Source organism: Acidobacteriota bacterium (assembly GCA_035471785.1).
GTDB lineage: Bacteria > Acidobacteriota > UBA6911 > RPQK01 > DATIPO01 > JANQFM01.
Window position 1 is genome coordinate 1 of sequence record DATIPQ010000101.1, and the last position, 56,863, is coordinate 56,863.

51 protein-coding genes and 1 pseudogene are annotated in these 56,863 nt (G+C 63.8%); 25 read left to right on the forward strand and 27 right to left on the reverse strand.

Going from position 1 to position 56,863, the window contains the following annotated elements; genetic code table 11:
* Positions 1-240: 240 nt before the first annotated feature.
* The 4 genes from VLU25_14670 (at position 241) to murQ (ending at position 5,344) form a co-directional block, all read left to right on the forward strand.
* Complete coding sequence (locus VLU25_14670) at positions 241-1,545, forward strand: hypothetical protein (protein ID HSR69177.1); 1,305 nt, start codon at positions 241-243, stop codon at positions 1,543-1,545.
* Between the two features lie 42 nt (positions 1,546-1,587).
* Positions 1,588-2,829 (forward strand): FAD-binding oxidoreductase, encoded by a 1,242-nt coding sequence (locus VLU25_14675; protein HSR69178.1) that lies wholly within the window; start codon positions 1,588-1,590, stop codon positions 2,827-2,829.
* Positions 2,830-2,863: 34 nt separating this feature from the next.
* Positions 2,864-4,123, forward strand: a complete 1,260-nt coding sequence (locus VLU25_14680) for a (Fe-S)-binding protein (protein ID HSR69179.1) — start codon at positions 2,864-2,866, stop codon at positions 4,121-4,123.
* Positions 4,124-4,354: 231 nt separating this feature from the next.
* Entirely contained in the window at positions 4,355-5,344 is a 990-nt protein-coding gene (gene murQ / locus VLU25_14685) for an N-acetylmuramic acid 6-phosphate etherase (GenBank protein HSR69180.1), read from the forward strand.
* A 378-nt stretch (positions 5,345-5,722) separates the two neighbouring features.
* On the opposite strand, the gene VLU25_14690 is transcribed toward murQ, so the two are convergent.
* From VLU25_14690 to VLU25_14715, 6 genes are all read right to left on the reverse strand, one after another.
* Positions 5,723-6,046: a YbjQ family protein gene (locus VLU25_14690; GenBank protein ID HSR69181.1), complete on the reverse strand. Its 324-nt coding sequence runs from the start codon at positions 6,044-6,046 to the stop codon at positions 5,723-5,725.
* Complete coding sequence (locus VLU25_14695) at positions 6,043-6,489, reverse strand: hypothetical protein (GenBank protein ID HSR69182.1); 447 nt, start codon at positions 6,487-6,489, stop codon at positions 6,043-6,045. Before VLU25_14695 ends, VLU25_14690 begins: the two co-directional genes overlap by 4 nt.
* Positions 6,482-7,021 carry an RNA polymerase sigma factor gene (locus tag VLU25_14700; GenBank protein ID HSR69183.1) on the reverse strand — a complete coding sequence of 180 codons (540 nt, stop codon included), beginning with the start codon at positions 7,019-7,021 and terminating at the stop codon, positions 6,482-6,484. Before VLU25_14700 ends, VLU25_14695 begins: the two co-directional genes overlap by 8 nt.
* 235 nt (positions 7,022-7,256) lie before the next feature.
* Entirely contained in the window at positions 7,257-8,663 is a 1,407-nt protein-coding gene (locus tag VLU25_14705; protein ID HSR69184.1) for an amino acid permease, read from the reverse strand.
* Positions 8,664-8,833: 170 nt separating this feature from the next.
* Positions 8,834-9,112, reverse strand: coding sequence for a hypothetical protein (locus VLU25_14710; protein HSR69185.1), 279 nt, complete (start codon positions 9,110-9,112; stop codon positions 8,834-8,836).
* Positions 9,113-9,379: 267 nt separating this feature from the next.
* Positions 9,380-10,972 (reverse strand): M1 family metallopeptidase, encoded by a 1,593-nt coding sequence (locus VLU25_14715; protein ID HSR69186.1) that lies wholly within the window; start codon positions 10,970-10,972, stop codon positions 9,380-9,382.
* A 238-nt stretch (positions 10,973-11,210) separates the two neighbouring features.
* Between VLU25_14715 and VLU25_14720 the strand changes: the two genes are divergently transcribed.
* The gene (locus VLU25_14720; protein HSR69187.1) at positions 11,211-11,549 is read left to right on the forward strand and encodes a hypothetical protein; all 339 of its coding nucleotides are present in this window, start codon (positions 11,211-11,213) and stop codon (positions 11,547-11,549) included.
* Here VLU25_14720 and mdh read toward each other — a convergent pair.
* Both mdh and icd read right to left on the reverse strand, forming a co-directional pair.
* Positions 11,546-12,487, reverse strand: coding sequence for a malate dehydrogenase (mdh, locus tag VLU25_14725; GenBank protein HSR69188.1), 942 nt, complete (start codon positions 12,485-12,487; stop codon positions 11,546-11,548). The genes VLU25_14720 and mdh overlap by 4 nt on opposite strands.
* Positions 12,488-12,746: 259 nt before the next feature.
* Positions 12,747-13,994 (reverse strand): isocitrate dehydrogenase (NADP(+)), encoded by a 1,248-nt coding sequence (gene icd / locus VLU25_14730; GenBank protein ID HSR69189.1) that lies wholly within the window; start codon positions 13,992-13,994, stop codon positions 12,747-12,749.
* A 231-nt stretch (positions 13,995-14,225) separates the two neighbouring features.
* On the opposite strand from icd, the gene VLU25_14735 reads away from it, so the two are divergent.
* On the forward strand, positions 14,226-14,597 hold the full coding sequence (locus tag VLU25_14735) for a helix-turn-helix transcriptional regulator (GenBank protein HSR69190.1): 372 nt from the start codon (positions 14,226-14,228) through the stop codon (positions 14,595-14,597).
* A gap of 5 nt (positions 14,598-14,602) precedes the next feature.
* The gene (locus VLU25_14740; protein ID HSR69191.1) at positions 14,603-17,335 is read left to right on the forward strand and encodes an ABC transporter permease; all 2,733 of its coding nucleotides are present in this window, start codon (positions 14,603-14,605) and stop codon (positions 17,333-17,335) included.
* A 10-nt stretch (positions 17,336-17,345) separates the two neighbouring features.
* Here VLU25_14740 and VLU25_14745 read toward each other — a convergent pair.
* Together VLU25_14745 and VLU25_14750 are read right to left on the reverse strand one after the other, a co-directional pair.
* A pseudogene (locus VLU25_14745) lies at positions 17,346-17,577 on the reverse strand (DUF433 domain-containing protein).
* A 582-nt stretch (positions 17,578-18,159) separates the two neighbouring features.
* Positions 18,160-20,340: a winged helix-turn-helix domain-containing protein gene (locus VLU25_14750; protein ID HSR69192.1), complete on the reverse strand. Its 2,181-nt coding sequence runs from the start codon at positions 20,338-20,340 to the stop codon at positions 18,160-18,162.
* A 105-nt stretch (positions 20,341-20,445) separates the two neighbouring features.
* Here VLU25_14750 and VLU25_14755 point away from each other — a divergent pair, with 105 nt between their 5' ends.
* The 4 genes from VLU25_14755 to VLU25_14770 all read left to right on the forward strand — a co-directional run bounded on the left by VLU25_14755 (position 20,446) and on the right by VLU25_14770 (position 24,903).
* Complete coding sequence (locus VLU25_14755) at positions 20,446-22,566, forward strand: MBL fold metallo-hydrolase (protein HSR69193.1); 2,121 nt, start codon at positions 20,446-20,448, stop codon at positions 22,564-22,566.
* 52 nt (positions 22,567-22,618) lie between these two features.
* Positions 22,619-22,771 (forward strand): hypothetical protein, encoded by a 153-nt coding sequence (locus VLU25_14760; protein ID HSR69194.1) that lies wholly within the window; start codon positions 22,619-22,621, stop codon positions 22,769-22,771.
* 39 nt (positions 22,772-22,810) lie between these two features.
* Complete coding sequence (locus VLU25_14765) at positions 22,811-23,503, forward strand: TlpA disulfide reductase family protein (GenBank protein ID HSR69195.1); 693 nt, start codon at positions 22,811-22,813, stop codon at positions 23,501-23,503.
* Positions 23,504-23,625: 122 nt separating this feature from the next.
* A complete protein-coding gene (locus tag VLU25_14770; protein ID HSR69196.1) occupies positions 23,626-24,903 on the forward strand; it encodes a cystathionine gamma-synthase family protein in 1,278 nt (425 codons plus the stop codon).
* Here VLU25_14770 and VLU25_14775 read toward each other — a convergent pair.
* Both VLU25_14775 and VLU25_14780 read right to left on the reverse strand, forming a co-directional pair.
* Positions 24,889-25,203 carry an EscU/YscU/HrcU family type III secretion system export apparatus switch protein gene (locus tag VLU25_14775; GenBank protein ID HSR69197.1) on the reverse strand — a complete coding sequence of 105 codons (315 nt, stop codon included), beginning with the start codon at positions 25,201-25,203 and terminating at the stop codon, positions 24,889-24,891. The two genes, VLU25_14770 and VLU25_14775, sit on opposite strands and share 15 nt — an antisense overlap.
* A gap of 1 nt (position 25,204) precedes the next feature.
* Entirely contained in the window at positions 25,205-27,151 is a 1,947-nt protein-coding gene (locus VLU25_14780; GenBank protein ID HSR69198.1) for a hypothetical protein, read from the reverse strand.
* 85 nt (positions 27,152-27,236) lie between these two features.
* Between VLU25_14780 and VLU25_14785 the strand changes: the two genes are divergently transcribed.
* The 6 genes from VLU25_14785 (at position 27,237) to VLU25_14810 (ending at position 35,167) form a co-directional block, all read left to right on the forward strand.
* The gene (locus VLU25_14785) at positions 27,237-28,217 is read left to right on the forward strand and encodes an NAD regulator (GenBank protein ID HSR69199.1); all 981 of its coding nucleotides are present in this window, start codon (positions 27,237-27,239) and stop codon (positions 28,215-28,217) included.
* A gap of 225 nt (positions 28,218-28,442) precedes the next feature.
* A complete protein-coding gene (gene nadA / locus VLU25_14790; GenBank protein HSR69200.1) occupies positions 28,443-29,489 on the forward strand; it encodes a quinolinate synthase NadA in 1,047 nt (348 codons plus the stop codon).
* Positions 29,486-31,141 carry an L-aspartate oxidase gene (locus tag VLU25_14795; GenBank protein HSR69201.1) on the forward strand — a complete coding sequence of 552 codons (1,656 nt, stop codon included), beginning with the start codon at positions 29,486-29,488 and terminating at the stop codon, positions 31,139-31,141. Before nadA ends, VLU25_14795 begins: the two co-directional genes overlap by 4 nt.
* Positions 31,142-31,165: 24 nt before the next feature.
* Positions 31,166-32,026 (forward strand): carboxylating nicotinate-nucleotide diphosphorylase, encoded by an 861-nt coding sequence (gene nadC, locus VLU25_14800; protein HSR69202.1) that lies wholly within the window; start codon positions 31,166-31,168, stop codon positions 32,024-32,026.
* 88 nt (positions 32,027-32,114) lie between these two features.
* Entirely contained in the window at positions 32,115-32,495 is a 381-nt protein-coding gene (locus VLU25_14805) for a PadR family transcriptional regulator (GenBank protein ID HSR69203.1), read from the forward strand.
* Complete coding sequence (locus VLU25_14810; GenBank protein HSR69204.1) at positions 32,492-35,167, forward strand: ABC transporter permease; 2,676 nt, start codon at positions 32,492-32,494, stop codon at positions 35,165-35,167. The genes VLU25_14805 and VLU25_14810 overlap by 4 nt, the downstream gene beginning before the upstream one ends.
* Before the next feature lie 27 nt (positions 35,168-35,194).
* Here the strand turns inward: VLU25_14810 and VLU25_14815 are convergent, their stop codons facing one another.
* From VLU25_14815 to VLU25_14835, 5 genes are all read right to left on the reverse strand, one after another.
* Positions 35,195-35,836 (reverse strand): DUF998 domain-containing protein, encoded by a 642-nt coding sequence (locus tag VLU25_14815; GenBank protein ID HSR69205.1) that lies wholly within the window; start codon positions 35,834-35,836, stop codon positions 35,195-35,197.
* Positions 35,837-35,896: 60 nt separating this feature from the next.
* Entirely contained in the window at positions 35,897-36,604 is a 708-nt protein-coding gene (locus VLU25_14820; protein HSR69206.1) for an ATP-binding protein, read from the reverse strand.
* Between the two features lie 69 nt (positions 36,605-36,673).
* A complete protein-coding gene (locus VLU25_14825; GenBank protein ID HSR69207.1) occupies positions 36,674-38,137 on the reverse strand; it encodes a hypothetical protein in 1,464 nt (487 codons plus the stop codon).
* Positions 38,138-38,171: 34 nt separating this feature from the next.
* Positions 38,172-38,525 carry a hypothetical protein gene (locus VLU25_14830; protein ID HSR69208.1) on the reverse strand — a complete coding sequence of 118 codons (354 nt, stop codon included), beginning with the start codon at positions 38,523-38,525 and terminating at the stop codon, positions 38,172-38,174.
* A gap of 216 nt (positions 38,526-38,741) precedes the next feature.
* The gene (locus VLU25_14835; protein ID HSR69209.1) at positions 38,742-39,956 is read right to left on the reverse strand and encodes a DUF819 family protein; all 1,215 of its coding nucleotides are present in this window, start codon (positions 39,954-39,956) and stop codon (positions 38,742-38,744) included.
* Positions 39,957-40,124: 168 nt separating this feature from the next.
* On the opposite strand from VLU25_14835, the gene VLU25_14840 reads away from it, so the two are divergent.
* Complete coding sequence (locus tag VLU25_14840; GenBank protein HSR69210.1) at positions 40,125-41,303, forward strand: alpha-hydroxy-acid oxidizing protein; 1,179 nt, start codon at positions 40,125-40,127, stop codon at positions 41,301-41,303.
* Positions 41,304-41,313: 10 nt separating this feature from the next.
* Here VLU25_14840 and VLU25_14845 read toward each other — a convergent pair whose 3' ends face one another.
* From VLU25_14845 to VLU25_14860, 4 genes are all read right to left on the reverse strand, one after another.
* Complete coding sequence (locus tag VLU25_14845; GenBank protein ID HSR69211.1) at positions 41,314-41,985, reverse strand: helix-turn-helix transcriptional regulator; 672 nt, start codon at positions 41,983-41,985, stop codon at positions 41,314-41,316.
* Positions 41,986-42,088: 103 nt separating this feature from the next.
* Positions 42,089-42,499 carry a hypothetical protein gene (locus VLU25_14850; GenBank protein ID HSR69212.1) on the reverse strand — a complete coding sequence of 137 codons (411 nt, stop codon included), beginning with the start codon at positions 42,497-42,499 and terminating at the stop codon, positions 42,089-42,091.
* Positions 42,496-43,212, reverse strand: a complete 717-nt coding sequence (locus tag VLU25_14855; GenBank protein ID HSR69213.1) for a hypothetical protein — start codon at positions 43,210-43,212, stop codon at positions 42,496-42,498. The genes VLU25_14850 and VLU25_14855 overlap by 4 nt, the downstream gene beginning before the upstream one ends.
* 107 nt (positions 43,213-43,319) lie before the next feature.
* Complete coding sequence (locus VLU25_14860; GenBank protein ID HSR69214.1) at positions 43,320-43,544, reverse strand: hypothetical protein; 225 nt, start codon at positions 43,542-43,544, stop codon at positions 43,320-43,322.
* Between the two features lie 287 nt (positions 43,545-43,831).
* On the opposite strand from VLU25_14860, the gene VLU25_14865 reads away from it, so the two are divergent.
* On the forward strand, positions 43,832-44,518 hold the full coding sequence (locus tag VLU25_14865) for a helix-turn-helix transcriptional regulator (GenBank protein HSR69215.1): 687 nt from the start codon (positions 43,832-43,834) through the stop codon (positions 44,516-44,518).
* A 94-nt stretch (positions 44,519-44,612) separates the two neighbouring features.
* The gene (locus VLU25_14870) at positions 44,613-45,644 is read left to right on the forward strand and encodes a tetratricopeptide repeat protein (GenBank protein HSR69216.1); all 1,032 of its coding nucleotides are present in this window, start codon (positions 44,613-44,615) and stop codon (positions 45,642-45,644) included.
* A 1-nt stretch (position 45,645) separates the two neighbouring features.
* On the opposite strand, the gene VLU25_14875 is transcribed toward VLU25_14870, so the two are convergent.
* The gene (locus tag VLU25_14875; GenBank protein HSR69217.1) at positions 45,646-46,173 is read right to left on the reverse strand and encodes a DinB family protein; all 528 of its coding nucleotides are present in this window, start codon (positions 46,171-46,173) and stop codon (positions 45,646-45,648) included.
* A 457-nt stretch (positions 46,174-46,630) separates the two neighbouring features.
* Here VLU25_14875 and VLU25_14880 point away from each other — a divergent pair, with 457 nt between their 5' ends.
* The 3 genes from VLU25_14880 (at position 46,631) to VLU25_14890 (ending at position 49,352) form a co-directional block, all read left to right on the forward strand.
* A complete protein-coding gene (locus VLU25_14880) occupies positions 46,631-47,191 on the forward strand; it encodes a rhomboid family intramembrane serine protease (GenBank protein ID HSR69218.1) in 561 nt (186 codons plus the stop codon).
* A gap of 77 nt (positions 47,192-47,268) precedes the next feature.
* On the forward strand, positions 47,269-48,588 hold the full coding sequence (locus VLU25_14885; GenBank protein HSR69219.1) for an amino acid permease: 1,320 nt from the start codon (positions 47,269-47,271) through the stop codon (positions 48,586-48,588).
* Positions 48,585-49,352 carry an arginine deiminase family protein gene (locus VLU25_14890; GenBank protein ID HSR69220.1) on the forward strand — a complete coding sequence of 256 codons (768 nt, stop codon included), beginning with the start codon at positions 48,585-48,587 and terminating at the stop codon, positions 49,350-49,352. The genes VLU25_14885 and VLU25_14890 overlap by 4 nt, the downstream gene beginning before the upstream one ends.
* A 202-nt stretch (positions 49,353-49,554) precedes the next feature.
* On the opposite strand, the gene VLU25_14895 is transcribed toward VLU25_14890, so the two are convergent.
* From VLU25_14895 to VLU25_14910, 4 genes are read right to left on the reverse strand one after another with little or no spacing between them, the layout of a single operon-like run.
* The gene (locus VLU25_14895) at positions 49,555-50,967 is read right to left on the reverse strand and encodes an amidase family protein (GenBank protein ID HSR69221.1); all 1,413 of its coding nucleotides are present in this window, start codon (positions 50,965-50,967) and stop codon (positions 49,555-49,557) included.
* Positions 50,968-51,014: 47 nt separating this feature from the next.
* The gene (locus VLU25_14900) at positions 51,015-51,806 is read right to left on the reverse strand and encodes a cyclase family protein (protein ID HSR69222.1); all 792 of its coding nucleotides are present in this window, start codon (positions 51,804-51,806) and stop codon (positions 51,015-51,017) included.
* Positions 51,803-53,320 carry an acyl-CoA synthetase gene (locus VLU25_14905; protein ID HSR69223.1) on the reverse strand — a complete coding sequence of 506 codons (1,518 nt, stop codon included), beginning with the start codon at positions 53,318-53,320 and terminating at the stop codon, positions 51,803-51,805. Before VLU25_14905 ends, VLU25_14900 begins: the two co-directional genes overlap by 4 nt.
* Positions 53,317-54,762 (reverse strand): NCS1 family nucleobase:cation symporter-1, encoded by a 1,446-nt coding sequence (locus tag VLU25_14910; GenBank protein HSR69224.1) that lies wholly within the window; start codon positions 54,760-54,762, stop codon positions 53,317-53,319. Before VLU25_14910 ends, VLU25_14905 begins: the two co-directional genes overlap by 4 nt.
* Before the next feature lie 436 nt (positions 54,763-55,198).
* Between VLU25_14910 and VLU25_14915 the strand changes: the two genes are divergently transcribed.
* A complete protein-coding gene (locus tag VLU25_14915; GenBank protein ID HSR69225.1) occupies positions 55,199-55,399 on the forward strand; it encodes a hypothetical protein in 201 nt (66 codons plus the stop codon).
* Positions 55,396-55,668 carry a type II toxin-antitoxin system RelE/ParE family toxin gene (locus VLU25_14920; protein HSR69226.1) on the forward strand — a complete coding sequence of 91 codons (273 nt, stop codon included), beginning with the start codon at positions 55,396-55,398 and terminating at the stop codon, positions 55,666-55,668. The genes VLU25_14915 and VLU25_14920 overlap by 4 nt, the downstream gene beginning before the upstream one ends.
* Positions 55,669-55,939: 271 nt before the next feature.
* On the opposite strand, the gene VLU25_14925 is transcribed toward VLU25_14920, so the two are convergent.
* Complete coding sequence (locus VLU25_14925) at positions 55,940-56,788, reverse strand: YwqG family protein (protein ID HSR69227.1); 849 nt, start codon at positions 56,786-56,788, stop codon at positions 55,940-55,942.
* Positions 56,789-56,863 lie beyond the last annotated feature (75 nt).

Here is a 56,863-nt window from a genome sequence, read left to right on the forward strand (position 1 = left end):
CCCACCGAGAGGGGCATCAGCAAGTAGGGAAAGAGGACATTATTCTTCACCGGCAACAAGGGCAGCCGGCCTTCGCGCGAATGTTCGTTCATCGGACTGCCCCACAGTCTGAAGGTATTGACCTCTCTTTACAAGGGGAGCAAGGGGGGGCTGCGCGGGCAAGTGAGAGGCGGCCGATTAAGACCCTGGGCCCTGCTGTCGATAAGAAAGTGAAGGGGCGGCAAAGCCGGGACGTAGTTTATGGCGGACTATTTTCATCTCAGCGATTTCAAGAAGTTCGACATGTGGCTGGACGCCTTGGTCGTTTTCCACGGTAAACCTGGGCTGCCCTTCGGCTTCAATGGCGAAGAGCTGCAACGCAACTTCCTGGTCGACGTGCGCACCTCGATGCAGATCGTGCAAGACCTGCTCACGCTGGCCGACGCCCTGCTGCGCCGGGAACTGGAACACTACAAGATGGCCGATCCCACCATCGCCATCCATTCCGATCAAGACCCCCGCCTGGAGGCCCGCCGCATCCGCAAGCTGCAGGCCGAGATGGCCGGCTTTCTCGACTTCTGGGACTTTCTCGAACAATTCCGGATCGTGGGCACCAGCACGCTGCGACTGGAACACTTCTCGCGGCTGGAGTTCAAGTCGCTGGGATCGATCCTCACCAACCGCATCGAGCAGTTTCGTCAAGGCGAGGCTTTCAAGAATCTGGGCGTGGGAGCCAGCAACTCCGAATTCCGCTACCTGGTGCAGCGCGACATCGTCCTTTCTCTGGAGATGCCCGGCGTGCAGGAGCAGGTGGAACGGATCTTCCTCGACTTCTTCCACATCCTTCAGTTGATCCGTTACATCCAGGAAGAGATGCGCCGCCAATTTCGCGTGCGCAAGCTGCTGGTGCTTTTCGGATATTGCTTTCACGCCTACCAGCGCTTTCTCGACCTGCTCAGCGAGTCGCGCGACTACCTCGACCGCTACCAGCCTGAAATCGTGGAGGCCATCTTCAGCACCACCTTCGCCCTCAAGATGGAGACCAAGAAGGTCTTCGAGGAAAGGCTCGAAAACGTGGCCGACGAGGAGCGGGTCCGCAAAGCCTACGCCGAGATGGAGGACGCGTTGGGGCTGGTGCAGAACGCCTTCCGGGAGTGCTTCATCAACCTGGTCCACCTGCTCAATCCCGATTTCGACGAGCGGCGGCTGTTCGAGGACATGCGCCATCTCTACAAGCAGACCCTCAAGCTGATCGAAGAACTCACTCAACTGCACGACATGGCCAAGTCGGCTCGGGACGACGGCAAGGACGAGAGCTTCTCGCAGGTGCTGGCCACCCTCGTCCACTTCGAAAAGACCTCCAAACGGCTGCTCTTTTTCAAGGACTGGCAGGACATCGAAGACTTCGTGCAGGAATTGGACGAATGCGATCCTGCCGAGCGGCCTTTCGCGCTCCACCGCTTCGAGATTTTTCTCACCACCCTGCTCAGCGAAGTCGGCAAGCGCACCATCCTCAGCAAGTTCCGCGAGTCGGACGGGGCCGCCCGTAAGCAGGCTGCGCGTTGAGCGTATTGAGCCGCGGCATGCGATTGCCTACAATCTCATGCCGTGGAGGAGCTCAAACAAGCCTACCGATGGATCTCGCAGCAGCCCATGCCCCCCGTCTTCGCGCCTCACGACGTGGAAGAAGCCCGCGCCTGGCTCAAAGAAAAAAATCATCCGGGAAGCGGCGTGCTGGTGGCCGGAAGCGGCAGCCACTGGTTCATAGGAGGCCTCCCCGACAAGGTCAGCGACATTCTTTGGCTGCGCCGCTGGGGCCGCATCCTCGACTATTCTCCCGGCGACATGATGGTCGAGGTTGAAGCGGGCTGCCCGCTGGGCGTCCTCAGCCGGCGCCTGGAGGAGGAGGGCCAGTTCCTTCCCTTCCTGCCTTTCCACGCCCCCGACTCCACAGTCGGAGGCACAGTGGCGGCGGCCTTGGAGTCGCCTTTCTCGGGCGAGCTGGGCGGGCCTCGCGAGTCCCTGATCGGGGTCGAGGTGCTGCACCCCGAGGGAATCCTCAGCCATGCCGGCGGCAAAGTGGTGAAGAATGTGGCCGGCTACGACCTGTGCAAGCTCTATTGCGGCTCGCTGGGTACGCTGGGAGTACTGACCCGCCTGGTCTTCAAGGTGCGTCCGCTGCGGGGAGGTCGCAGCAGCGGGTTGATGGCTTTCGGCACCTTGTCCGATCTGCTGAGCAGCGCGCGACGCCTGCGCGACGAGGCCGCTCCGGCGGCTCTGCAGGTCCTTTCCGGGCGACTGCGGGCCGCTGCTCCGGCCCAGTTGTCGGAGGCCGGGTGGATACTGGCCGTCCGCCTCCTCGACGCTCCCGCGACGGCAGCCTACAAGCGCCGCCGCATCGAGGCCGAAGGCAATCTTGCGGCGTGGCTGGAAGGCGATGAGGAGGAGCTCTTCTGGAAAGACTGGAGCCGGCAGCAGCGGGAACTGCTGGCGCCCGGCAACGGCTGGGCGGCGCTGCTCATCAACACCCGTCAGGCCAACCTGGCCCAGGCGGCCGCCGATCTGGAAAGCCATCTGGACGCCTCCGCCCGCCAGCTTTCCCTAACCGGCAGCTTTCAGCGCGCCAGCCTGCTCGCCTTCGTGAGGGAAGACGAGGATCTGTCAGGTCAGGTGCAGGCGCTGCGCCAGCGTTGGAATCTCAACCAGGATTCCCTTATCCTTTGGAAGGGGTCTGCCGAAGTGAAATCGCGGATCGACGTGTGGGGGACTCCCTCGCCCCTCAAGGTCCTGCAGAAGAGACTGCAACAGACCTTCGATCAGCATGGAGTGCTCAACCCCGGACGAATGTGATCTGCCTCAAGGCGCAGGCTCTGGAGATTTCCCCATGGCTGCCAGCCAAAGCCGGAAAGTGCTCGACGACGACCCTTTTGCCGTCAACCTGGACTGCATCCACTGCGGACTGTGCCTGCCCAAGTGCCCCACCTACCAGGAGCTGGGAAGCGAACCCGATTCCCCCCGCGGACGCATCCACATCATGCGGGCGGCCGAGCAGGGACGTATCGAACTGGACCAGGCGGCGCTGGCGCATCTGGACGGATGCCTGGCCTGCCGGGCCTGCGAAAGCGCCTGTCCTTCGGGCGTCCGCTACGAATTGATGCTGACCGCCACCCGTGACCGCTGGCGCCGGGAGAATCCGCCGGGATGGCTGGCCCGCCTGGCTTTCGACGGTCTTCTGCCCCACCCCGGACGGCTGCGGGCGTCGGCACGTCTGCTGCGCCTCTACCAGCGCAGCGGGCTGCAGCGGCTGGTCCGCTCCAGCCGGGTGCTGGGCCTTGTTCCCTCCCTGCGCCAGGCCGAAGCCAAGCTGCCCGAAGTGCCGCCTCAAGAGCGCCTGAAGGACTTCTACCCGGCCCGCGGAACGGCCCGTAAGCGGGTGGGATTCCTGAGCGGATGCGTCATGCCCGTGCTCTTTCCCGAGGTTCACCGGGCCAGCATCGAAGTGCTCCGCAAGGCCGGATGCGAGGTGGTGGTGCCCCGCGGGCAGACTTGCTGCGGAGCCCTCCACAGTCATGACGGACTTCACTCCCGGGCCCGCCGTCTGGCCCAGCGCAACCTGTCCGCCTTCGGCGATGATCTGGACGCCATCGTGGTCAATTCGGCGGGCTGCGGGGCCGCCCTCAAGGACTATCCTCACTGGAAACCCGACAACCAGCAAGCCCGCCGCTTCGCCCTGCGCGTCAAGGACATCAGCCAATGGCTGGCCGAGCTGCAACCCCGCTGGACTCTGCGTCCGCTGCCCTTGACGGCGGCCTACGACGACGCCTGCCACCTTCTCCACGGACAGCGCGTCAGCAGCCAGCCGCGCCAGCTTCTCAAGAGCATTCCCGAGCTGCGCCTGCCCCCCGTTCCCAATGCCGACCGCTGCTGCGGGGCGGCGGGACTCTACACCCTGCATCAGCCTGAAATGTCGGAACGGCTCTTGCAGCGCAAGATGAAAGAACTCCTCTCAGTGCAACCCGACCGAATTGTCAGCGCCAACCCTGGCTGCTTGCTGCAGTTTCGCTATGGAATAAAGACACTGGGGCTGAGTATCCGGGCTCAACACCCTGTGGAACTGCTCGGCGAAGCACTGGACGAAGCATGAAGCACTTTGCCAAGTCCTCTCGCCAATAGGCGAAAAAGCACTTATTGATGGGGGTTTGAGTTGATCATTTAACCCAAGAGTCTTGGAGTATGGGCAAAACATTAGACGTGCTTACAAGATATTTACAGAAATCCCCGTTAAACGACTATTTGCAATTCCCTCTGACTCCATCGCTATGGTAGAGTGAGTTCGCTCCCACTCAACCGACGATCTAGAGGCGAGGGAACTCTCATGAGCGAGGAACGAACATCTGCCCCGCCTGGGCAGAATTCCGCCGAGGAGTCCGGTGCCCACTTCGAGGGGCCGTCAACGGAACGCTCACTGGCCGATTCCTCCGATTTCGACCGGATGCCCACCTTGCAGGCTCTTCGCTTGATGAACCGGGAGGACCGGCGCGCCATCGAGGCCGTGGAGAGGGCTCTGCCCAAGGTGGCCGAAGCGGCCGACGCCATTGCCCGGCGGCTCGGCGAGGGAGCGCGCCTCATCTATGTCGGCTCGGGTACCAGCGGACGGCTGGGAGTGCTGGACGCCGTTGAATGCCCGCCCACCTTCGGCAGCGATCCTGAAAAGGTGCAGGCGGTGCTGGCGGGCGGATATGAGGCCTGTTACGAGTCCAGCGAGGGGGCCGAGGACGATCCTCAGCGGGGCGCGGCCGATCTGCGCCGCCGCACCTTCAACAAGCGCGATGCCGTGGTGGGCGTCAGCGCCAGCGGAAACACTCTTTACACCCTGGGCGCGATGCGCTTCGCCAAGCGCAGAAAGGCGCTCACCGTAGCCGTCACCTGCAATCCTTCCGGCGAAATGGTCAAGGTGGTCGACATCGCCATCGTGGCCGACACGGGTCCCGAGGTCATCGCCGGCTCCACCCGCCTCAAGGCGGCCACCGCCCAGAAGACCGTCCTCAACATGCTCAGCACCCTGGCCATGACCCGTCTGGGATATGTCTACGGAAAATGGATGATCAACATCGCCCCCAGCAACCGCAAGCTCTCGCGGCGGCGCCTCGAAATCGTGCGCGAGGCGGCGGGGGTGAGCGAGGAACGGGCTTCCGAGTTGCTGGAGAGGGGCGGGACGGTGGCCGTGGCCCTGGTCATGGCGCGACATCATTGCCGGGCCGAAGAGGCCCGCCGCCTCCTGGAAAGCGCTTCCTCGCTGCGAGCCGCTCTGCAAAAAGACGCCGGTTCGCTTGCGCAGCTCCCGACTTCCGGCGATCGATCCTGACCAGCTAGTGCAGTGCGTCAGACGTTTTCAGCCACCCTGTGGCGTTATCCCACGCTTTCAGCGTTCAGACCTTTGCCGTCTTAAAACCCAGGGTGGCGCCGCCGTCTCGCTTGCGCTCGCCGCGGCTGACCCTGGGCTGGCGAATCGCTCGCCTTCAGCGAGCCCGGACTTGACTTCTAACACAGTTGCTGGACTGGCGGATCGCTCGCCTTCAGCGAGCCCGGACTTGACTTCTAACACACTCCCTGGCGAATCTGTCCCTGTCAGGGACAAGAACGGAGGGGGGCCCCGGCTCAGAACTTATGACCGGCAGCACTAGGCGGGCCGTGAGGCTTGTGAGTTGGATCTTGGGCGGTGGGAGTTGGCGCTTGGCGGGAGTCAATCGCGTTCCTTGACGATGACGGCGGTGCCGTAGGCCACCATTTCGGCGGCGGCCCCCATCACCGAGGAGGTGGAAAAGCGCACGGCCAGGATGGCGTTGGCTCCCAGGCGCTCGGCTTCTTCCACCATGCGGTCGAGAGCTTGTTCGCGGGCTTCGGCGGTCAGCTTGACGTATTCGTGCACCTCTCCGCCCACCAGGTTGCGCATCCAGGCCACGATGTCTTTGCCCAGATGGCGGGCGCGCACCGAGTTGCCGCGAACCAGACCGACGGTCCTGACGATTTCGCTGTCCTTGAGGGTATCGGTGGTGGCGAGAATCATCGGTGAACTCCCTTGTAGCGGTCGGTACGGCTTTCTTTGATGCGCTCGGAGAGCACCGAGAAGAAGAGCAGTCCGATGCCGCTGATCAAACCGAAGACGACGACTTTTTCCAGCAGCGAGTCCTGGGTTTCAAAGGCGTACCAGTAGAGGCCGTAGAGGGTCACCATAATCATCCACACCGACAGGATCAGGCCTCCCAGGCGGCGGCTGGCGCGCCCGGCCAGGGAGTTTTGGATGTCGGCCCAGTCTTCGCCGGTGGGCGTTTCAATGCTCATGGCAGCGGCTCTGCGCACTTCGCCCTTGATCTTTTGGAGCTTGCCGTAGAGCTCCTGCATGTCGGGGTCGGATTCCAGCATGGCCTCGACTTCCTGGCGCTGCTGCAGGGGCAGTTCCCCGTCCAGGTATCCCGACAGATAGACTTCTTTTTCCTCGTGACTAAGCATCGCTGCCGTCCAAATATCGAATCAGTTTCTTGCGCGCGTGGTGAAGGCGCGACATGACGGTTCCTAGCGGAATCTCTTGAATTTCCGCGATCTCGGCGTAACTGTGTCCTTGATAATCTTTGAGAAAGATGATCTCCCGCTGCTCGGGCGGCAGCCGGTCCAAGGCGTTGCGGATCTCCATGCGCAGCAAACCGCCCTCGGTCTTACTTTGGGCTTTGCGGTCGGGCAAGACTTCCGGAAGGTCCTCGGAGCGGCGGCGGTTGCGCTTTCTCAACAGATCGATGGCCTGGTTGCGCACGATGGTCAGCAGCCAGGGCCCGAACTCGCGCTTGAGGTCGAAGCGGTTGAGATTCTGGTAGGCCTTGATAAAGGCGTCCTGCACCACGTCGAGGGCGTCTTCCTTGTTCTTGGTGTAGTAGTAGGCCAATCCGAAGGCGTGGTCGCGGTGGCGCTTGAAGATCTGATTGTAGGCTTCGGGCCGTCCGTTCCGCACCTGCCGTAGAAGATCCGCGTCTGCTGCTTCAGTCGCCATCGCCTCGAAGGGTGAAATGGGGGAAGGCTTCCTCCCCAAGAGTTGTTTCGGTTTCGCTATCGAATTGTACGCCACTTCAGGACCGAGTACGAACCTGGGGAAGGATTATTCATCAGGGCCGGTTCTCAAACGGCTAGCTGGTAGCGAGCGACCTCATACCGCCGAGGGCAATTGAGCCTTCACCGCGGTCGCTGAAACTTGACCCGTGTGTGAACTTGTTGGCCACCTAGTGGCCCTAGGCGGCTTCGGCTTCGCCCTCGGTCTCGGCCTCGTGGGGAGGCGAGTAAGTGATCCAGCGCTGATTGACGCCCACCCAATAGAAGGCGACTCCCACCAGCAGGGTGAACAGAGCCAGTCCGGTCGGAAGCGGCTCGTCGATGAGGGCCCGGATCCAGGAGACCAGGACGACGGCCAGGAAAAGGAGAGGAGTGACCGGGTAGCCCGGCACGGAGAAGGCCGGCTTGCTGTGGGGAAAGCGCTTGCGCACTACGAAGACTCCGGCGATGGCCAGGGCGTTGAAGAGCAGCAGCACCGAACCGATGTAGATGAGCAGGCTTTCGAAAGCTCCGGTCAGGGCCAGGCAGGCGGCCACGGCGCTCTGGGAAAGGATGGCGGCGGCGGGGGCGCTGCGGGCGCTCAGGCGTCCGAAAAAGGAAGGCGCCAGTCCGTCGCGGGCCATGGCGTAGTAGACCCGGGGTCCGGCGGCCGTCATGGCGCTGATCGAGCCCAGAATCGCCAGGATGATAAGGGCCGTGATGGCGTCTCCGCCCAGCGATCCGAACAAGGCTTGGGCCGCCTCCTGTCCCACGGCGATGTTGCGCTCCCAGGATCCTCCCGGCAGAGCGTAGAGGAAGAGGATGTTGAGGGCCAGGTAGGCGGCGCCCACCACCAGGGTGCCTCCCAGCAGGGCCCGCGGCAGGGTGCGTCCGGGACGGTGCACTTCGCCGGCCAGGTAGGCGGCGGCATTCCATCCCGAGTAGGCGAAGCTGACCTGGATCAAAGCCACCCACCAGCTTCCGTGGGCGACGGTGGCGGCCGTGACCCCTTGCCATTCCCCGCGTCCGCTGCCCAGGCCCGCCACCACCAGCACCGCGATGGCCCCCAAAGTGAGAGCGGCCAGGGTGCTCTGCAAGCGTCCGCCGGGGCGCAGTCCTCCCGAATGGACGAATCCCAGCAGCAGGACGATGAGGCAGGCCAGCAAGGCCACCCGGGTAATGCCGGTTGCGGGAATCACGACCTGGTTGGGATCACTCCCCAAGATGGCCATGAGGTAGGCTCCGGCCCCGATGGAAGCGGCGGCCACGGCGGCTGAAAAGCCCACCAGGAACGACATCCATCCGCTCAGAAATCCCCACACCGGCCCGTAGATGCGGGTCAGGTAATGATACTCGCCTCCCACCCGCGGCATGCGCGTGGCCAGCTCAGCGTAGCAGAAGGCTCCGCACAAGGCCAGCAAGGCGCCGGCCGCCCATACGCCCAGGGCCGAGAGTCCGCTGCCGGTCTGCCAGCGCACAAAGGCGGGGATGGTGAAGATCCCCGTTCCGATCATGTTGGTGACGACGAAAGCCCCGGCTGCCCAAGCCCCCAGAGACCGCTTCAGTCTTTGCCCCGAGTTCCCGGGCGTTCCTGCGGATGGTTTCATGCGCTTCGATTCTAGCATCTACCCCGAATACTACGAGGCCGTCTCCCTTTGGTTCCACGGAAGACCTGGAACGCTCCTTTCCGGCCCAAGACGTCCCGAAACGCTGCAATAGACGCACCACCCCTAAACAATAGAGAAAACTGCTGAAATGCTAACCAACCGGGCACATCTCAAGCGCGGATATTGAGGATCCGGCCGGGGGTTAGGGGGACGTCGGAGGAGCGGGCTTTGAGGTCGTAGGTGTCGAAGCGGCGGATGGTGGGGAGGTTGCTCGGGTTGCCTCCGGCTGGGCCGGAGTCGGTACGGCGGCGGGATTTGAGCTGATTGTGACGGTCGAGTTCGTCGATCTTCTCCACCCGCGGACGCGCCGCCCGGTTGGGCCGCGGCGCCTGAGAAGTGTAGAGATCGGCCACCGTGTGAGCCGAAATGTCGATACCCGGTATTCGCATAGCTCGCTCCCATACTTTACACCGATTTGCGGCTGGCTGCCCGCGAAAGTGTGATTTGCGTCACCAAGTTCTCATTGGGGCGCCCCGCCCGCAGGGAGCATAGTGACGCCTTGAAACGCTTCCTGGATCGCCGCAAGGATGCGCCTCCCACGGGAGGGACAGTGCACTAGGGCCACTAGGTGGCCAACAAGTTCACACACGAATCAAGTTTCAGCGACCGCGCTAAAGGCCTAATCGCTCTCGGCGGTATGAGGCTGCTCGCTATCCCTAGCGGTGCAGGAGCCAGGCGTTGGGGTCGATTTCCAGGCTGGCCTGGGGAGGAAGCGTCACTTGGGCGCCTTGGGCAGGGACTTCGACCCGGCGGGTGTTTCCGTCGACGGAAATCTCCACGGGCATGGGGAAAGGCAGGTCGTCCGGGACCCGCCAGGACAGGGTCAGGCGATCTCCCCGGCGGCGCGAGATCAGTTCAGGCAATTTGGACTGGCGAAGGTAGACGTCGAAGAACCATTTCAGGTCCTGGCCTGAAAGACGTTCGGCGATGCGGCGCACGTCGGAGGTGGTCTTGAAATGGGTCTGGCGGCCGTCGGTCCATTGCTCCATGCGCGGATCAGGGTAAGCCAGCCGGCGCAGCAAACGGAAGAAGGCTTCATCGCCCATCACCCAGCGCAGCGAATGGGCGATCCAGCTTCCCTTGAAATTGACGTCGCCGTCGCTGGAGGTGTAGTCGGGAGGCACGAAGTACTTCTCGATGGTGGTCTGAGCCTCCAGGGGCGCCACCGGCTGCAGGTTGCGCAAACGGTGGCGGATGCCCCTCATCCAGCGGGTGAGCGCCTCGGGGCCTCCCAGTTCCTCGGCGTAAAGGGCCTCCATGTAAGAGCACAGGCCCTCGTGGATCCAGAAGTCGTTCCAGTCGGGGACGGTGACCAGGTTGCCCCACCATTCGTGTCCCAGTTCGTGAAAGTGGAGCCAGTCGAATCCGTATTCATTGTGGGAATAGTCGCTGCCGTAGGCGATGATGGTCTGGTGCTCCATCCCCAGGTAGGGCGTCTCGGCCACGCCATACTTCTCGGCCCGGAAGGGATAGGGCCCCAGCTTCGATTCCAGAAAGCGCAGATGCTTGTGCATCTCCTTCATCAGTCCCAGCCCCTTTTCGTAGTTCTCGGGCAGCACCCAATAGGTCATGGGCACTTCCTCTCCGCCCAGGCTTTGATAGGTCTCGCTGATGGTGCGGTAGGGGGCCAGGTTGAGGGTGACGTTGTAGACATTGATGGGATTGGCGACGTGCCAGTGAAAGGTGCGCCAGCCCTGGCCGGCGTCCTCGACGCTTTTCAAAACCCCGTTGGAGGCCGCCTCCAGCCCCGGCGGGACGGTGAAGCGCACATCCATGCTGTCGGGCTCGTCCGAGGGGTGGTCCTTGACCGGCCACCACAGGTCGGCGCCGTCCTGCTGGCAGGCCACCCCCACCCAGGGCCGTCCGTCGGCGGTCTGCGACCACACGAAACCGCCCACCCAGGGCGGACGCGGCGCCACCCGCGGCTTGCCGCCGTAGTCGATGCGCACCCGCACGGTCTCGCCGGGCTGGCGGGTGAGCGGAAAGTCGATCCATAGCTGCCCGGAGGGACGGGTGAAATCGAGTTGCTGCTCCCCCGCCTCGGTCAACAAGGCCGCCGCCCTCACCTTGAGCGGATCATCCAGATCGAGCACCAGCCGCGGCGCCGGATGGACGATATCGGCCGTCACCGTCAGCGCCCCCTCGATCGTCTTCTCCTCGGGATCGACCTTCAACTCCAAGGAGTAATGCCGCACGTCATAAGCCGCCTGCTCAGGCGACAAGGCTCCCCCCGAGTCGGTCGGTCGCACCCCCAAATCACGCTGCGCCAACGCGGGAAGCAAAAAAATCCAACTAACCGCCATTCCAAGCCCCACCTTTTTCATGATCAGGCATCATACCTTCTGTGACGGCGCCTTGACAGGATTTCGCTGCTTAGGGCTGGAACGAAGAGAAGATGAGAAAGTCCCTTTCAGCCGGCCTCGAACAGAAGCTTCTTCGGAGACCGGAAAAGGTGAAAGCCGGAACTTCAGAAAAGGGAGAATGCAGTTGAGGAAGAGATGCTCGGCCATTATTGGCCCGGATCTGGCGGCCAAGGCTCTCCAGCTCTCCGGCGAGGACGCCTGGGAACCCGCTAGCTGTCGTGAGGTCATCTCGAAACTGCGCGATTCCGGCCTGGCGGTGGTCGGTGTTGAACTGTGGAATCCGCAGGGCTCCGACGCCAAGTGGATCGCCAGCAGCAACTACAACTGTCCCGAATCAAGCGGTTGGCCCGCCTATGTCAGGTGCTGCGCAGAGCATGCTTTGGCTTTCGTGGACCGTTTCGGAGACGAACCTGAAGCTCTCTTCAACCTGTCCTGGAGCGCGGAAACAGAGACCGGGGCCTAGACCCGGTAGCCGTTGTTGCGGAGGACGTCGACGAGTTCTTGGACTGCGGAGGCGGAGCGCTGCAGGTCGGATTTTTCGTCGGTAGTGAGGTTGATCTGGAAGATCTCCTCCAGGCCGTCCCGGCCCAGCTTGACGGGGACGCCCAGGAAGAGGCCGCTGACCGAGTATTCGCCTTGCAGGCAAACGGCGCAGGGGAGGATTTTTTTGCGGTCGAGCAGAATCGATTCAGCCATCTCCACGGCGGCCGCCGAGGGGGCGTAGTAGGCACTGCCGCTCTTGAGCAGCTTGACGATCTCGGCGCCCCCGTTGCGGGTGCGCTCGACCAAAGCCTGTATGCGGTCGGGAGGGATCAGTTCGGTGATGGGGACGCCCGCCACGGTGGAATAGCGCGGCAAGGGCACCATGGTGTCTCCGTGACCTCCCAACACAAAGGCGTGGGTGCTCTCGACCGAAACGTCGAGTTCGCGGGCGATGAAGGTACGGAAACGGGCCGAGTCGAGGATGCCCGCCATGCCGATGACGCGGCGGCGGTCGAATCCGCTGGCCGCCTTGGCCACGTGGCACATGGCGTCCAGCGGATTGCTGACGATGATCAAAATGCTGTCGGGAGAAGAACGCACCACCTTCTCGGTCACTTCGTGGACGATGGAGGCGTTTTTGAGCAGCAGGTCGTCGCGGCTCATCCCCGGCTTGCGGGCCAGGCCGGCGGTGATGATGACGATGTCCGAACCTGCCGTGTCGCCGTAAGAGTTGGCTCCCTCGAGACAGGCGTCATAGCCTTCTACCGGGCCCGCTTGGGCCAGGTCGAGGGCCTTGCCCTGAGGCATGCCCTCGACCACGTCCACCAGAACCACGTCGCCCAGGTGCTTCTCAGCCAGGCGCTGGGCAGTGGTGGCTCCGACGTGTCCGGCTCCGATGACAGTGATCTTGGTCTTCATTTTCACACCTCAAGAACTCCCTTGCGGCGAGGCGGAGTGCGGCGTTATTCCACCCCTTCAGGGTTACTTAGTGCGTAAATCCGTAACCCAGGGTTCCGCCCTTGCCGCGCTTCGCTTGCCGCGGGCATCCATCCTGGGCTAACGAATCGCTCCCCTTCAGGGAGCCCGGAACCTGACTTGCAACACAGTCGCTGCCTGTCCTCCGTAGCCTCGCTGCCCTGGTAGCCTTGCCCTTCGTAGCCTCTGGCGAAGGAGGGGGCTACATGTTCTCGATGATGGCCGAGGCGTACTCGCTGGTCGAGACCTTGGTGGCGCCTTCCATCTGGCGTTCAAGGTCATAGGTGACGCGCTTTTGCGAGATGGTCCGGGCCATGGCGCGGTTGACCTTGTCGGCGGCCTCCTGCCATCCCAGATGCTCCAGCATCATGACGCCGGATAGAATCAGCGAGCCGGGATTGACCTTGTCCTGTCCGGCGTACTTGGGAGCGGTGCCGTGGGTGGCTTCGAAGAGGGCCGTGTCGCTGCTTTTGTTGGCGCCGGGAGCCATTCCCAGTCCGCCCACCTGGGCCGCGCAAGCGTCGGAGAGATAGTCGCCGTTGAGATTGGGCAGAGCGATCACGTCGTACTCGTCAGGACGCAGCAGCACCTGCTGAAACATGGCGTCGGCAATGCGGTCCTTGATCACCACCTTGCCCTGGGGACGCTGGCCCCCGTGCTCGTCCCACAGTTGGTCCTCGGTGATGCACTGATCGGCAAACTCGTCCCTGGCCACCTCGTATCCCCAGTCGCGGAAGGCGCCCTCGGTGAACTTCATGATGTTGCCCTTGTGCACCAGAGTCACGCTGGCCCGCTCGTGCTCGATGGCGTGCTCGATGGCCATGCGAACCAGGCGCTTGGTTCCGGTGATGGAGATGGGCTTGATGCCGATTCCCGAGTCCTCGCGGATGGGCTTCTCGAAGCGTTCGGCGATGTAGCCGATGATGGCGGCGGCTTCCTTGCTGCCCTCCATCCACTCGATGCCGGCGTAGACGTCCTCGGTGTTCTCGCGGTAGATGACCACGTCCAGCTTGCCCGGCTCCTTGACCGGCGAGGGGACGCCTTCGATCCAGCGGCAGGGGCGTACGCAGGCGAAGAGGTCGAGCACCTTGCGCAACGTCACGTTGAGGCTGCGGATGCCGCCTCCGACTGGAGTCGTCAAGGGGCCCTTGATGGCCACGCGGTACTCGCGGATGGCCTCCACCGTCTCGTTGGGCAGCCACTCTCCGAACCTGTCGTGAGCCTTTTCGCCGGCGTAGATTTCGGCCCAGGCGATCTTCTTCGATCCGCCGTAGGACTGTTCCACGGCGGCATCCAGCACACGCCGGGTGGCGGGCCAAATGTCGATCCCGATGCCGTCGCCTTCGATAAAGGGAATGATGGGTTGGTCAGGAACCTGCAGTTTGCCGTCTGAATATCCGATCTTCTCGCCCCAATCGGGCGGATTCACTCGCTTACCGTTATCGCTCATGAGTCCTGTTCCTCGCTTTCAAAATCAAGCGCCCAATCTAGTCGCTATTACCCCTTCCCGTCAAATCCCGATCCGGCCATCGAACCTTTTGCGAGACGGGCCCGTAGAGTGTGGTACAGTATGCTCGGGTTCCGATAATCGATACCCGATGATCGGTTTTCGACAATGGCTGTTAACAAGCCTTCGGGTCATCCGTCAAGGAGAGACGGAGACTCGACCGGGAGAGTCAAAATGGCTTCATCGAGAGAAAAAGTCGCCAAGCATATTCCGCTGCCTCAATCCTCGCTCAACATCCTGCTGGCGCTGGCCGAAGAAGGCGAGTGCCACGGCTACGCCATCAAGCGCAGCGTGGAGAAACGCACCGATGGAGAAGTGCGCCTGGGTGCGGGGACGCTTTACGAAGCCTTGCAGCGTCTGCACAAGTACGAATTGATCTTCGAGTCCGATGAGCAGCCCGAGGACGAAATGGCCAGTTCGCGCTGGCGCTGCTACGGAATCAGCGAACTGGGGCGCCTGGTCCTGGAGGCCGAGCTGAAGCGGCTGGAGGACATCGTCCGCTACGCCCGCACCCGACGCATTCTGGCCCAACGCAAGCGGAGCTGAACCTGATGCCGCGATGGCTCGACAACCTGCTGCTGCACATGGCCCTGCTGGCCTATCCGCGCGATCTGCGGCGCCGTCACGGCGGCGAGATGCAGCGTTTCCTGCACCTGCAGCGGAGGGAAGAGCGCTACCGGCGACCCTGGGGGACGCTCACCTACTGGCGCGACGTCCTGGGAGACGCCTTGAAAGTCGGCATCCGGCGCCGCAGCGCCGTCATCTTGAAGCCTGTCACGCAATCCTTTCGCCGGGAGATCAACCGTTTTCGAGGAGGAACGATGCTTACACGCCTCTGGCAAGACCTCAAATTCGCAGCCCGGACCTTGGCCCGCAACCACACCTACGCCTTGGTCTGCATCCTCACTCTGGCTTTAGGGATCGGCGTCAACAGCGCCATCTTCAGCGCCGTCCACAGCATTCTCTTCAAGCCCTTGCCGGGAGAGGATCCGGATCGCCTGGTCATCATTTTCTCGCTCGACGACCACGCCAATTTCCCTCACGAGTTCAGCAATGCCGATCTGCGCGATTTCCGGGCTCAGAGCGAGTCCTTCCAATACCTGGCCGGACGGCGCATGGTCAGTTTGGGCATCGCTCCTCCCGGCCAAATGAGCCAGTACGTGGCCGGCGAGTTGGTGACCACCGACTTCTTCAAAGTAGTGGGGGTGGAGCCCCTGTTGGGGCGGGTCTTCACCGAGCAAGACATCGACCGGGGAAACCAGGTGGCTATCATCAGTCACGGGCTCTGGCAGAATCAGATGGGGGGAGACCCCGACGTATTGGGACGCGAGGTGATCCTCAACGGGGCCAGCCTGCAGGTTGTGGGAGTGATGCCGGAGGGATTTCTGGGGAGCCGTTTCCCCATACGCTTCGACGTGTGGCTGCCTCTTTCCATGCACGACGTGGCCAATCCGCGCCAAGCGGGATTCGACTGGCGCAACTCGCGCGGCCATTGGCTGGAAACGCTGGGGCGCCTCAAGCCGGGAGTGTCGTTGCGGGAGGCCCGCGCCGAGTTCGCCGGCATCATGCAGCGGTTGGCCGAGGAGTATCCCGATGCCAACCAAGGCGTGAGGGCCCTGCTGGTGAGCGAGCAAGGCTCGCGCATCAATCCGCAGCAGGCCGACAACGTCAACTTTTTCGCCTTGATGCTGCTGGGCCTGGTGGGATTCGTGCTGCTCATCGCCTGCGCCAACGTGGCCAACCTGATGCTTTCGCGGGGAGCGGCGCGGGGCCGCGAGTTGAGCGTCCGCATGGCCATGGGCGCCGGACGCAAGGGGCTGCTGCAACAACTGCTGACCGAGAGCCTGCTGGTGGCCTTCTTCGGGGGAGTGCTGGGTCTGGTGCTGGCTTACGCTTTCGCGGGACTGCTGCGCAACCTGCTGCCCAGCACCTTCGACTTCCCCTTGAAGATCGATATCCAGCTCGACTGGACCGTCATCGCTTTCACCGCCGCCATTTCTCTGGCCGCCGGACTGGTCTTCGGGATCGCTCCCGCGTTCAAGGCTTCGCGCACCGATCTGCAGTCGGTTTTGCGGGGCGGCGAACCGAGCGCCCTGGGGACGCGCCGCCTCACCCTGCCCCGGCTGCTGGTGATGGCTCAGGTCATGCTGTCGGTGGTGCTGCTGGTGGGCGCCGGGCTCTTCGTCCGCAGCCTTCAGGAGGTGCAGAAGTTCCGTACCGGAATCGAGTCGGACAACCTCATTTTCATGACCCTCGACCTCAGCTTGCTGGGCTATACGCCCGAGCAGGGACGGGCCTTCTACCAGCGCCTGCGCCAGGACCTCAAGGCCCTGCCCGGGGTCGAGTCGGTCAGCAGCTCCATGATCGTGCCCTTGTCGGGGGCCAACGCTTCCCGCTCGCTCTACCTTCCCGAGGGACGCCCCGACGGGTCGGAGGATCCTTACATCATCTCCAGCAACCTGGTAGGCCCCGACTTCTTCAAGACCCTGGGCACCCGCATCGTGGCGGGACGCGGATTCACCGAGCAGGACACCCAGGATGCACCCCTGGTGATGGTGGTCAACGAGACACTGGCCGGCCAGCTCTGGCCCGACCAGAACCCCATAGGCAAGCGCCTCTTCCTCAGCATGAGAATGGAGCGGCAGCCGGTGGAGGTCGTAGGGGTGGCCGAGGACGGCAGGTACCGCACCGTGGGGGAAAGCCCCATGCCCTTCTTCTTCCGTCCCCTGGCGCAGAGCTATGAGCCCCGCCGCACCTTCTGGGTGCGTACGCAAGGCGAACCGACCTCCCTGGCTGAAGCCTTGCGCTCGACGGTCCGCAGCCTGGAGCCCAACTTGCCGCTGGCCGGAATGCAGACCATCGAGCAGCATCGCGGCTTTTTCCTGCTGCTGCCCCGCCTGGGAGCGATCCTGCTCAGCGCCTTCGCCCTGCTGGCCCTTGTGCTGGCCTTGATCGGTGTTTATGGAGTGATCTCTTATGCCGTCTCGCGCCGCCACCGCGAAATCGGCCTGCGCATGGCCCTGGGAGCAGAGCGCAGCCAGGTCCTGAGGCTGGTCCTGCGTCAGGGACTGACCCTGGCCCTCACCGGATTGGTGCTGGGCATGTTCGCCGCCATGCTGGTGTCGCGGCTCTTTGCGGGCGCCCTCTACGGCGTGGAACCCCTCGATCCCATGACCTTCGCACTCACCCCGCTGCTGCTGCTGGCGGCAGCCGCCCTGGCCTGCTTCCTCCCCGCCGCCCGCGCCTCCCGCATCGACCCCATGGGCGTGCTGCGCTACGAGTGAAAGGGGAGCTTCAAGCGGTTTCTAAGCGCGGCAATTCCCGGTCACGAACAGCTTGCGCCGCGAAGTGCAAGGCTTCGGCAATGTCCTCTCGTTCAAGATCGGGAGTGGGACTCGAGGATTTGCGTCGTGGCCATCCCCTCAGCCACCATGGAAACTACAGTGGCCACGGGAATCCTCAGTCCCCGAATACAGGGAAACCCGCCCATTTGCGCCGGGTCGATCGTGATCCTCGAATAAGTCATAAAGGAAGGATAGCTGAAAACACGTGAGTTGAAGCAGCCCAAGTCAACAACGGGGCGGTGGAGAGGGAGGCCCGCGGGCCGCCGCGAGGGGCGGGAGTGCATGCACCCCGCAGCCCCGGCGACGGCCCGTCGTACAAGCAAGGCCACCCTAACACTATCGACTGACAAAGTAGATGACTTTAAACAAAAGTTGTTTCAGGCACCCTCAAGCCACTCGTGCAGTGCGTCAGAGGTTTTGAGCCACCCTGTGGCGTTATCCCACGCTTTCAGCGTTCGCACATTTGCCGTCTGAAACCCAGGGTGGCGCCGCCGTCTCGCTTGCGCTCGCCGGGGCTGACCCTGGGCTGGCGAATCGCTCGCCTTCAGCGAGCCCGGACTTGACTTTCAACACAGTCGCTGGGCTGGCGAATCGCTGGCCTTCAGCGAGCCCGGACTTGACTCCTAACACAGTCCCTTGGGCTGGCGAATCGCTCGCCTTCAGCGAGCCCGGACTTGACTTCTAACACAGTCGCTGGGCTGGCGAATCTGTCCCTTTCAGGGACAAAAAACGACGGCCTGGCTCAGAACTTATGACCGGCAGCACTAGGGAGCGGCGGGCAGGTCGGCCATGACCAGGTCGGATTCGCCTGCCGCCGGGCGGACGGCGTAGAGGGAGCGTCCGTCGGGAGCGAGGGCGATGCGTCCCCAGCGGCCGGCCGGGAAGGTTTGCAGCACCTCCTCCTGCCCGCTCTCAGGGTTGAGGCGGATGAGAAGCGTGGAGTCCTCCTGGCCGCGCAGGAAGCAGAGCCCCTGCGGGCAGGCCACCACCGATCCCTCCCCCCGCAACTCCGCCAGAGCTTCCACCAACGTCTCGCGTCCGCTGGTCAGGTGGAACCGGAAGAGGCCCGGCTGATCGTACTTGATCAGGTAGAGGTACTCGCCCCGTAAACCCGGAAAGCCGCTGTAGCCGCCCTGGGAAGTGACCTGCTGCAGCAAGGGCCCGGTCGAGGGGTCGTCCTGGGAGGCCAGAACCGTTGACGAAGAAGCTCGCTCCGCTTTGGGGTGCGGCGGCACACCCCGAGTCGGGAAAGGACTGCGCCAGATCTGCCATTGGCCTCCCCGGTTGGAACCGAAGTAGATCCAGCGTCCGTCAGTAGACCAGGCGGGTGAAAGCTCGCTGGACCGGGCTTGGGTCAGCCGCAGCAGGCGTCCGCTCTCGACTTCGGCCAGGTAGATGTCGGCATGGCCGTGAGGACGGGCGTCGAAGGCCACCCAGCGTCCGTCGGGCGAGATGCGGGGCGAGCCGGCGAAGGGCCCGCCGAAGGAGGTCAGGCGGCGGTCCTGACCGTCGCGCCGCATCCAGATCTCGTAGCTGCCGCTGCGGTCTGAGGCGTAGGCCAGCAGTCCCCCGGGGCCAGGGGCGGGCGCGATGTCGTCTCGGGTGGTCTCCACCACCCCCGTAACCGTCCCCTGCTCGAGGTCGAGACGGACGATGTCGGCCTGCTGGCGGCGGCTCTGCACCACGACGCGCCGTCCATCGGGCGACACGGTCGGGAAAGAGGGCCAGGGGATATCCAGCGGCATCCACTGCAGGAGCCGGGTCCGCAGATCGAGGCGCCACAGTCCGCCGCTGCCTCCCCGGTTGGATGCCATGAGCAGGGAGCGTCCATCGGGTGTGAATGCGTGTCCGTAAAGGGCCGCGGCATCGCCGGTCAGACGCTCAGCAGGACCGCCGTCCAGGGGAGCCAGGAAGACGTCCTGGGTCATCATGCTGACGCTGCGGGTGAAGGCGACGGATTGGCCGTCGGGCGAAAAGGAGGGGTCTTTGTCGCCCCAGTGCTGTCCTTGAGGGGGCGGCAGGAAGCGGCTCTCCCGGCCGTCGGAGGAAAGCAGCCGGATGGCGAAGGACTGACCCTGTCCGGGCCGGTCGGAAAAGGCCATCCAGCGGCCGTCAGGCGAGTAGGCCAGGTCGACGGCCTGGTTCATTCCGCAGTCCGACAGCTTGATGGGCACGCCGCCCAGGGAGGGGATCTCGTAGATGGAGCAGGTGTCGTCGGCAAAGCGCATGAAGGCGAGGCGGTCCCCATCCGGATGCCAGGCGGGGGCCACGTCATGTTCGGGACCGTCCGTCAACTGCAGCAGGCTCTCGGCATCGGCCATGCGGACGAAAAGGTTCCAGGAACCGCCTTCGTCCAGGGAGCGCTGGGCGAAGGCCACCTGATTGCCGTCGGGGGAAAAGGCCGGAAGCACTTCGCGTCCGGGCATGCTGGTGAGCGGGCGGGTGCGCAGCGGGATGGGATGAGGCGCCTGAGGACGCGGCGCCGCCCAATAGACGACAGCCATCGTTCCCACCACCAGCACCGCCAGGCCCAGGGGAACGAGCAGCAGCCAGCGCGCTCTCCAGGGGCCCTGAGCCTCGCGGGCGACCGCAGCAGACGGCGGTGCAGCCTCGTCGATTTCGCCAGGGAGGCGCACAGGAACCACCAGTCGGTAGCCCCGCTTGGGAATGGTTTCGATGAAGCGGGCTTGGGAGGCCGTCTCCCCGAGGGCCTTGCGCAGATCGGAAACAGCGCGCGTCAGCACCTCTTCGTTGACGGCCGTCTCCGGCCACACCTTGGCCAGAAGCTGCTGGCGGGTGAGCACCTGGCCGGGACGCGCAGCCAGGCATTGCAAGACCTGCATGGCCTTGGGCGTCACCCGCTCCATCCGGCCCGCGCAGTTGAGCCGGTGCAGCTCGGGCTCCACCCTGACATCGCCTACGAAAAAGTCTTTAGAAACGTCCACGCGTGATCGGATGCGGCTCCCTGGTACTCGAAAAATAGCACGGGGGGAGGAAAATTTCATCTTTTTCTCAGGATCTGCCGCCGTACTGCGGACAAACTGAAGTCCATGAAGAAGACCAGCGCCGCGGTGCTTGTGGCGATTCTCCTGGGTCCGCTCTGCCAGTTCGGCGTCCCAGCAGCAACTCTGTCGGCCCAGGACGACCCGGGGCCCGGCGGCCGCTTTGAAGCTGTCCAGGTCGCGCCCCAGGTCACCGTCTTCGTCCAGCAGGAGATCCTGCTCTATCCGGTGCAGGGCAACATCGTCCTTATCGAGCGCGGGCAGGACGCGCTGGTGGTGGACTCGGGACGCACCCCTTCCTGGGCCGCGGCCGTCATCGCCGAAATACGCCGCACCACCGACAAGCCCGTCCGCTACCTGGTCAACACCCACTGGCACGGAGACCATCACCACGGCAACTCCACCTTCCTGGACGCTTTTCCCGGCCTGACCCTGGTGGGACACGCCGAGACCAGCCGGGAAATCGCCAATCAGGGCAAGCGCAGCCTGGAGGGACAGATCCGCCTGATGGAGAACCCTCAGCCCTGGCTCGACGCCCTGCAGAAAAACGACGATGGACGCGGCAATCCTCTGCGCCCCGATCAACGGCACCGCATCCGCCAGATGACGGGAATGCCGGCCCAGTACCTGGAGGAACTGCGTCAGGTCGAACTGACTCCTCCCGCATTCACCTACCGCCAGGGCCTGGTGCTGGGAGAAGGCGAGGAGCGCGTCGAGATCTTTTCCAACGGCCCCGGCAATACGGCCGCCGATTCCATCCTCTACCTGCCGGGATCCAAGATCGTCATCACGGGCGACCTGCTGACGTCCACCGTCCCCTTCATGTCGGGCAGCCACCCGCGCGGTTGGCTGGCCCGCTTGCGTGAAATCGGCGAACTCGACTTCGAAGTCATCATTCCCGGGCACGGCCTTCCCCAGCGCGACCGCAGACTGCTCGACCTCCACATCGACCTGCTGGAGACCATCATCGAGCAGGCCGAAGCGGCGGTGGAGGCGGGAGAAACACTGGAGGCCTTCATGGAGGGCCTCGACCTAAGCCGGTTCCGCCAGGCCTACTGCGGGGAAGACGACTTCCTGATTCAGGAGTTCGACGCCAGGGTCACCTACGCGGCGGTGCCCTCAGCCTACCGCGAGACGCTGCGCGTCCGCCGCCGGCAGCAGGACAGCGAGTGGACCCTTCCCCTGGGCGAAGCTGTTCGAACCAAATCCGAGGAATTGCGGGCACAGGCTGCCTCTCTGGAAATCGCAGAGGGGGCCAAAGCGCTCAAGGAACGCGTCCTGGAAGACCTCGACAGAGTCGATTCGGAGCTTGACGCCGACCGCCATCTGCTGGCCCTGTACCGATTGGGTTCGGCCTGGGAAGGTCTCTTCAGCGCCGCCCAAGCCTACGGCCGGCAAGAGGACAAACCTGAGGACGCGGATGCTTTTCAGAGCCACTGGAGCGGCATCAAGGCAACCCTTGAAAGCAGACGCCAGGCGCTGCTCGACTCTCCTGCTCAAGAAAAGGACGAGACCCTGACGCCGCTGGCCGTGCGGGCCATGGCCGATATTTCGCTCATGCAGACCCTGCCCTATGTCAACGCCGCGGGACTCTACGCTCACAGCACTTCAGTGTCTTACGGCCTCTACGCCTTGGGCCAGGGCCAGTCCCACCTGCGCTGGGCCGAGTGGTGCCGCGGCCAGAAAGTCTCGCAGGGGCGTCCGCAGCCGGCCCTTCGCGAAACGGCGGCTGCTCTACTGGCCGACTTGGAGCAGCGCACCGGAGAGGCCTTCGAGGATCCTGAACTGGCCATAGAAATGCACTCCCGCTTCATCCAGCTCAACGCATCCCTGAAAAAAGCCCGCGAGGTATTGGCGGCCGAAGGCAAGACGGTTCAGCCCATTTCCGCCTTGCTTCCGCTGCTGGAGGCAGAGATGCACCTGCAGGAAATCCTCTCCCGGCAATCGCCTCTCGCCGCCGCCGGGCGTCATCGGCTGCAACTCGAGAACTGGCAGCGGCGCATCAAGGCCTCGCCCTTCGACCACTCCCTGGCGCTGCTCTTCCTGCAAAGGGCCGGTGAAGCGCTTGAGGCTGCTGAGGAGAACGAGGAGCCGGAAGAGGAACTGCGTTCGGCCGCGGCCATCCTGGAGGGTGTCTTGCCAGCCTACTTCACCTGGGTCAAGGAGTGAGCTGACAACCCGCAACGTGCTCAACGACCCAAGAAGACGAGGAAAAACCGACATGATGACTTGGATTCCGACCAGGCCTGCCAGACTGCGGATCGCCGTGACACTGCTGGCGGCAAGTCTATGCACACCGCTGTTCATGGGCACGGAGGCGATGGCGCAAGCCGATGAAGTGGTCGTGACGCTGGTGCGCTGGCCCTACACCTGAAACCTTTCCGATCCAGCAAGTTTGCTGATACGAGAAGTGGTGAAGGGATATGAAGGCCGGGTCGTCTACCGCGACGAGAACCTGGGCGAATCGGAACTGGCGGAGCGTTTCGGAGTGGGACGCTACCCGGCCGTCTGGGTCGACCAGGCCCTGGTGGCGACTCCACGCGACTTCTATCTCTGGGGGGAGGAGGGGGAGGGCCGCTATACGCCCTGGAAGAACGCCGAAAACCGGGCCAAGTTCAAGAACGACCTGAAGCGGATGATCGACATCCGGCTGCGGGGAGAAGAGCTGGAATCGCTTTCCGCCGACCCCCTGCTGGAGATCGCTTCCCTGCCCGACTTCGAGGTCGCCGACCTGGAGGGCAATCCGCTGCGCGACGACGACCTGCAGGGCAAGGTGGTGATCGTCGAATTCTGGGCCACCTGGTGTCCGCCCTGCATCCGCACGCTGCGGTGGCTGAAGGAGGCCCGGAAGGAGTGGGGGGACGAGGTGGCAATTGTGGCCTTGGCGGTGGAAAGCCCGGCTCAGGACGTGGCCGATTTTCCCCACAAAGTCGGACGCGTGGCCATGGCTACCCCCGAACTCATCCGCCTCTTCGGCGACGTCACCGCCGTCCCCACTCTCTTCGTCTTCGACCGGCAAGGCCGCACCGCCAAGGTCTTCTACGGAGCGCCCGAAGGATTGCACGAGCAAGTGGAGAGCCTGGTGCAGGAACTCAGCCGAGATTAGCGCAGCCTTGCCACCGCTCAACGGCATAAGCCTCCAACCGTCCTCCTCCGCAGGCGCTTTGTTGGCTCCTGCCGCGGACGTATACTCGCATTGAGAGCTAACGGCGCAAGGAGGAGGACGCCATGAGCAAGGACAAGCGACACGTCTCGATCGAAGGCCACGACCTGCGCCCCGAAAGCCTGATGATGAGCTACGGCTACAACCCGGCCCTGTCGGAAGGGGCCGTCAAGCCGCCGATTTTTCAGACCTCCACCTTCGTCTTCAAGAACGCCGAGGAGGGAAAGGCCTTCTTCGAGATCGCTTACGGACTGCGCGAGAGAGGCCCCAACGAGAGGCTGGGACTGATTTACAGCCGCCTCAACAATCCCGACCTGGAAGTGCTGGAGGACCGGCTCACGCTTTGGGACAAGGCCGAGGCCTGCGCCGTCTTCGGAAGCGGAATGGCGGCCTGCTCCACGGTGCTTTTCGAGTTCCTGCGTCCGGGCGACGTGGTGCTCTACAGCCAGCCCGTCTACGGGGGCACCGACTACCTGATCAAGCACATCCTGCCCCGTTACGGCATCGTTCCGGTGGGCTTCTACGCCAGCCATCCGACCGACGAAGTAGAGCAGGTGCTGGTCGATTCGGGCCAGGCCGACAAGCTCAAGCTGGTCTTCCTGGAAACGCCCGCCAATCCGTCCAACGCCATCGTCGACATCGAGAACTGCGCGCGTATCGCCAACAAGTATTCCAGCTCCCAAGACCCGGCCTACGTAGCGGTCGACAATACTTTCCTGGGTCCGCTCTGGCAACAGCCCCTGCGCCACGGAGCCGACCTGGTGCTCTATTCGGCCACCAAGTACATCGGCGGACACAGCGACTTGATCGGGGGCGTGTGCCTGGGCAGCAGGGCATTGATCGACCGCGTCAAGACCCTGCGCACCTTCGTGGGCAACATGCCCGACGCCTGGACCGGCTGGCTGCTGCTGCGCTCGCTGGAAACCCTCAAGCTGCGCATGACCTGCCAGATGAAGAATGCACGCTATGTGGCCGACTTCCTGGCCGACCATCCCCAGGTCGAGAGGGTTCATTACCTGGGTCACATCGATCTGGAGGACGCCCGCTACAAACTCTACAAAAAGCAGTGTCTGGCGCCCGGCGGAATGATCTCCTTCGAGATCGTGGGAGGACAGGAGGCGGCTTTCAGGTTCCTCAACTCGCTGCAGCTCTTCAAGCTGGCGGTCAGCCTGGGGGGGACCGAGTCGCTGGCCGAGCACCCCTCCACCATGACTCATGCCGACGTCAGCAAGGAAGACCAGGCCAAGATGGGCATCACCGAGGGCCTGATACGCCTCTCCATCGGGGTGGAACATCCCCAGGACCTGCTGGCCGATCTGGAACAGGCATTAGCTGCCGTCTAACGGATCGTCTTGCAGCGAAGCCCGGTAGAGGAAGGCCAGGATCTCGGCGACGGCGGCATAGATGGGGGCAGGAATCTCTTCGTTGAGGTCGAGGCGGGACAGCACCTGCACCAGGTCGCGGTCCTGGCGTACCGGCACGCCGCTTTCCCGGGCCATGCGGATGATCTTCTGGGCCAGCTTTCCGTGCCCCTTGGCCGTCATGCGGGGAGCCGGGTCGTCGTAGGGGCTGTAGCGCAAGGCGGCGGCGAATTCCCGTTCCCGGCGCGATCCCTGCTCCGTCCTGGTCTTCTTGTCGTTCATCTCAGGCCCTCACGTCGATGAGGCGCAGGGAGGGACCGGCCGGCTCTTCCTGGCTTAGGTTGTCGAGGCTGTTGGGGGATGAATCAGGGATCTCGCTGAGGACGTCGGCCTCCAGATGGACCTGCTCGAATCCGGCCTGCTTGAGGCGTTCGCCGAGTTGAGGGAGTCGCCGGCGCAGGACCTGCAACGGCTCTTCCCGCTCGATCAGCAGCCGGGCCCGCAGCGCTTGGCCCGCGCTGTAGGCGTCGACCCGGGTCTGCCCCAACCACTGCAGTTGCAGCAGGAAGACGATGTGGTAGCCGCGTCCCGAGCCGGAGGCCCCGTCCTGGGGAGCGTCGCGGTCGGAGCGCAGGGAAAGCTGCAGGTTGGTCAGCTCGCTTCCCAACAGCAGCGGCAGTTCGATCTGGACCCCCTGAGACTGGGACAGGGAGAGCAGATTGGCGGCCTGGGAGGATTCGATGTTGGCCAGGTGGCGAGCCACTCCGGCGGCCAGGCGGCTGAGAGATTCTTCAGCAGAGGCCTGTGTCTGGGCCTGAACCTCCAGGAGCAGGGCCTTGAGATCGCTCTGGGCCACCTGGCGCAGGCCGTCGGGACGCCCCGCCAAAACGGCCTGGGCCAGTCTGCTCTCGTATTGCAGTCCGCCCTCTTCGATCATGGCCGCCAAACGGCTGGGAGAAGGGGGGCGTCCGCTTCCCGCCAGTTCCAGCAGGCGCCCTTGCAGGCGCTCAACCGACTGTGGAAGCGAGGCCTGGGGCGGCAGGGCTTTCAATTCCGACGACAGACGGGCCCAGGACTCGCCCATGGGCATCTTCAAGGCCAGCCGCTGACGCAGGATGGCGGCGATGGCCGAGTGAAAATCGCTGACGCGGTCCACCACCCGCAGCAGGGTTTGGGAACCCGAGACCTCGACTTGCAGCAAAAGGTCCTCACCCGGCTGCGTCCCCGGCGGAACCTGGGCCAGGAAGCGTACCCCGTGAGCCTGGAGCAGATGGTTGCCCGGACCGGCCGCCCTGATGACGCGGGCGGTAACAAGCGCCCCCCTGGGAAGCCGGGGAAACTCGCCGGGCCGCAGCAACCCCTGAGTGGCGGCTTCCTGCAGCGCCTGGGCGGCTGCCGCCCGCAAGATCTGGTGGGCGGAATCGGTCCGCTGCGTTGCCACGGGGTCGGCGGATGACTCCCCGCTCCCGGGCGGAGCGCCGCTAAAAAGCGCCGTCCGCTGGCTTTGCTCCGGTCCGGCGGCGGACGCGGCCCCGAGCGGGGACGCCCGGCCCGAGCCGCCAGCCGGCGCCGCGGCCACTTGCAGCCGCAGCACGGGATATTCGGGTCCCGACACCACTTCGGCCCACAGGGTGCGACCGGCGGGCAAACCGCCCGATTCCAGCAGCAGCGGACGTCCTCTCAGCGCCAGCAGGGCATGGTCGGCGTCCGAGGCGATGATTCGAAGAGGTACGCTTTCACCCGACTTGAGCGGGAAGGGCCCGCGCTCCTGTACGCCGGCCAGCAGGGTGCGTCCTTGGGCGGAAAGGCTTTGAGAGATGAGTATGGTGCGGGCGGGCAGGCGGACGGACCCGCCCTCTCTCTCTTCAGAGACAGCAGGCGCCGCGGCGGCACCCGTCCTCTCAGCGGCCGTCTGAGAGGAGCGCCGCGACGTCCCGCCGCCGCCCCCGCCGGAAAGCACCTCGAGGAGCGGGGGATCGCCCGGACGGATCTCGACCTGCACCTGCTTGCCGGGACGTCCGCCCAGCGGACCGTCGAGTTCGATTCGAACTCCCTCCACCTCCAGCACGGCACGAGCCGAGGTGGCCCGGATCAGAGTGGCCGTACGGCGCCCTTGCAGAGAGGCAACATCCCCAGGACCGGAATCATCCAGCAAGCGAAAAGAGAATCGGCGCGGCTGGGCGCCCTCTGAAGAGGCGGCGTCGCCAAGCGCACTTCGGCCAATCTGCATCGTGTCCTGCTTATCGGCAGGCGCTCCCGCCTGCCTTAACCCGGCGGCGCTCTGCAAGGGCCCGCCCATGGTCTAAGATAGGAGCATGGCCGGACGCAAAACCTCCATCGTGGTGGGACTCAATGCCGCCATCGCGGCCGTCAGCGACGAAATGCCGCTGATTCTCACCACCCTGGCCCGCGACGACCAGGAAGCGCTGCCCTTCGGGCCTCTCGATCCCGAAGGCGACCGAACCCTGGAACTGGGGCTGCGGGGATGGGTGCGCGAGCAAACCGGCGTGGAACTGGGCTACGTGGAGCAGCTCTACACCTTCGGCGACCGCAACCGCGATCCGCGGGAAACGGCGGGCGGCCCGCGGGTCATCTCGGTGGCCTACCTGGCCCTGGTGCGGCAAAGCAAGCTCACCGCTCCCAAGGCCCAATGGCGCGACTGCTACGAGTTCTTCCCCTGGGAGGACATGCGCGAAGGGCGTCCGCGCCTGTTCGACCAGACCATCGGCCCCTGCCTGGAGGAATGGGCCGCCCAAGCCGACTCGCCAGCCAAACGCCGTCAACGCCGGGACCGCAGCGCCATCGCCTTCGGACTGAGGGGCTCGCCCTGGGACTCGGACCGGGTGCTGGACCGCTACGAACTGGTCTACGAAGCCGGACTGGTGGAAGAATCCGTGCGCGACGCCGCCGCCCGTGGACGCAGCCTCAAGCCGCTCCAGTGCATCCCCTCCGGGGAACCGCTGCTGGGGCGTCCGCTGGCCCTCGATCATCGGCGCATACTGGCCACCGCCCTGGGCCGTCTGCGGGGCAAGATCAAGTACCGCCCCGTGGTCTTCGAACTGCTGCCCGACACCTTCACCCTCTTCCAATTGCAGCGGGTGGTGGAGGCTCTCTCCGGCGTCCGCCTGCACAAACAGAACTTCCGCCGCCTGGTGGCCAAGGGCGGACTGGTGGAACGCACCGGGCAAATGGAGCCGCAAACCGGCGGACGTCCCGCCGAACTCTTCCGCTTCCGCCGCGAAGTGCTGCGCGAGCGTCCGGCGCCTGGGGTCGGCCTCCCGGGCCTGCGGGTGTGAGACGTTTTCGCGGGAGGCCGGCCCCAAGTTCCAATTCCCAATGGCCAACTCCCGAGCCGAGGCAAAGGATCGTCGAAACCCGACCTGCACCCGCCGCGTCACAAAGTTCTCAATATCCCTTGACAACGGGATATGCTCAGCTTTAGTATAAGTCCTGGCTCGACCGCGAGCCTTAATTTTTGACCCTACTTATGCTCAATTTGAGCATAATAGAGGAGTGCCAGCATGACGACTCAACAAAGTTCTTTTTCAGGTTCAGGCCCGGACCTGCGCTTCGACGATCAGGTGGCCGCCCGCACTGCGGCCATCTACGACAAAGTGCGCGGCGTCATTCCCGAGATGGAATGGCCCGTCCATGCTCCTTACGTGGACGAGATCAACCGTCTCAAGAAGGAGCGCAATGCCATCATCCTGGCCCACAACTACCAGACCCCCGAGATCTTCCACGGCGTCGCCGACCTGAGCGGCGATTCGCTGGCCCTGGCCAAGTTGGCGGCCGAGACCGAGGCCCAAGTGATCGTGCTCTGCGGGGTCCACTTCATGGCCGAGACGGCCAAGCTCCTCAATCCCGACAAGACGGTGCTGATCCCCGACCTGGAGGCGGGCTGCTCGCTGGCTTCGTCCATCACGGGCGAGGACGTCAGGCTGCTGCGCCAGCGTTATCCCGAAGCCCCCGTGGTCACCTATGTCAACACCTCGGCCGAGGTCAAGGCCGAGACCGACGTCTGCTGCACCTCGGCCAACGCCCTGCAGGTGGTGGAATCGCTCGACGCCGAGCGCATCATCTTCCTGCCCGACGAGTATCTGGGACGCCACATCGCCTCCCAGACCGACAAGACCATCATCAACTGGAAGGGCCGCTGCGAGGTCCACGAGCGCTTCACGGGAGAGGAGCTGCGGGCCTATCGCCAGGCTCACGGCCCGGATATCCGCGTGCTGGCGCATCCCGAGTGCCCTCCCGACGTGCTGGAAGAGGCCGACTTCATCGGATCCACTTCGGGACTCATCAATTACGTGGACGAGCACCGTCCCGCCCGCGTGGTGATGATCACCGAGTGCTCGATGAGCGACAACGTGTCGGTCAACTTTCCCGAGGTGGACTTCGTGCGTCCCTGCAACCTGTGTCCCCACATGAAGCGCATCACGCTGCCCAAGATCCTCGACTCGCTGCGCCACATGCGCTACGAGGTCACGGTTGAGGAAGAGGTGGCCAAGCGCGCCCGCCGGGCCGTTGAGCGCATGATGGAAGTGGGCCGGGGGAAGGGCCAATGAGTCCCGCCTTTGGCAAGAGCGGCGGGGCAGTCGACCAGGTGGTTTCAGCCTCGGCGCTGGTAATGGGGGCGGGCGTGGCCGGATTGTCGGCGGCGCTGGGACTGGCCGAGCGGCTTGCCGGGCAGGGCGCGGTGGCGGTGATCTCCAAGACGGCGCTGCAAAGCGGCTGCTCCAGCGTCTGGGCCCAGGGCGGCATCGCGGCCGCCGTCGGCCGGGACGATTCGCCCCGGCTGCACGCCCAGGACACGCTGGCGGTGGCGGGAGGCATTGGCGACGATGAGAGCGTCCGCCTGCTGGCAGAGGACGCCCCGCGTCAGATCGCCCGCCTCATCGGCCTGGGCACGCGTTTCGATCCGGCCCCCGACGGACGTCCCGCGCTGGGGCGCGAAGCCGCTCACCGGCGCAAGCGCATCCTCCACTCCTTCGGAGATGCGACCGGGGCCGAATTGACCCGGGCCCTGACCGAGGCCGCCCGCCGCAGTCCGGGGCTGGACCTGTACGAAAACGCCTTCGCCCAGGAACTGGTGGTGCGGGATGGGCGCGTGCAGGGCCTGCTGGTGCGCCTCGAGGACGGCTCACAGGCCCTTTTCACCGCCCCCGTCGTAGTCATGGCCAGCGGCGGGCTGGGACGCCTCTATCTGCACACCACCAACCCGCCTCAATCCACCGCCGACGGACTGGCCATGGCCTACCGCGCAGGGGTGCTGCTGGCCGATCTCGAGTTCGTGCAATTCCACCCCACGGCCCTGCACGGCGGCGGCGATCCCATGCCGCTCTTGACCGAGGCCCTGCGGGGAGAAGGCGCCGTCCTCATCGATGACGGCGGACACCGCTTCATGCCCGAAATCCATGAACTGGCCGAACTCGCTCCCCGCGACGTGGTGGCCCGCGCCATCTGGGAGCGGCGGCGGCAGGGACATGAGGTTTACCTGGACGCCCGCCAGGCGGTCGGAGACCGCTTCCCGCGGCGCTTCCCCACCGTCTTCGAGTCCTGCCGCAAGGCCGGAATCGACCCCCGCCGCCAACCCATTCCCGCCTCGCCGGCGGCTCACTACTACATCGGCGGCGCGGCTTCCGACACCCGCGGACGCACCTCCTTGCCGGGGCTGTGGGTGTGCGGCGAAGCATCGGCGACAGGCGTCCACGGCGCCAACCGGCTGGCCAGCAACTCGCTCATGGAAGGGCTGGTCTTCGGCGCCCGTGCGGCAGCCGACGCCTCGGACCGTTTCCATGAGCTTGAGGCGGCGCGTCCTCAGGTGCTGCGCCTGCTGCAGGACCTTGCGGCCCGGCGGCGTCCTGCCCGCAGCCTCGCGGAGGAGGAGGAGCCCATCCAGGCTCTGCGCGCGCTCATGTGGCGCCATGCGGGCCTGGTGCGCAGCCGCAGAGGTCTGAGGGCTGGACTGCAAAGCGTCGAGTCCTGGCAGCGCTCCCTTTCCAAGGCGGGAGCGGAAGCAAGCTGGGAATGGATTAACCTGCTGCAGGCCGCCCATCTCATCCTGCGGGCCGCCCTGCAGCGCACCGAGTCGCGCGGCGTCCACTTCCGCAGCGACTACCCCCAGCCCGACCCGGCTCAAGCCAGCCGACTTTACTTCGACAGCCGCAGCGGCCGATTCACAAACAGCCGCCGGCGGCGCCCGGCCCTTGAGCGATGAAGGCGCTAGTATCCTGAGACCGCAATGAACCCTATCCACTACCGCAACCTGGTGCGCCTTGCCCTGGAGGAAGACCTGGGACGCGCCGGAGACCTGACCACCGACAGCATCGTGCCGGCCGCCGCCCGCAGCCGGGCCGTCATCGCCGCCCGCCGCCCCGGCCGTGTGGCGGGAACCGATGTTGCGGCCGAGGCCTTTCGCCAGCTCGACCCGGAGGTGGAGATCGAGACGCTCATCGCCGACGGCGAGGACGTTCAGTCCGGTCAGGTCATCGCCCGCCTGAGAGGACCCTCGCGGGCACTGCTGAGCGGCGAGCGCACGGCACTCAACTTTATGGGTCATCTGTGCGGTATCGCCACGGTAACGCGGGAAATCGTGGAGGCGGTGGCCGGCTACGACAGCCGCATCGTGTGTACCCGAAAGACCACTCCCGGCCTGCGGGCGCTGGAGAAGTACGCGGTGCGCATGGGCGGCGGCTGCAATCACCGTTTCGGGCTCGACGACGCCGTGCTCATCAAGGACAACCACCTCAAGGTGGCCGGCTCCGTCAAAGAAGCCCTTTCCCGAGTCCGCCGCCGGGTGGGGCACATGGTCAAGGTCGAACTGGAAGTCGACACTCTGCAACAACTCGAGCAGGCCCTCAGTCTGGGGGAAGCCCCGGGCCTGAAGCGCCCAGCCTTGGACGCAGTCCTTCTCGACAACATGCCCTTGGATGAACTGCGGCGCGCCGTGCAGATGTGCCGCGGTCAGGTCATCAGCGAAGCCTCAGGCGGAATCACTCCCGAAACTGCCGCCCAGGTAGCCGCCTGCGGCCCCGACCTCATCTCCGTCGGCTGGATCACCCACTCCGCCCCGACCCTCGACTTGGGCCTCGATTTCGAATAACCGTCGGAAATCCGCCCCGTTTTGAAAGTCCTTGACATGGTATGCCGCCAACCTATATGCTTGCGGCATATAACCAAGGACGCGCCAAGTGAGCAAAGATCCCGCCAAAACAGACTCGGCGTCTGCCGAAATCACCCTCAGCCCCGTGGAATTCCAGATCCTGCTGGCGTTGGCTGAGACCGACTGCCACGGCTATGGAATCATGCAGCGGACCGAGCAGCGAACCCGAGGCTCGGTCAACTTGGAACCGGGTAACCTCTACCGGGCTCTGGCCCGGCTGCTCGAGCGAGGACTCGTCGAGCGCTGCGGACGCCAGCGGGCACCCGAATCGGGAATGCAGCGACGGCGCTACTACCGCATTACCGCCCGAGGACGCCAGGGGGCTGCCGCCCAGGCCGGCCGGATGGCGGAACTCGTGGAGGCCGCCCGCCGTGCGAAACTGGTTCCCGACCCCGAGGCTTCCTCATGAGAAGTCGGCCCCCCTCAGGCTTTCCCCTCTCCGAGCTGTGCTATCGCGTCCTGCTTTTCTGCACTTTTCCGCCGCACTTCCGCCGCCAGTTCGGTCAAGAAATGATGGAGATGTTCCGTGACCGCTGCCGGCGGGAGTATGGGCTGGCGGGCCCTGGCGGCCTCTGCAGGCTGTGGTTTCGCACCTTGACTGACCTGATCAGGCAGGGGACCGCCGAGAGGTTAAGGCCGCTCAAAGAGAAGCGCGCCCGATCTGCCAGACCCAAGGTCCCCCGGGCCGCGTCTCTCGGTTCCTGGCTCTACGATTGCCGGTCGGCGCTGCGCAGCCTGATGCGAAGCCGCCTCTTCACGCTGACCGCCGCGACTTCGCTGGCTCTGGGAATCGGGGCCAGTGCCGCCATCCTGAGCCTCGTCGAGGCCGTCCATTTTCGACCGCTTCCCTTCCCTGAGCCCGGCCGCCTCACCACCATATGGCGCGATGACCGGCCCCACGGGGTACGGGGCTGGTTCTCCTATCCTGACTATGTCGACTTGATCGAGCGCAACCGGAGCTTTTCGAAGGTTGCGGCCTTCGGCGGCGGAGTCCTGACGCTGATGAGCGAGAGAGGGCCCGTGCGGGTAAACGCGATGCTTACTTCTCAGCTCTTCCAAGTCCTGGCGGTTGAGTTGCAGCAGGGCCGGCCCTTCACTCCCCAGGAGCTGGACCGGGGCGATCGCGTCGCGATCGTTGGAGATCGACTCTGGAAGCAGCATCTGGGAGGTGACCCCTCGCTGGTCGGCTCCTCGATCAGGCTCAACGGCGAGAGCGTGACCGTGGTGGGAATCGCGCCATCCGGATTCGACTTCCCCAACCAGTCTCAACTCTGGGTCCCGCTGTCGCCATCGCAGGGTTACGGGAGGGGCTTTTATTGGTTGCGGGTGGTCGCAAGGCTCAAGGAGAACGTCTCGCTGGCGAGTGCCCAGCGGGACGTGGAGCAGATCATCGCCCGACTGGAGCAAGAATATCCCGGCCGCTACAAAGACAACGGAGCCGACCTGACGCCGCTGCACGACTACCTGGCTGAAGACATGGGCTCGGCCCTGTGGATTCTGCTCTGCGGGGCGGGTCTGGTCTTGCTGGTGGCCTGCGGCAATGTCGCCAACTTGTTGCTGGCCCGAAACGCTCGACGCCGCCACGACCTGGCGGTCCGCTCGGCCCTCGGTGCCGGCCGCCTCAGGATGGCAAGGCAGATGATTTTGGAAAGCTTGTTTCTGGGCGGCCTGGGCGCTTTGGGAGGGGCCGTCTTGGCGGTGGCGGGAATCCGCCTGTTGGCGCTGACCGCTCCGGCTGACTCTCCTCTCGGGCAGGAGGGGGTCAGCATTTCGCTGCTGGGCTTCGCCCTGGCCTTGGGACTGATCACAAGCCTTCTCTTCGGGCTGATGCCGTCCTTGTCGGCAACGCTCATCTGTCCGGGCAAGGGTCTTTCCTCCAACCGCACTTCTTGGAGCGGGCGCGACCGTACTCGAGTCCGATCGGCGCTCTTGATCTGCGAGGTGGCATTGGCCGTAGTGCTGCTGACCGGCACCGGGTTGCTGGTCAAGAGCATGTGGCGGCTGCTCTCCGTCGACAAGGGATTCCAGGCCGAGAACATCTTGACCGTAGAGATGCACCTGCCCCGCCATCGCTACAGGGAAGAAGAGCGAATCATCCAATTCGTCGAAGGATCGCGGCAAGCTGTCAGCGCCATTCCAGGAGTCCAGGCGGCCGGGCACGTCGAGTACCTGCCCTTCAGCAACCGTATGTGGGGAACCCGCCTTGCCGCTGAAGGACAGCCGGTCCAACCCCGCCCCGAGCGGATCATCGTCAACTACAACGCCGCCACCGCCGGCTATTTCGAGGCGTTGAGGGTTCCCCTGCTGCGGGGCCGCATGTTCGATGTCCGGGACACGGCTTCCAGTCAACCCGTGGTCCTGATCAATTCCACTCTGGCCGAGCAGCTTTGGCCGGGGAAAGACCCCGTCGGGGCACGCATCACCCCCGGGGAGCCCGAGGTGGGGAACTGGCTGCGGGTCGTGGGAGTGGTTGGCGACGTCCGCAATCGAGGACTTCCCAAGGCACCGCGCGGCGAAGTCTATCAGGTCATCGACCAGCTCCCCTCGCGTGAGGTGACCTTGGTCGTCCGCGCCCCGGCCGGGCAGGACGTAGCTCCCGCCCTGCGTTCGGTCTTGCAGAAACTGGAGCCGGAGCTGCCGGTCGAGATCCGTCCGCTGACAGGACTGGTGTCCCAATCGGTTTCAGGACGCCGCTTCACGCTCATCCTGCTGGGACTCTTCTCGAGCCTGGCGACCGGGCTGGCCTTAGTGGGGATTTACGGCGTGGTCGCCTACAACGTGACTCAGCGGACAGCCGAGATGGGCCTGCGCATGGCGCTTGGCGCCGACCGGTCAACCATCTTGCGCATGATCCTGGGCCAGGGCGGACGACTGGCGCTGGCGGGATTGGCAGCCGGCTTGGCCGCGGCATTCGCCTGCAGCCGCCTTCTGGCCGACCTGCTCTTCCAGGTTGAGCCATGGGACGGGGCGACCCTGCTCTCGGTTTCGCTCATCTGCCTGGGCAGCGCCCTGTTGGCCAGCGCCATCCCTGCCCTTCGGGCCTCGCGAATCGACCCCGCTCTCTCGCTGAGAAGCGAATGACGCCCACATCGGAACCCCTCTCGATCCTCAGTCATCGCCCAGAATGGCTTCGCCCTTAATCAGCCAGGACACTCCGAAGGCCACCACCAAAATGGCTTCAAGCCAGAAAACGGGGTTGAGAGACTCCAGGGCCGTCTGCGTGCCCTCGGGGAGACGGAAGTAGATGAAAATGAGCGCAATGCAGGCCAGCATCATGTAGCCGGTCACCCTGTAGATCTTGATTCTGAGCAGCTTCTTGGGGCCGGGGGGGTGTTTGGGGTCGGTCTTGGTGAAGAGGATGAGGGCGAAATAGGTCAGCGTCAGAAAGAGAAGGCCCGCAAAGATGAAGTGGAGGCGGTCGACCAGCACATCCGAGCCGGAGAGGGGACCCTCGGGTGCCTCGGGAAAAAGCGCAGTGCCCACGGCGAAAACGCAGGCCAGGTTGCCGGCGATATTGTCTTTGCGCTCATAGCCCTTGTAGGACATGAGGAAGAAGCCGATCACGAACAGCGTGCCCACGAAGACGTCTCCCATGTGGGTGTGGTAGTAGCTGCTGATCGACCGGCGAAGACCGGTTCCGAAAAGCAGGGCGCCCAAAGCCAGCAAAAAGGGCAAGGCGGTTCCCAGGATTCCGATAGCCTTTCGCAAGGTCAGATAAGAAATGACCAGGTCGTTGGGGTCTTCTTTCATGGCGCTGAACTGCAGGGCAGATTGGGCGGAGTATAGCACGCCCCCTGGCGGACGGCCTGCTTACGGAGAACGGCTGCTTTGGTTCCGCGCGGGCCTCTCGGCGGCTTTCACATCGGCGAAGCGGAAGCCTTCCCGGGTGACGATCTCGCCGGGCTGGACGGCGATGGGGTGGCTGAACATAGGGCCCGCGAAGCAGAATGTGTGGAATTCGCCGCGTTCTCCGCAGGGGTCGACCGCGGACGGCAACTCGCTCAGCAGGGCCTGGTCGTAATAGCGTCCGGCCAAGCCGGGATCGAGCTGTCGGGGATCGACGCAGGTGATGACGGCCCGCAACCCCGCGTCCAGCATGCGCCCGGCCAATGCCGGCGTCTCACGGGCCGAGCACCAGATGGGGAAAAACGGGTCGATGCCGCTGCCGGAAAGCATCTTGATGCGATACTCGCGGATGTCCTCCAGGAACAGGTCGCCGAAGGCCATGTGCGTCACCCCCTGGGCCTTGGCCCGCTGATGAGCCTCCCCCATGCGTCTCTCGTATTCCTCATTGCAACAGGGCGAGGGCAACTCCACCTCCCAAAGCGGCAGCCCGGCGGCTTCGGCTTGAGCCTGCACCAGCTCCCGCCGCACGGCGTGCATGCTGACGCGATCGGCCTCCTGATTGAAGGTGGTCAGCAGCCCAACCACCTCGCAATCCTCCCGGCGCCCAAGCACATGCAGCGCCCAAGCGCTGTCCTTCCCCGAACTCCATGCCAACAGGACCCGCTTCGCCATAGCTGGCATTGTACTGAATCCGCATGAGGCTGCCGTCTCAAGAAGGGGACCTGCCAAGTCTAAGATCTACTAGGGCTTCAGCAAGAACTTGTCGAGATCAAAGCTAAGCCCGATGCTGCCGCGGACATCCTCTTCTTTGATCAGCTCGGTCCGGTTCGCATAGGTCAGGGAGAACGGTACTGAGACACCCGTGTCTCCAATTTCGATCGACCATTTGGTCTGGAAAAAGCCGATATCGCCGGGCTCTCCTACTTCAACTCCGTTGATCGTGAGGGGAATCCCAAAGGGCCTCTCACGCAGCGACGTGTAACTCCCAGCAAACGTCAAGGTGTTGCTGTCGTTGATCGGGATGTCGAACTGGGCTGCTGCTCGAATATCCCGCAAGCGGTCGCCGTCCGCAATATCCTCGTTGAAGAAGGAGAGCGAAAAGTTGATCGCAAACTGCGCTGGCGCGATCGCCGTGGCCGACCCAGTATAGATCAACTTGATGGTTGAAAGGCTGGGAGGATCGCCCATGGGCATCGGCATCGTCGTCTGGCCCTGGTTAACAGTTCCCGCCGCCATCATTGCCGACATCTGCTGCATCACTGCCTCCGCCTCGTTCTTGGGAGCGCGATCGAATATGTATTCGAAAGCGAAGACAGGACTCTTCTTGATCTTCTCGATGAGCATCTCTTTCTCAGCCTGATACTCAGTCTGCGTCGTGATCAATGTGGCGATGAGCTGACTGCGGGTTTGATTAGGTTCTCGGACAAAGCTGGCGACATCATTCTTCAGCGCGCGCTCTACCTCCTGCTCGTTGTCAGCCGCCGCAATGCTGGCCAAGAGTTGTTCATATCCAGTTCGATCTGGGGCCAGGTAATCATCCGAGAGATCGGCACTCGCCTGAGCGACCTTAGCGAGGTCTGTCTGCGCAAACTCACGCCATTTATCGTCCCACTTTTGCTTGAACGGGCTGCGATCATTCACAATATCAAAGTGGAGTTTGAATTGTGAGAATTGCTCGCCAGTATCCGTGAGCATCCCCGGCATATCTCCCCGGTCCGTATCGAATGTCACGCCTAGCCCAATTCGCTTGAAGAACTCGAGAGTCCTCTTGCCCGGACTCTTGCCTATCCGCTCCCACAAGCCGGCGGGCTTCAATTGAAAAGTGACGCTTGAACCACTTGCCGTTCGTTCCAAAGCACCATACTCAACAGCCAGACTGAGAACTTCGGGCAAGCTCCCCTTGTTCACAATCGAGGTTGAGCCCGAGGTCGAGGCGGTACTCGTCGTTGATTTATCGATGCGCTTCCGTTCATAGTCCCAGCGGAAGTTCTCCGTCATTTGCTGAGAACTGAGCCCTTGTTTGCCGCTTTCATGGACGATAATTTCCTCGATATCGTCCAGGTTGTCATTCAAGACCCTGACGATTTGAGGTCGTCTCTCTTGAACCGAGTCTATGGCTTCCCAGATCTTTGCCGCCAAGGTAGCCGCGGGATCGTCCTGAGCGTTTGCAGTCCAAAGGCAGAAAACTGACAAAAGGACCGCCACTGCGATTCTACTTAGACGTAACATGATCTCTCCTTCACTGCTGCTTTCGGAACCTGACCCTGCGCTTAGCCGGCGACTCGATTGTGGATTCTCGGAAGTAGCTGCCCATGTCTCCCTCGACTCGCTCCAGGTAGCTAGCGCCGGTTGGGGTCTCGCCATCGTCCTGGATGAAGTCATAGGTCACGACGAACCTGTCGTCAGGAGGGAATCCGTTGGTAAAGTTCACCTCGCGGACCTGAGACCTTTCGGACTCATAGCGGATGTTTTGCCACTGTCGATGCTTTAGGTCAGAGAACGCTGCGAGAAACGGGTGGTTTCGGGCAGTGACAGTAACAGTGACCGTTTCCCCTTCACTGACTTCAAGTGTTCCATCTGGTAGCTCTCTCATTTATTCTCCTTTGCTCCGCACTTAGACCTCTTTTGAACTCAAGTGGCTCGGATTGAACGCTTCGTCCACTTGTGACGGACAAGCGGACGCATTTCACGGGAGATCTAAGAAAATATTCCGAAGGCGGCAATGGCGAGCTGTCGATGCGCCCGGTTGCCGGAGCAAAGCAGTGCCCATAGATAAGGATCGGGCCGCGCATGTTGGTGCCTGCCTGTCTTATCCACCCGCCACCAGGCGCAGCAGGAAGGCGCACAGGAGGGCGGCGTAGTTGCCGATCAAATAGCCGAAGACTCCCATCAGGAGTCCTACCGGGGCCATGGCGCGGTAGTAGGCGGCAGCCACCACGGGGGCGCTGGCGGCGCCTCCCACGTTGGCCTGGCTGCCCACGGCCAAGAGGAAGAGCGGCGCCTTCATGAGGCGGGCGGCGAGCACCAGGATGACCACGTGGACCAGGATCCAGACCGCGCCCGTCAGGGCCAGCATGGGGGCCTGCACGATGCCCATCAGATCGGCCTTGGCGCCGATGGAGGTGAGGAAGAGGTAGAGCCCCACGTAGCCCAGCGAGGAGCCTCCCGCTTCGTCAATCTTGCGCAGGCGGGTGAAGGAGAGTCCCAGGCCCAGGGTGGAAATGAAAATGACCGTCCAGGTGAAGTCGGAGAAGATGGAAGCCACCGCCGGGACGGTGCCGCGCAGCCAGGGATCGCTGAGCTGGAAGAACCAGATGCCCAGTTGGCGGCAGAGGACGGCCCCGGCGAATCCCAGGGCCAGGATGATGCAGCCGTCCTCCAGCGAGGTGGGGCGGGAGCGGCTTTCCTGGAAACTCGCCAGCCGCTTGTTGAGATCGTTGAGGACGGTGTTGTCGGCCCCGTTCCAGCGGTCGATGCGGTTCTGGTATCCGGCCAGGAACATGAGCACGCCCATCCAGGTGTACCCCACGGCGGTGTCGACCACGATGATGGGGCCGATAATGCTGTCGGGCGCCCCCACCGCTTCTTTCATGGCGGCGAAGTTGCCGCCGCCTCCGATCCAGCTTCCCGAGAGGGCCGCCAGCCCCTTCCAGGCGTCCTCGGGCAGCCAGCTTCCGAAGACGGCCAAGGCCAAGGGTCCGCCGATCACGATGCCCAGCGTTCCCGCCAGCATCATGCCCAGCGCCTTGGGTCCGATGCGCAGGATGGTGGGCACGTCGGTGGTGACCATGAGCAGGAAGAGCGCAAACGGCAGCAGGTAGTCGCGCATCCAGTCGTAGGTGGGCGATGAGGTGGGAATCAGTCCCAAAGTGCTGGCGAAAGTGGGCAGGTAGTAGATGAAGAGGATGGCGGGGATGACGCTGAAGAATTTCTTGGCCCAGGACCGGTTGGAAATCCAGAAGACAAAGGCGCACACGCCGGTGCAGAACACGAGCACCGCCATCGGGTCGCTGATGAGAGTCATGGCCTACAGTATAGCGAGCAGCCTCATACCGCCGAGAGGAATTGGGCCTTCACAGCGGTCACTGAAACTTGACACGTGTGTGAACTTGTTGGCCACCTAGTGGCCCTAGCGAAGTTGGAAGAGGAGCGGATTGGCCTAGAGGAATCGCCTTCCGGTAGACTCTCAGACATGAGCGAGCATTATTCCAGGCATCAGGACGCCATCTATCTGGCGGGGCTGCAAGGGCGCCGTCCGGAATTGGAGCTGAGCTACCAGGGACTCAAGGAGCAAGCCCGCCGCAAGCTGCGTCCCAGCGCCTACGATTACGTGGCCGGAGGCGCGGGGACGGAAGACACCATGCAGGCCAACGAAGAGGCCTTCCGCCGCTGGCGCATCGTCCCCCGCATGTTGCGCGACGTCGCCGAGCGCGACCTCTCGGTGAGCCTCTTCGAGCAAACTCATCCCGCCCCCTTGCTGCTGGCCCCCATCGGAGTCCAGGGCCTGCTCCACGAAGAGGCCGAATCGGCCACGGCTCGTGCCGCCGCATCGTTGGGACTGACCTACATCCACTCCACGGCGGCCTCCACCGCCATGGAGGAGATTGCTTCCCAGGCACCCCATGGACCCCGCTGGTTTCAGCTTTACTGGCCGCGCGACCCGCAACTCACCGGGAGCTTCCTGGAGCGCGCCGAGAAGTCCGGCTTCACAGCCATCATGGTCACTCTCGATACGCGTTACCTGGGCTACCGTCCGCGCGATCTGGCTCGCGGCTTCAACCCCTTCTTGCGGGGCGAAGGGTTGGCCAACTACTTCAGCGATCCCGTCTTTCGGGCCGCTCTGCCGGCAGCGCCGGAGGAAGACGCGGAACCGGCCATCCGCCACTTCCTGGAGAACTTCTCCGATCCCTCCATGACCTGGGACGACTTCAAAGGCCTGCGCCAGATGACTTCCCTGCCCCTTCTGGTCAAGGGCATCCTGCATCCCGAGGACGCCCAAATCGCGCTGGATGTGGGAGCCGACGGCATCGTCGTCTCAAACCACGGCGGACGCCAGGTGGACGGAGCCATCGGCGCTCTGGAGACTTTGCCCGCCATCCGCCGCAAGGTTCCGGACGAGATCCCCCTTCTCTTCGACAGCGGACTGCGCAGCGGTTGCGACCTGCTCAAGGCGCTGGCCCTGGGAGCTGACGCCGCCCTGCTGGGACGGCCCTACGCCTGGGGACTGGCGGCCGACGGCGAGGAGGGAGTGCGGGAAGTGCTGCTGCGCTTGCTGGCCGATTTCGATCTGGCCCTGGCTCTGAGCGGATTCTCCTCGCCGGCCCAGTTGCAGGCGTCGGACCTGAAGCGGGAAGGCGCAGCGGCCGACTGAGCCCCCTCGTTCAGGCCTGATCGTACTTTTGCCAGCGGATGAAGAGCACGTCCAGATCGGTCTCGATGATCTGGGAGGGGCGTTTGGGCTCTCTCAAGGCCAGAGTCAGATTGGATCCGCTCTTGGGCCGCAACAATTTCCAGCCGGGACGCTCGCCCCGGGCCTGCAGCAAGGCGCTGCATTCCTTGAAAGGCGTGTTGACTTGGGCCACCGCCAGGGCCTTGTCGGGAGTCAGCAGCATCAGCACCGAACCCGAAGCGCCGCAACGCGCCATCAATTCGCGCAGCCGCCTCTGGTCTTCGTCGTCCCGCTCCAAAAGACGCAGTTGCTGTTCAAGCTCTTCCTTCTTGCCCTGCTGGATGAGCAGTTGAATCCTGGCGTAGAGGTCGTAGTCGTCGCCCTCAATGTCGGGATGGTCGCACAGATCATCGGGGCGGGCACCCATGGCGCGGTAGAAGTCGGAAACCGGACGTCCCAGGGCGCGGGCGATGGTCAGCAGCTTGGGAGCCGAGGGAAGCGAGAGTCCCTGCTCGAGGTGGGTAACGTATCCGGGACTGATGCGGAATTCCTTAGGCAACCCTTTGGACGACTCGGCGATGGCGGTGGTTGAAAGCCCGACCTCCCGGCGCACTTCACGCAAAAACCGGGCTAATCCTTCCTTCCAATCGTTACCCTTGCTCACTGGACCTGTGATCATAACCCAAGCTCTTCCTTGAGCCCAAACTCAGAATGCACGTTCTAACCCGGAGCGGACGACAAGCCCCGCCGCTTAACTTGAAAAGGCTTCAGATCGAGTCCAGATCGAGTCGCCGCCGGAGGTGAACCTCCAGATTGAGGAGAGGGTGAAGGTCCAGTCCCGAGGGCCAAAGATAAGACTTGAGTCGGAGCAGCAGGTCGGTAGGAAAAAAGATGATTCCCAAGGCGATCAGCCAAACCTGGCGGCGCAGGCTGTTATGACTCAGCTTCCAGAGGTCGTGCAGGATCAGACTGCGGTACTGGTCGATTTGAGAACGGCAGAGTCGGCGGCCGCGCTTGCGGAAGTCGGCCGATGTGATTTCCCTGAGTATGGGCGCTGCATGAGAATTGCGTGACCAGCGACGACGTTCCTGAGTCGAGATGCGGGGCTGCATGAGTCCGAAGAGCAGAAGTCCCAGCGGCAGCAGGGTGGCCATCAACTGCAAGAGAAACTCGTTCATTTGGCCACCACGCTTCCCGGCGGATTGACCAGGCTCAGTTCCAGCTCTTCCTCCTCCTCGGCGAGATCCAAACGGGCAGGAAGCTCAACTCGCTGAAGGGCGGCAATATACCAGGGCCATCCGGCCAAGGAGATGGGCTGTGCCAGAGCCACCAGCCAGGGCCAGGGCGTCAAGTCGAGCAGGCCGTAAACATAGAGAAAGGTTTGAAAGGCCAGCATCAGCGAGAGGCCGAAAAGTATGCGGCTGTATGACCGCCCCAGACTGACGCGGCGGGAACGCAGGCGCATCAACTGAACCATGACGGCCAAGGCGCAGTTGAAGAGCATGAAGACGGTGATCAGGCCGTAGTAATAGTCATAGCCCGCCATGGGTCCTCTGGCCAGAACGGCGGCGGCGAGGGTGAATACCAGAAGGGCGATCCAGTGGCTCCAGTCGGCGCGCCGCTTGAGGACGAAATAGATCTCGATCAGTACGGCCGTGACGGTCGCCAGCGTCAAAACCTGCACCACGCGGTTAAAGGAATAGAGCCACGGCACCTGGGCCCAATACAGCCCCCAGACGGCCGCGGCGGAGCCGATCTGCCATATCGCATAACCGAAAAAGGCGGGGAATTGCGCGATCCTGCGAGGTTGAAAAAGAAAGCGCCCGACGATCCAAGCGCCGGCTGCGAAGAAAAGAACCGTCCACAGATAGTCTGGCCAATGGATATCCACGATGCCCGTAAGTTGACATACCTCTCCTAGGGCTGTCAAGGAAAATCACAGCCGGCAGTCAACTAGAGGCTATCTCGGGAACGTTGTTCCCCGCCGTCCCGGGAGGGCTATTCCCCTCCGCTACCGCCACTGGAAGAGTTGTTGTCTTTATTCTCCTCGGCGCACTGAGGATAGGGCATGCAGCGCTCGAAGGGCGGGATGCCTCCATTGAAAGTGATCATCATCGAGGTGTCGGCCTCGAACTCAGACGCCTGGGAGGAATCGGGACCGTCCACCATGGTGATTCCCAGCGAAACCAGGGTGACCATAACGACGAAAAAGTACCTCAACATAGATTGTCTCCTTGTGCTTTAGCTCCATCTCGTTCCGTCAGCCTACAAAGGCTGTTGACGCCTTTCATCATGCCAGGAATTGGCGAACAAGACCAGAGGAAATCCGCAACCTCGTCACAATGGCCGAATCTTCGTTATTTTTCTAAGATACTCTTGCCAATTCTTAGAATCCTGTGATAGAAGTGTCAGTATTCTTCAAACTTATTTGGTTTGAATCTCAGAAGGTCCACCGATGCGCATCCGCTTGGGTGGAACGGAAGCGTATGTGCATGAAAGGGGAAGCAGCAGTGAGAGCACATCAAGACACCGGAACCAGTGGTTTGCCTTCCGGGGTAAAAGGGACATTCCTGGATGAACAAGAGAACGGCAAGCGGCTAGTCAACAGCTACGTCGCCAAGCGGATCAAGGAGTTGCGCATCTCCCGCGGTTTGTCTTCGCACGAGGTGGCGCGGCGGGCGGGCATCGCCTTGGGCTCCTACAACTGCCTGGAGAACGACCGTTACAACATCAACCTGGATAACCTGTTCCGCATTCTTCAGGTCCACGATGCCAAGCCTCAGGAAGTCTGGCCCCGCACCCAAGAAAAGGCCCCGGCGGGGGGAGTCGATACCGACTACGTCCGCAAGGTGGTGACCACCTCACGTCGCCGCGACCTGCGGCGCCAGGTTTCGCTGGACGACATTCTCAGTGCCGTCCTGCAGGTCTTCGACAAGGTCAAGGAAGATGACCTGTGCAATCCCGAAAAGCGTTTCGGTCGCATCTCCTTGGCCCGGGCCGCTGCCGGCATCTTGGTCAAGCGCAGTCACTGCGTCACTCTCTCGGCCCTGTGCCGGCGCTTGGGCATCACCATCGGGTCAGGCAGCCGGCTCATCGCCCGCCACGAAAAGAAGCTCGAGCAGACCGGTCACTTGAGGCGTCCTCTGGAGAGGATGGTCGAGATCCTGCGCCGCGACTACCCCGATTTCAGCATCTGAGACAGCGGCTCGTGCGGGAGAGGGCAATTCTGCTAGGCTGAGGGGCATGTTTAAGCCTGCGGCGTCAGCCTGTCTCCTTTTGATGGGCGCCTTGGTGAGCGGCAGCTGCCTGAATCAAGGCAGCTCCCAGACCGCTTCCGGGACCCCAGGCGACGCTCAGGCCCTCTACCGCCAAGGACGGGCGGAGTGGAACAAGCGCACCCCCGACGGTCTGCGGCAATCTTTGCGTCTGTTCGAAGCGGCCATCGAGGCCGACCCCTCCCTGGCGCGCGCCCACGCCGGTCTGGCCGATGCCGCGGCACTGCTGGCCCTTTACGGAGTCGAGCCTCCCGGGCAAATGCTGCCCAGGGCCTTGCAGGCGGCACGCACGGCGCTGGTCTTTGATCGCGATCTGCCGTCCGCCCACGCTTCTTTGGGCCTGGCTCTCTATCTCTATGAGCGCGACTTTCAGGCTGCTGGAGAGAGCTTTCAGCAATCCATTCTGCTCGATCCCACGTCGGTGGAGGCACGCCAATGGTACGCCATGATGCTGATCGCGCAAGGCCACTATCTGGAAGCCGTGGAACAGTTCAACGATGCCTTGGGATTCCAGCCCGACTCCTTCCTGGCCCATGTCAAGCTGGGCTCGGTCCTGGCCGCACTGGACGACCAGACCCGCTCCCGGCGCCACCTGGAAGTGGCCCGGCGCATCAACCCCGATTCTTCTTTGCTGCTTCGCGAGAGCGCCTTGGCGCTGCTGCGCCAGGACCGTTTCGAAGAAGCCCTCAGGCCCTTGCGCAAGGCCGTCCATCTGTCCCCTGACGATCCCGCAAACTGGGCCGTCCTGGGTCATGTGCTGGCCCGCCACGGCCAAGTCGACGACGCCCGCGAGGTGGTCAGGCGTCTGCGCCGCATGGCAGACGAGAGTTACGTTCCTCCCTCCGACATTGCCCAGGTGCTGGCCGGACTGGGAGACTTGCAGGAGGCCTTCGCCCGACTCGATGAAGCCCTGGACCGCAACGATCCGGCCATCGTCTACATCAAGTTCAAGCCCACCTACGAACCCCTGCGCGGCGATCCTCGCTATGAGCCCCTCTTGAGGCGCATCGGACTGCCGCTGCCGGCGGGGGCCGGAGAAGCCAGATAGATCAGGCGTGAGCCGCCGCGAAGTTGTGCAGGGCTTCCTGATGGTGCAGTTCGTGCCCCGCCATCACGTAGGCCAGGGCCCTTACCGTGAAGGAATATCCCGAAGCCGTTCCCGTCCGCGTCCAGGCTTCCTCGGGAAAACCGCGCAGCAAGGCCAGGTGGGAACGGCGGGCGGCCAGAAACTCCTCGATCAGGTCCGACCAGCCGCGCTCCATGGCGTTGGAGTTTTCCACCCACTCGTCCTGCTCGAATGAAGGCAACGAAGCCGGATCTTTGCGGGCGAAGCTGAGGGCCCGAAAGGCGAACATGCGCTCCGAATCGATGAGGTGACACATGATCTGCTTGGGGCACCATTTCCCTTCCCCCAGCGGCCTTTCGGCGTCCTCTTCGCTGAGCCCTCCCAGCAATTGCACGGTCTGGGCGGCCTGATCTTCGAGGATCTGCAGAAGGTCCCCGTCAGGAACCCGGGAGATATAGTTGTGATAGTACTTGAAGTACTCCGATTGGTCGGGTCGCTGCAATGCGCTCATCCGGTCTCCTTTCTCCCTCCGTTGAGGAGGATCGCCCCGACATTGTAAGGCCCGGGAGTTCAATCAGGCAGATCCAATGCCCGCCGGGAGGGCGATCCACTCCGAAAAAGCAAAGGCCTGCGGCCGGGCGCGCCATCTGACTAGTGCAGTCGGTCAAGAGTCTTGAGCCATGCTGCATCCTAACTTTAATCGGGCCAACCGCGGTACCCAGGGTTGCGCCCTTGCGTCGCTGCGCTTGCAGCGGGCTCCACCCTGGGCTAGCGAATCGCACCCCTTCGGGGTTCTTTTGAACTTCGCATATCGCACCTCGAACTTGGCAAGACCCTGGGCTGGCGAATCTGTCCCTGTCAGGGACAAGAACGTCTCAAGCGCGATGAACGTCTCGCTAGGGACGGGTCGCAGCCTGGTCCAGGCGGCTTCTTGACAAGGGTCGACGGCAACCCGCATCTTTTCGGCCATGGCATCACGGCAGATCGAGGACGCATTGGGGCTGGTGCTGCGGCTGCTGGCAGTGATTTGGGTCGTTGAACTGGTCAATTGGCTGCTCCTCGACCATCGTTTGGCCTCCCTGGGGATCATTCCCCGCCAAGCGCGCGGACTCATCGGCGTGGTGGCTGCGCCCCTGCTGCACGCCAGTCCCGAGCACGCCCTGGCCAACAGCCTGCCGCTCTTGCTGCTGGGAGGGCTGGTGGCCCTCAACGGACGCAAGGTCTTTCTGACCGCCACGGTGACGATCGTCCTGCTGGGCGGAGCGGGCGTGTGGCTGCTGGCCCGCGATGCGGTTCATATCGGCGCCAGCGGACTTATCTTCGGCTACTTCGGCTTCCTGCTGGCCCGCGGATGGCTCGACCGCAGCCTTTTCTCGCTGCTCCTGGCGCTGGCCGCCATCGTCCTCTACGGAGGGATGATCTGGGGCCTCACCCCCATTGCGGCGGGTCCCGAGGTCTCCTGGGAAGCCCACCTCGGCGGCTTCCTGGCGGGCATCGTTGCCTCGGCTTGGGCGAGGCGTGGCCCTTAAGCGAACGCCGTCGGCCACCGCTCCGCGCGGGTTGAGGTAGCATAGGCCGTCCCCCAAGCGTCCGAGCAGGGAATGCCATGACGGAACGATCTCCATCAAACCCGCCTGCGGCCAGAACGAAACTCGGGCTGTGGACGGCCACGGCCCTGGTGGTGGGCAACATGGTGGGTTCGGGGATCTTCCTGCTGCCGGCTTCGCTGGCCCCCTATCGGGGCGCCGCCTTGCTGGGATGGCTGGTGACCGCTGTCGGAGCCTTGGTGGTGGCAACGGTCTTCGCCCGGCTGGCCCGCCGCATTCCCCAGGCAGGCGGACCTTATGCCTACGCACGCGAGGGCTTCGGCGACTTCGCCGGATTCCTCATGGCCTGGGGCTACTGGATCTCCATCCTGGCCACCAACGCCGCCATTTCGGTGGCGATGGTCAGCTATCTGACCGTCTTCTGGCCGGTGCTGAGCCGCCACCGGACGGTGGCGGCGGGCGTGGCCCTGGGCGTGGTGTGGCTGCTGACCTGGATCAATGCCAGCGGCATCCGGCGGGGAGGGATGACTCAGCTCGCCACCACCCTGCTCAAACTGGTGCCGCTGATCGCCGTCGGCACCGTGGGCTGGGCCTTCGTCGATTTGGAGAACATCGTGGCGGCGCCCGCCGACGGACAGCCCCTGGGATCGGCCTTGCTGGCCTCGGTGACGCTGACCTTGTGGGCTTTTCTGGGGCTGGAGTCGGCGACTATCCCGGCCGAGAACGTCGCGGATCCACGCCGAACCATCCCGCGCGCGACGCTGCTGGGAACCGGCCTGACCGCAGTCATCTACATCGTCAGCAGCAGCGCCGTTTCGGGCATGCTGCCCGCAGAGACCCTGGAACTTTCCACCGCCCCCTTCGCCGACGCCGCCCGCGTCATTTGGGGAAGCTGGGGGGCCTATCTGGTGGGAATCGGGGCCGCGGTGTCCTGCTTCGGCGCCCTCAACGGCTGGATTCTGGTGCAGGGACAACTGCCCATGGCCATGGCCCGGGACGGACTCTTCCCCGCGCTTTTCGGACGCACCGCCCCCGACGGCACCCCGTCCACAGCCATCGTCATATCGAGCGTGCTGTCCAGCTTCATCCTGGTGCTCAACTACACCCGCAGCCTGGTGGAACTCTTCACCTTCGCCATCTTGCTGGCCACCATCACCGCCGTCATTCCCTATGCCTTCGCCTCCATGAGCGAGTTGAAGTGGGTGCTGCGCCAGAAGCCCTCCAGGATGGGCCGTCCGGCAGCCGCGGCGCTGGCCTCGGTGGCCTTCCTCTACTCGCTGTGGGTCATCGCCGGAGCCGGCGCCGAAGCCGTCTATTGGGGATTTCTCCTGCTCCTGGCGGGACTCCCCGTCTACGTCGTGATGAGGAGCCGTTCATGAATTTGTCACTGCGCACAGCACTGGTGCGGCCTCCCGGCCCGGAGTTCGCCTCGGGGCTGACCACTCAACCGCCGGCTGCACACGACCTGCGAGAGGCGCTGCGCCAGCATCAGGCCTACGTGGATGCCCTGCGGGAAGCGGGCCTGCACGTCGAAGTGATGGAGCCCTTGCAGGGCCATCCCGATGCCTGGTTCGTCGAGGACGTGGCCGTCCTGGTGCCGCAAGGCGTGGTCTTGACGCGTCCCGGCGCACCGTCCCGCCGGGGGGAAGTCGAATCGGTGCAAGCGGCCTTAAAAGGCCTCCCCCTGATCGGACGCATCGAGGCCCCCGCCACGCTGGACGGCGGAGACGTCCTGGTGGCCGAAAAGCGCGTCTTCATCGGACTCTCCGCGCGCACCAATGGGCAGGGCGTCCGCCAACTTTCCGACCTGCTGGAACCCATGGGCTACCAGTGCTGCCAGATCGAGGTGGGGCCCGGACTGCATCTGAAGTCCGACCTCAACTGGATTGGGCCGGAGACCATGCTGACGACTTCCCGTTTCGCCGACCATCCTTCCCTTCAGGATTTCCGCCTGATGGTGGTCGACGACGACGAGTCCTACGCCGCCAACGCCCTGCCCGTCAACGACCGCCTGCTGCTGGCCCGAGGATTCCCCAAGACACGCCGGCAACTGAAATCTCAGGGCTTCAACGTCACTGAAGTCGAGACCGGCGAAGCCCGCAAGATGGACGGCGGCCTGACCTGCCTTTCCCTGCGCTGGTGAGCGGGCGACCGAGATGCTCCTTGACTGGTGGGAGGCCTCCTTGCGGCCCTTCTTTACGCCAGGGCTATGGGAGGGCTTGGCGGGTACCAGCGACCGGGATGATGCTTGAGTGGTGGGAGGCATCATCCCGGTTGCCGGTACCTTCGAGCCATCGCCAAGCCCTCCATAGCCTTGGCGCAAGGAGGGCCCCAGGGGTGCCTGGCTAACCCGGCAGCCGCGGCAGGCCGGGAGAGGAGAGGTCGTGGAGGTGGCGGGCGGTGCAGAGGACTTGCTCTTCGCCCAGCGGACGCCCCACTACCTGCAGGCCCGCCGGGAAACCGTTGGCGTCCGGTCCCACCGGGACCGAGGCCACGGGCAGGCTGGTCAGGCTGAGCAGGAAGGTGGAGGCCAGCCAGTCGATGTAGGTCTTCATCTTCTGGCCGCCGATGGTCTCGGGGTAGTTCTGCTCCACAGGAAAGGGCGGGACGGCCAGGGTGGGCGTGAGCAGGTGGTGGTAGTCCTGCAAGAAATCGCCCATGAGGCGCCACAGATGTCCCCGGGCCTGCTCGGCGGCGGCCAGTTCCTCGGTCGTGACCTCGAGTCCGGCTTCGATGTTGCCGCGCAGGTTGTCGCCGAACTGTCCCAGAAAGCCTAAGCGCCGCAGGTGATGACAGACCATCCAGTGCCCTCTTAAAGCGATGAAGGCCTGGCGGGCGAAGGAGAGGTCGAGTTCGACCTCTTCCACCACGGCTCCCGCCTGGCGCAGTTCCAGGGCGGCCTGGCGGCAGGCCTGCTCGACCTCCTCATCGACGCCGTAGCCGGAGATGTCGGCGCAGTAGGCGACTTTCAGGTCTTCGGGGAGTTCGCTCAGGCATCCCCCCAGGAAGTCGCGTCCCTGGACGGGCTGGTAGATGGGGCACTCAGGGGACGGTCCGGCGGCGGCTTGCAGGAAGAGGGCGATGTCGGGGAAGGTGCGTCCCAGTCCGCCGCTGACCTGCAGGTTGTCCCACAAGTACTCGGAGGGGACGGTGGGCACCAGTCCCGGCGAAGGACGCAGGCCAGCCACTCCGCAAAAGGCCGCCGGGATGCGCAGCGACCCGCCCAGGTCGGTGCCTTCGGCCAGCGAAATGATGCCGGTGGCCAGCGCCGCCGCTCCGCCCCCGGTGGATCCGCCGGCGCTGCGCTGCAGGTTCCAGGGATTGCGGGTGCGTCCGAAGACGGGGTTGAAGGTGTTGCCGCCGGCGGCGAACTCGGGGGTGTTGGTCTTGCCCAGGATGACGGCCCCGGCGGCCCGCAGGCGGCGCACCACCAGCGCGTCCTCGTCGGGGACGTTGTCGGCGTAGACCGTGCACCCGAAGGTGGTGCGCAGGCCTTTCACCGGCGTCACGTCCTTGATGCCCGCCACCAGTCCATGCAGAAGCCCCAGTTCCTCTCCCCGCGCCTGCCGCTCATCCAGGGCCCTGGCCTCGTCCTCGGCCTTTTCCGAAACCGTCACAACCGCGTTGATGTGCGGGTTGACTTCGTCTAACCGTCTCCGACAAGCCTCCAGAAGCTCGCGCGCCGACAACTCGCCTCGGGCGATCATCTCCCGCTGCCGGTAGGCCGGCGAGCGAGCGATATCTTTGCTCTCATCCATGCCTGACTCCTGCCCGCCCTCCATAGCTTTAGCCAAGGAGGTCAGCTTTAACGGTCGCCGAAGGCCACCACCCGGCAGAAGGCCGCTTCGCCGCCTTTGAACAACCAGGGAAAGACGCCCAGCGTAAGGCGTTTATTGGCCAGCTCGGGGTTGTCGATCTCTCCGCCCAGGTTTTCGATATGCATGCAGTCGTGGGGGAAAAGGGCGTTGTGGGTCAACTGGTAGGCGCTGTCGGGGAAGAGCTTCTCCAGTGCTTCAGCGCCGCCGAACTTCTCTTCGCAGAGTTTGCGCACCCGGTCGCAGTGGCCGTGCATCCCTTTGCCCAGAAAGCGCCCGATGGGAAGGCACATGGGATGGTCGGTGGAGATGCAGTCCACGCCCCAGATGCGGATTTTCTTTTCCAGCAGCCAGTCCACCATCCTGGGATGGGCGCCGGGATGGAGGTGGATGTAGCGCTCTTCGTCGGCCTCATCGCCGAACTGGGCGTAGCGGTGCCATCCCGTGTGCAGGAGCAGGATGTCGCCGTTCCTGATTTCTACCCGGTCCTCGATCATCTCGGGGGTGTAGGCGGCCAGGTCGTCCATCTCGTCGCTGAGGTCGACGATGACTCCGGGACCGTAGAGCCAGTCCAGGGGGATCTGGTCGATGGTGCGTCCGCTGGTGACGAAATGGCGGGGAGCGTCGAGATGGGTGCCCATGTGGTTGGAGGTCTGGATGTACTGAGCGTTGACGCCATGCTCGGCTTTGCGCTTGATGTACTTGACCTCGAAGGGCGGATAGTAGGGCCAGAAAGGCGCGTCCTGGTTGAGGGGTTGGCTGAGATCATAGATTTTCTTCATGATGTCTCCTGCTCTCGACTGCGGACCTGGAAAAGCTTCTTGACCTCGGGCTTGGTCACCTTGCCCAGCACGTTGCGGGGCAAGGACTCCACCGTCCGCAGGTCTTTGGGAATCTTGTAGGCGGCCAGCTTGTCCCTGCACCAGCCGCGCAGGCTTTCGATGTCGGGCGCCGGGGATTGGGCGGCGTTTTCCGCCCCCTGCGCCGAAGGGGCCGGAACCAAGGCTGCGCACACCCGTTCGCCCCATTCCGGATCGGGCACACCCACCACGGCGCATTCGGCAATGGCGGGATGCGTCCGCAAGACGTCCTCGATTTCCAGCGCCGAAACCTTATATCCGCCGGTCTTGATGATGTCAACCGAAGAGCGTCCCAGGATGCGGTAGCAGCCGTTCTCGACGACCGCCATGTCGCCGGTCTTGAAATAACCGTCCTCGGTGAAGGATTCGGCAGTGGCCTGAGGACGGTTCCAATACTCCAGAAAGACCATCGGCCCTTTGACCTGGATTTGCCCGCTGCGGCCTTCTTCTTCAAAGGGCTCGCCCCCCTCGTCGACCAGCCGAAGGTCGACCCCCGGCAGCGGACGCCCCACGAATCCCGGACGGCGCTCGCCTTGCAGCGGGTTTGAAAGCGCCATCCCGATCTCGGTCATGCCGTAGCGTTCCAGCAGGTCGTGCCCGCTGATCTCCTTCCAGCGGCGGAAATCGCCCGCGGGCAGGGCGGCCGATCCCGACACCATCAGGCGCAGCTCGCGGCAGCCTCGGGAGAGGCGGCGTCGCTGCCGGGCGGTGCATTCTTCCCAGTGGCGGATGAGGCGGGCGTAGATGGTTGGGACGGCCATGAAGAGCGTGATGCGTCCGCCGGCCAGGCGCTCCCAGGCTTCGGCGGCATCGAAGCGGGGCAAGAACTCCACGCAGGCTCCGCACCAGAAGGCGCACAGCATGGCGTTGACGATGCCGTGGGTGTGGTGCAGGGGCAGCACGTGCAGGATGCGGTCGTCCTGTCTCCACCCCCAGGCCTCGACCAGCGTCTCCACCTGGGCGGCGATGTTGGCATGGGTCGTGACCACGCCCTTGGGACGCGAGGTGGTTCCGCTGGTGTAGAGAATCATGGCGCGGCGGTCGGGCGAGAGCTGCGGCATGTCTGCGCCTTCACCGGAATGAGGGTCGGCGTCGAGTTCCTCAAGATCGAAGCGGCGGGCCCCGGTGTCGTGGATGACGTAACGCTGCTCGCGGGGGGGATGCAGCGCGCACAAGGGTACGGCGACGCCTCCCGCCATCCAGATGCCCAAGAGAACCGAAACGTAGTCGATTCCCGGCTCGGCCAAGAAGGCCACGCGGGCTTCCTCCAGGTCTTGCAGCGGCTCGTCGGCGGTCTTGAGCAGATGAGCCGCCACAGCCCGCGCCCGCGCCCGCACCTGTCCATAGGTATAGGATCCGCCGCCGTCGGCCAGAGCCGTCCGCGAGGCGAAGGCTTGTACCTGCTCCAGCAGCGGCGCTGTGACGCCTTTCGTCATTGCGCCCTCGCGCTGCTGTTGCGCATGGCCAGCCAGTAAACCAGCATGGAGACGGCGGTGGCGGTAAACCAGGCGCCGTTGAAGAGGAAGTCGAGGCTGGGATGCAGTCTTCCCGCCAAGGCGGCGGCGATGCCGGCCACCAGCGCCACGAGTGCCGCGCTGTTGAAACCGTTTCCGTAGCAATAAGCCCCGGCGGGATCGTAGAGCGCCTCGGAGTCGAGTTGGGTGCGCCGGATGCAGTAATAGTCGCAAAGCAGCACGCCGCCCACCGCCCCCAGCAGTCCCGAGTAGCTGATGAGCCAGGTCTGGTACATCTCCAGCAACTCCCAGGGAAAGATGAGGATGCCGATGATGCCCGCGATGAGTCCGCCCTGGCGGAAGCCGATGAAACGCGGATTGAGGTTGGCGAAGCTGTTGGCGGGCGCCACCACGTTGGCGGCGATGTTGGTGCTCAGTGTGGCGAGGCCCAAAAAGAGCATGGCGATCAGCCCCAGCATGGGCGAACGTTCCTCTTGGCTGAGGATCTGCAGCAGCTCCACCGGATTCCACACCGCATGCCCGTAGAGGATCACGGTGGCCGAGGTGACGGCCACGCCGATGAAGGCGAAGAGCGGCATGGTGGTCAGCAGTCCCACCGCCTGTCCCAGGGCCTGGTCCTTCTGGCTGCGGGCGTAGCGGGTGAAGTCGGGAATGTTGAGAGACAGGGTGGCCCAGAAGCCGACCATGGCCGTCAGCCAGGGGATGAAGAGAGCCCCCATGAAATGTAGCCCGCTGCTGGGCGGACGCTGGGCTGCCAACTCATCCGACTTCTCCAGGATGGCCCCGATCCCTCCCACTTTGGAAGCGGCCCACCAAAGCAGCGCCAGACCGACCACGATGAGAAAGGGCGCGGCCAGCGTTTCAAGCCACTTGATGGACTCGGTCCCGGCCCACACGAAATACATGTTGATGAGCCAGAAGACGATGAAGCTGAGGTACTCGGGCAGTCCGTAGCCCATGAAGCTGAAGCTCCCGCCCAGCTTGGCCCAGCCCGGCCAGAGGATGCCCATGACCACGTTGATGGCGGTTCCGCCGATCCAGGTCTGGATGCCGAACCATCCGCAAGCCACCAGCGAACGCAGCATCGAGGGGATGTGGGCGCCCTTGGTTCCGAAAGCCGCGCGGGCGAAGACGGGAAAGGGGATGCCGTAGCGGGTGCCGGCGTGGGCGTTGAGGATCAGCGGCAGCAGCACGATGGCGTTGCCCAGGAAGATGGCCACCAGGCTTTCCTGCCAGGTCATTCCCGCCGAGATCATGCTCGAAGCCAGCATGTAGGTGGGGATGCAGACGCTCATCCCCACCCACAGCGAAGCGATATGCCAGAGTCCCCAGGTGCGCTCCTCGTCGCGGGTGGGGGCCAGGTCTTTGTTGATGAGCGGATTGTCGAGCACTTGATCGCGCATGGGCGGCGGTATTGTACCTTACGGTCGTGTGACCGGCTTCATGGACGGGCATCTTCGAATGCCCTCCTTCGCTGAAGGCATGGAGGCGCTCCCGCGGCCCAAGCGAAGCGAGTCAGCCCGGCTCCTGCATTTTCAACTTGGTATATGCTCTTGAGAGTGATTTAACAGCGACTTTTATGAACCATTGGTTGCTATTCGAGATTATTTCCGATAAGATGGCAAGCGAGCCGTCGATGCCAAAACCATCGACGGCTCTTAACCACCGGAACCTCCGGGAAGGTCCCAGGTGGCCTAGGGCCAGTATAACTGAAAAACAGCCGTTGGGTGCACCCACAGTGCATATTTGGCATTCAGCTCCCGGAGGTTCCGGTCCTAGGGAGAAAAGATGAATTTGCCGGCAAGAAACACTATCGCTGCTCATGGTATTCTTAGCATCATGAGCACTTCGCACGAGTCCCTGAAGCAAGCCATCAAAGAGGCTTTGACCGAGACGCTGAACGAGCAGCGCGACGTTTTGCGGGACTTGTTGGCCGAAGTGCTTGAGGACGTCGCCCTTGTCGAAGCCATTGAACAAGGCCGTCAGACCGAGTCGGTAGACCGCGCACGTATCTTCGACCTGCTTGAGGACCGTTCGTGAGAACGGCGTTCCGCAAGAGCTTCGAGCGCGACTTGAAGAAGCTGAGAAAAGATAGGCAACTGCTTCGTCGAATCCGCGAAGTGATCGAAGAGGTGGAAGCGGCGGGTGAATTGAAGGAGCTTTCAAGCCTCAAGAAGTTGGTCGGCGGCAGCGGGCAGTTTTATCGCTTTCGTCTCGGCGACTACCGGGTCGGCCTCGAGATCGAAGGCACGACAGCGGTTTTCGTGCGCTGCCTCCATCGCCGCGACATCTACCGATACTTCCCCTGAGCTAAGGCGGCACCTGAAAGATCGAGAGGATCAGGAGTTCGGCAGTACTTCGCTGGAGCCATGGCGGAAGCCAATAGTGCAGTGCGTCAGAAGTTTTGAGCCACCTTGTGGCGTTATTCCACGCTTTCAGCGTTCAGACCTTTGCCGTCTGAAACCCAGGCTGGCGCCGCCGTCTCGCTTGCGCTCGCCGCGGCTGACCCTGGGCTGGCGAATCTGTCCCTGTCAGGGACAAGAACGGAGGGCCCTGGCTCAGAACTTATGACCGGCAGCACTAGCCGCAAAGCAAAAACATCCAAGCTCGCTCGAAGCGGCGGTAGCGCAGGTCGTCGCGGCGGATCCAGAAATGCAGCCGTCCCATGTCGCCCCACATGAATCCCGCTTCGTCGTCGCTGTCGATCTGCAGCAGCATGACCCACTCGTCCCCTTCGGGTTTGGCGGGTGGAGGGGTTTTGGGGAAGGCTTGTGAAGCCAGCTTGGCGGCCTCTGCAGGCATGTCGGTTGACTGGTCCTGGGTGGGGTAGCCGAAGAACTGATGCAGGGGGCGGTGCTCTTCCTCAAGCTCGCCGATGATGTCGCAGTAGGCGTCTAGGTCGTCGTCGTCGAGATCGAGAGCCTCCAGCTCGGGGCTGTCGGGGCCAGGAAGCGTCCGCTGACGGTAGAAGCGCAGGAAGATCTCCTTGAAGAAGGGACAGGCCTCGGGGTCTTCGGCAGGCGGTTCGAGTGCTTCCAGCGTATGAAGGTCTTCAGGCAGGAGATAGACGATCCGCCAGCCGTCGCAGTCCTGGGCTTCGAATCCCCAGGGCTGTTGCTGCCAGTCGTAGAAAACATAGAGCGCCCCCTCGCCGGGCAGGCCGGTCTCTTCGGCCAGAGGGGCCACCTCGGAAAGATTGAACTGGGCCAGGAATGCCAGCGGATGAGATTCGCCTACGGGCCAGGCAAAGGTAGGGGGAAGATCGGGCCTGCCCCCCAGCTTGGAGGGCACGGCCGCCCCGCTTGAGCCTTCGTCCCGCTCGATGCGGATCGAGTCCCGAGCCTTGAGGGCGATCGTGCGGGCCAGTTCCTCCAGCCCCGCCTCGCGCAGCTTCCTTAAAACATCAGCGTAAAAATCTTTATTCTCCATCGTCGCCCCCGTTAGCCTGGGATCTTCCCACGACGCATTAGCATAACCCTACCCAGCCGCCGCCTGCATCAGCTC

Excerpts from the sequence above, each read along its gene's own strand:
- VLU25_14900 (HSR69222.1), bottom strand. The coding sequence starts at position 51,806 with ATGAAGAAAATCTATGATCTCAGCCAACCCCTCAACCAGGACGCGCCT.
- VLU25_14910 (HSR69224.1), bottom strand. The coding sequence starts at position 54,762 with ATGCGCGATCAAGTGCTCGACAATCCGCTCATCAACAAAGACCTGGCC.
- nadC (HSR69202.1), top strand. The coding sequence starts at position 31,166 with ATGAACCCTATCCACTACCGCAACCTGGTGCGCCTTGCCCTGGAGGAA.
- VLU25_14785 (HSR69199.1), top strand. The coding sequence starts at position 27,237 with ATGGCCGGACGCAAAACCTCCATCGTGGTGGGACTCAATGCCGCCATC.
- VLU25_14830 (HSR69208.1), bottom strand. The coding sequence starts at position 38,525 with ATGAGAGAGCTACCAGATGGAACACTTGAAGTCAGTGAAGGGGAAACG.
- VLU25_14925 (HSR69227.1), bottom strand. The coding sequence starts at position 56,788 with ATGGAGAATAAAGATTTTTACGCTGATGTTTTAAGGAAGCTGCGCGAG.
- VLU25_14780 (HSR69198.1), bottom strand. The coding sequence starts at position 27,151 with ATGCAGATTGGCCGAAGTGCGCTTGGCGACGCCGCCTCTTCAGAGGGC.
- nadA (HSR69200.1), top strand. The coding sequence starts at position 28,443 with ATGACGACTCAACAAAGTTCTTTTTCAGGTTCAGGCCCGGACCTGCGC.
- VLU25_14915 (HSR69225.1), top strand. The coding sequence starts at position 55,199 with ATGAGCACTTCGCACGAGTCCCTGAAGCAAGCCATCAAAGAGGCTTTG.
- VLU25_14835 (HSR69209.1), bottom strand. The coding sequence starts at position 39,956 with ATGACTCTCATCAGCGACCCGATGGCGGTGCTCGTGTTCTGCACCGGC.
- VLU25_14770 (HSR69196.1), top strand. The coding sequence starts at position 23,626 with ATGAGCAAGGACAAGCGACACGTCTCGATCGAAGGCCACGACCTGCGC.
- VLU25_14755 (HSR69193.1), top strand. The coding sequence starts at position 20,446 with ATGAAGAAGACCAGCGCCGCGGTGCTTGTGGCGATTCTCCTGGGTCCG.
- murQ (HSR69180.1), top strand. The coding sequence starts at position 4,355 with ATGAGCGAGGAACGAACATCTGCCCCGCCTGGGCAGAATTCCGCCGAG.
- icd (HSR69189.1), bottom strand. The coding sequence starts at position 13,994 with ATGAGCGATAACGGTAAGCGAGTGAATCCGCCCGATTGGGGCGAGAAG.
- VLU25_14680 (HSR69179.1), top strand. The coding sequence starts at position 2,864 with ATGGCTGCCAGCCAAAGCCGGAAAGTGCTCGACGACGACCCTTTTGCC.
- VLU25_14880 (HSR69218.1), top strand. The coding sequence starts at position 46,631 with ATGGCATCACGGCAGATCGAGGACGCATTGGGGCTGGTGCTGCGGCTG.
- VLU25_14875 (HSR69217.1), bottom strand. The coding sequence starts at position 46,173 with ATGAGCGCATTGCAGCGACCCGACCAATCGGAGTACTTCAAGTACTAT.
- VLU25_14815 (HSR69205.1), bottom strand. The coding sequence starts at position 35,836 with ATGAAAGAAGACCCCAACGACCTGGTCATTTCTTATCTGACCTTGCGA.
- VLU25_14850 (HSR69212.1), bottom strand. The coding sequence starts at position 42,499 with ATGAACGAGTTTCTCTTGCAGTTGATGGCCACCCTGCTGCCGCTGGGA.
- VLU25_14670 (HSR69177.1), top strand. The coding sequence starts at position 241 with ATGGCGGACTATTTTCATCTCAGCGATTTCAAGAAGTTCGACATGTGG.
- VLU25_14775 (HSR69197.1), bottom strand. The coding sequence starts at position 25,203 with ATGAACGACAAGAAGACCAGGACGGAGCAGGGATCGCGCCGGGAACGG.
- VLU25_14885 (HSR69219.1), top strand. The coding sequence starts at position 47,269 with ATGACGGAACGATCTCCATCAAACCCGCCTGCGGCCAGAACGAAACTC.
- VLU25_14690 (HSR69181.1), bottom strand. The coding sequence starts at position 6,046 with ATGATTCTCGCCACCACCGATACCCTCAAGGACAGCGAAATCGTCAGG.
- VLU25_14895 (HSR69221.1), bottom strand. The coding sequence starts at position 50,967 with ATGGATGAGAGCAAAGATATCGCTCGCTCGCCGGCCTACCGGCAGCGG.
- VLU25_14710 (HSR69185.1), bottom strand. The coding sequence starts at position 9,112 with ATGCGAATACCGGGTATCGACATTTCGGCTCACACGGTGGCCGATCTC.
- VLU25_14735 (HSR69190.1), top strand. The coding sequence starts at position 14,226 with ATGGCTTCATCGAGAGAAAAAGTCGCCAAGCATATTCCGCTGCCTCAA.
- VLU25_14795 (HSR69201.1), top strand. The coding sequence starts at position 29,486 with ATGAGTCCCGCCTTTGGCAAGAGCGGCGGGGCAGTCGACCAGGTGGTT.
- mdh (HSR69188.1), bottom strand. The coding sequence starts at position 12,487 with ATGAAGACCAAGATCACTGTCATCGGAGCCGGACACGTCGGAGCCACC.
- VLU25_14860 (HSR69214.1), bottom strand. The coding sequence starts at position 43,544 with ATGTTGAGGTACTTTTTCGTCGTTATGGTCACCCTGGTTTCGCTGGGA.
- VLU25_14740 (HSR69191.1), top strand. The coding sequence starts at position 14,603 with ATGCCGCGATGGCTCGACAACCTGCTGCTGCACATGGCCCTGCTGGCC.
- VLU25_14705 (HSR69184.1), bottom strand. The coding sequence starts at position 8,663 with ATGAAACCATCCGCAGGAACGCCCGGGAACTCGGGGCAAAGACTGAAG.
- VLU25_14890 (HSR69220.1), top strand. The coding sequence starts at position 48,585 with ATGAATTTGTCACTGCGCACAGCACTGGTGCGGCCTCCCGGCCCGGAG.
- VLU25_14810 (HSR69204.1), top strand. The coding sequence starts at position 32,492 with ATGAGAAGTCGGCCCCCCTCAGGCTTTCCCCTCTCCGAGCTGTGCTAT.
- VLU25_14905 (HSR69223.1), bottom strand. The coding sequence starts at position 53,320 with ATGACGAAAGGCGTCACAGCGCCGCTGCTGGAGCAGGTACAAGCCTTC.
- VLU25_14840 (HSR69210.1), top strand. The coding sequence starts at position 40,125 with ATGAGCGAGCATTATTCCAGGCATCAGGACGCCATCTATCTGGCGGGG.
- VLU25_14700 (HSR69183.1), bottom strand. The coding sequence starts at position 7,021 with ATGGCGACTGAAGCAGCAGACGCGGATCTTCTACGGCAGGTGCGGAAC.
- VLU25_14695 (HSR69182.1), bottom strand. The coding sequence starts at position 6,489 with ATGCTTAGTCACGAGGAAAAAGAAGTCTATCTGTCGGGATACCTGGAC.
- VLU25_14820 (HSR69206.1), bottom strand. The coding sequence starts at position 36,604 with ATGGCGAAGCGGGTCCTGTTGGCATGGAGTTCGGGGAAGGACAGCGCT.
- VLU25_14760 (HSR69194.1), top strand. The coding sequence starts at position 22,619 with ATGATGACTTGGATTCCGACCAGGCCTGCCAGACTGCGGATCGCCGTG.